Raw genomic sequence first — 54463 nt, forward strand, 5'->3', positions numbered from 1 at the left:
GAACGCCAACGCGGCGGCCGCGGACGCGATGCCCGGGAAGAAGTAGGCCCGGGTCTCCCGACCAAGGTCGGGCGGCAGCCCCCCGGGAGCGCCGGCTTCCGGGGGCTTTGCTCGTGCGGCCGGCGTCGCGGGGCGACCGGGCCGGGGCAGGACGATGGGCGCTGACGCGCACGGGAAAGCCCGCTAACCCTGCGGCCTCGGGTTGAGAGAGGTCGAGGGCATGCGGGTTTCGCGGCGTGAGTTTTCGTTGGGCGTGGCGGCGGCGGCGGCCGCGGGGCCGGCGGCGGCGCAGGGGGCGCAGGACGCGGCGCTGACGAAGCTGCTGGACGCCGACTACGAGGCGCTGCTGCAGATGGACCCCGACGCGCTGACGCGGCTGGGGCGGAAGGAACACTACGGCGAGCTGACCGACCGCAGCGACGCGGGCGTCGACGCGCGGCTCAAGCGGCGGCGCGCGAGCGTGGCGGCCATGAGGAAGGCGTTCGACCCGAAGGCGCTGGGCGAGGACGCGCGCACCTCGTTCGAGATGTGGGCGCTGGAGCTGGAGCGGGCCGAGCGGCAGCGGCGCTGGGCCGGCCACAGCTACGTCTTCGACCGCAACGGGGCGCACACCCGCCTGCCGAACTTCCTGATCAACTTCCACCGGGTGACCGAGGTCTCCGACATGGACGCCTACGTGGCGCGGCTGGCGGCGGCGGGGCCGGCGCTGGACGAGCAGATCGGCCGGGCGCAGCGGGCGGCGGCGGCGGGCGTGCGGATGCCGCGGTTCAGCTACGACCAGTCGCTGGAGGAGGTGCGCCGGATCACGACCGGGGCGCCGTTCACGGGCGGGCCGGACAGCGCCCTCTTCGCCGACGCCAAGGGCAAGATCGGGGCGCTGAGGGCGCGGGGGAAGATCGACGACGCCAAGGCCGCCGCCTACGAAAAGGCCGTCGTGGGCGCGATGACCGAACGGGTGAAGCCGGCCTACGACCGGCTGGCGGCCTGGCTGGCGGCGGACCGGGACAGGACCTCGCCGGAGCCCAGGGGCGCGGGCGCGCTGCCGGACGGGGCGGCCTATTACGACGCCATGCTGGCGGACCAGACGACCACGGCCATGACCGCCGACGAGATCCACAAGCTGGGGCTCTCCGAGGTGAAGCGCCTCCGGGCCGAGATGGAGGCGCTGAAGGGCAGGATCGGGTTCGCAGGCTCTCTGGGCGAGTTCTTCGCCTACATGCGGACCGAGCCCAGGTTCTACCTGCCGGCCACGGACGCGGGCCGGGCGGAGTACCTGCGGCTGGCGCAGGGCTATCTGGACGGGATGAAGGCGAAGCTGCCGGAGGTGTTCCCGCGGCTGCCGAGGGCGGCGCTGGCAGCGCGGCGCGTGGAGGCCTTCCGCGAGGAGCCGGGCGGGGCGGCGCACTATTCGTCGGGCGCGCCCGACGGCTCGCGGCCAGGGGTCTTCTACGTCCACCTCGCCGACATGACGGCGACGCCGACGTTCGAGCTGGAGGGCACCGCCTATCACGAGGGCTGGCCCGGGCACCACATGCAGATCTCGCTGGCGCAGGAGATGAGGGGGGCCCAGGAGATGAAGGGCCTGCCGGTGTTCCGCACCCAGGCGGGGTACGGGGCCTATGTCGAGGGCTGGGGGCTCTATTCCGAGCTGCTGGCCAAGGAGATGGGCTTCTACCAGGACCCCTACTCCGACTTCGGCCGGCTGGGGCGCGAGATCTGGCGCGGCATCCGCCTGGTGGTCGACACCGGCATCCACGCCAAGGGGTGGAGCGAGGCGCAGGCGCTGGACTACTACACTTCGAACTCGCCGCAGCCGGCGGCCAAGATCCGCTCGGAGATCCGCCGCTACTTCACCACGCCGGGGCAGGCGACGAGCTACAAGGTGGGCATGGTGCGCATCCTGGCGCTGCGGGCGCGGGCGAAGGCGGCGCTGGGGCCGAGGTTCGACATCAAGGGGTTCCACGAGGCGGTGCTGGGCGCGGGCTCGCTGCCGCTGTCGGTGCTGGACGCGCGGGTGGAGCGGTGGATGAAGCGGGCGTAGAGATCGCCTCCTCTCCCCCGAGCGCGGAGCGCGAAGAGAGGGAGAGGCAGGGAGAGGGCGGCGCCGATCGTCGGGCCGCGCCGTGCGGTGCAGCGAGGACCTGCGGCGCGAGTCGCTTCACCGCATCGCTCGCGCGCAAGCGCCGCGCCGCCCTCTCCCTGCCCTCTCCCTCTCCGTTCCGCTGCGCTGCACGGGGGGAGAGGAGACGGTGACGCCGCCGTCATTTTTGCTATCCAAACGGTGTTCGAGGCGCTTCAATGTCGCGTCTACGACGGAGGATGGACCATGGCGGCCGACGGCAACCTGATGAGCCTGAAGGATGCGCGGGACGAGGCGTACGCCCTGCCGATCGAGAAGCTGAATCCGGCCCAGCCGGAGCTCTTCCAGGCCGACGCCATGTGGCCGATCTTCGAGCGCCTGCGCGCCGAGGACCCCGTCCACTACTGCGAGGAGCACGAGTTCGGGCCGTACTGGTCGATCACCAAGTACAACGACATCATGGCCATCGACACCGACCATGGCCGCTTCTCGTCCGACTTCATGAAGGGCGGGATCACCATCGCCGGCGGGCAGGCGAACATGGACCCGCTGCCGATGTTCATCGCCATGGATCCGCCGAAGCACGACATCCAGCGCAAGGCGGTGAGCCCCGCCGTGGCGCCCCCGGCCCTGGCCGCCATGGCCCCGCAGATCCGCGAGCGCGCGGGCGCGATCCTGGACGGCCTGCCCATCGGCGAGGAGTTCGACTGGGTCGACCTGGTCTCGAAGGAGCTGACGGCGATGACGCTGGCGACGCTGTTCGACGCGCCGCAGGAGGACCGCCGCAAGATCACCTACTGGTCCGACGTGGTGACGGCGGCGCCGATGCCCGGCGGCATCGTGGAGTCGATCGAGCAGAAGATGGGGATCTTCAGCGAGTACCACGCCTACTTCACGGGCCTGTGGAACCAGAAGGTCAACGCCCCGCCGGCCGGCGACCTGATCTCGATGCTGGCGCACCACCCGGCGACCCGGGACATGGAGCCGCGCGAGTATTTCGGCAACGTGGTGCTGCTGACCGTCGGCGGCAACGACACGACGCGGAACACGATCTCGGGCTCGATCCTGGCGCTGAACCGCAACCCGGACCAGTACCGGAAGCTGCGCGAGAACCCCGACCTGATCCCCTCGATGGTGTCGGAGACCATCCGCTGGCAGACGCCGCTGGCCCACATGCGCCGCACCGCGACCGAGGACGTCGCGTTCCAGGGCAAGACCATCAAGGCCGGCGACAAGGTCGTCATGTGGTACGTCTCGGGCAACCGCGACGAGACGGTGATCGAGAACCCGAACGCCTACATCATCGACCGCGAACGGCCGCGGCAGCACATCTCGTTCGGCTTCGGCATCCACCGCTGCGTGGGCAACCGCCTGGCCGAGTTGCAGCTCACCATCATCTGGGAGGAGATCCTGAAGCGCTTCCCCGAGGTGCGGCTGGTGGCCGAGCCGAAGCGCGTCTACTCGACCTTCGTGAAGGGCTACGAGACGATGCCGGTGGTGATCCCGAAGCGGAACTAGGGCGAAGCGAACACCCCCTCTCCCGCTCATCCCCGCATGCGCGGGGATGAGCGGTGTCGGGGAGGCGTCGGGCGGGCCCCGGCGCGCCGCGCGGGCCGGCCGCCAGAGCCGGGCCAGGAGAGGGCGGTTTTCCTTCCCGTTGCTCACCCTCGGAGACGCGCGGCCTGTTTTGACTCCCGTTCTTGTATGGCGTACAAACAAGGGATGGCGAACGTGCAGGCCCTTGCAGCCCATCTGCCGTCCGAACCGCGCGCGGTGCGCGAGCCCGGCAGGCGGATGCGCTCGCGCCTGCTGGACGCCGCGGTCGAGCTGTTCAAGGCCAGGGGGCTGTCGGGCGTGGCGGTGGCCGAGATCGCCGCGGCGGCCGGCGCCTATCCCAGCCAGGTGACCTACTACTTCCGCACCAAGGAGGCGCTGTTCGTCGAGGCCGCGTGCCGCGAGGTGCTGTACGTCGCCCGGCAGGCCGAAGAGGCCGCCGCCTCCGCCGCCAGCGGCCCGGACTACAACCGCCGCCTCGTGGAGACCGTGATCGGCTCGCCGGGCCTCGCGCTCTTCGTCGAGGCGCTGTCGCTGACGCGGCGCCGGCAGGACCTCAGCCCGCTCATCGAGCGCACCTTCGAGCGGCTGCACGCCGAGGGCGACCGCGCCTATGCCGACACCCGCGCGCGCCGCGGCTGGCCGCAGGCCGAGGACGCCGCCACGGTCGCGCGGCGCTTCTGGACCCTGGCGCTGGGCGTCGCGCTGCGCGAAGGCGCCACCGAAGCCTCCGTCGCCGAGGCGGTCGAGGAGATGACCGCCCTCATCCGCCACGATCCCCGCCGACACGCCCCCACCGCCGGAGACCGCTGATGGCCGCCGCCGCCCGCGTCGCCCCCAAGGACCACTTCAGCCCGGCCGAGTGGGCGCCGCTCTCGCGCAAGTCGTCGTGGAAGGGCCTGGCGCTGATGGCCCACGCCTGGGCGGTGATCTTCGCCGCGGCCGCCATGGCGATGGCGTGGCCGATCACCATCCCGCTGGCCGTCATGATCATCGGCGCCCGCCAGCTCGGCCTCGCCATCCTGATGCACGACGCCGCCCACGGCGCGCTGCACCCGAACCTCAAGGTCAACGACTGGGCCGGCGAGACCCTGACGCCCGGCGGCCTCGTCCAGTACCGCAACTACCACCTGGGCCACCACAAGTTCGCCCAGCAGGCCGAGGACCCGGACCTGGGCCTCTCGGCGCCCTTCCCGATCACCCGCGTCAGCCTGCGCCGCAAGATCGTCCGCGACCTCACCGGGCAGACCCACTTCAAGCAGCGCTGGGCGCCGCTCATCCGGCGCATCCGCGAACGCAAGCCGGGCGAGAGCGCCGTCGCGATCCTGCGGCGGTTCGTCAAGTCGCGGCCGAAGTTCTTCCTGGGCGCGGCGGTCACGATCGCGGTGACGGCGCCCTTCGGCTACGGGTGGGCGTGGTTCGTGCTGTGGTGGCTGCCGTCGGCGACGTGGCTGCCGATGATCACCCGCCTGCGCAACATCGCCGAGCACGCCTGCGTGGCCAAGGACGAGCCCGACCCACTGCGCCACGCGCGCACGACGCACGCCAATATCCTGGAGCGGATGTTCCTCGCGCCCTACTACGTGAACTACCACTGCGAGCATCACATGTTCATGCATGTGCCCTGCTACAACCTGCCCCGCACGCACCGGCTGCTGAAGGCGAAGGGCGTGCTGCCCGGCATGCTGACCGCGCCCAGCTACCTCGACGTGCTGCGGCTGGCGTCCTCGAAGCCCGCCAGCCAGGACCGGGGCGGCGACGCCACGCCCGAGGAACGCGGCGTGCGGCAGGTGGCGATCCAGTAGCCGCTTCCCTCCCTTGATGGGTAGGGCATATGGATTCGGGCGGCCGAAAGGCCGTCAGTCAAACCGCAGAGATCGCGGAGATACGCAGAGGATTCCCGGTGGATCCACGACCCTCTCTGCGTGTCTCTGCGGTTCAAGAATCGGGCGGACGAGCCGCCCACAAACCATATGCGATCGCCCTGCCTTTATGGGGAGGGAAAGGCGCCGCGGGCGCCAGGGTGAGGGAGTCGGGATCAGGCGCCGGCGCCGGGTGATCGGCTCATCCCTGGACTCAGAGCTCCGGACCACACGCCCTCACCCTGGCCGCTGACGCGGCCTGTCCCTCCCCATCAAGGGAGGGAAAGGCGCTTCGGGGCCGCGAGTTTCCAGCTCGACCGCAGGCGCGCCTCGACCAGGGGCCAGTCGGCCGGCGCGAGGCTCACCGCCACCCAGCCGCCCGGCCACAGGTAGGCCGGCCTGGAGTAGGTGTCGGGATCGGCCTCCCAGAGCATCTCCTGCTCGTCGCGGCCGGACGTCTTCACGCAGACCACGGTCATGCCGTCGCCGTGATGGTCGTGCCGGAAGTAGGCGAACATCTTGCCCGCCACGTCGAAGGCCGGGATCCCGTGGCTGATCCGCTCCCCCGTCCCGGGCAGGGCGAGGCACAGCGCGCGGATGCGGTCCTCGGCGGCTTTGGGGTCGGCGGCCAGCATGGCCGGAGCCTACCGCGTCGGCTACAGACCCGCCAATGATCGCAGACCGCCGCCAGTTCATCCTCGACAACACCCGGCCGCAGCGGCCGCCGCATACGCCCGAGCTCACGCTCCGCCTCGCCGACGAGATCACCCCGATCTGGAAGATGACCGAGGAGGCGCTGTCCGAAATCGGCCTGCCGCCGCCCTTCTGGGCCTTCGCCTGGGCCGGCGGCCAGGCGCTGGCCCGCTACGTCCTCGACAACCCGGCCGTCGTCGCCGGCAAGGGCGTGGTCGACTTCGCCTCGGGCTCGGGCATCGTCGCCATCGCCGCGGCGAAGGCGGGCGCCGCACGGGTCCTCGCCGCCGACATCGACCCCTTCTGCGGCGCGGCCCTGGCCGTGAACGCCGCGGCCAACGGCGTCGCCTGCGGCTTCACCGACGCCGACCTGCTGGACGCGCCGCCGCCCGCCTGGGCCGAGGTCATCCTGGCCGGCGACATCTGCTACGAGAAGCCGCTCGCCGCGCGCGTCATGGCCTGGCTGGGCGCCGCGCGGGCGGCGGGCGCCGCGGTGCTGATCGGCGACCCGGGCCGCAGCTACTTCCCCCGCGAGGGCCTCGTGAAGCTGGCGCAGTACGAGGTGCCCACCACCCGCGAACTGGAGGACATGGAGATCAAGAAGACGGCGGTCTGGACTCTGCCGTGAGCCGCGCCTAGTTTGGAACAAACATAGAACTCGGAGGTTCCCATGCGCGAAGACGGCAAGGTCGACTATGTCGAACTCCCCGGCGGCCAACTCCCCGACACCAAGCGCTTCTACGCCGCCGCCTTCGGCTGGACGTTCATCGACTACGGCCCCGACTACGCGGCGTTCGACGAGGGCCTCGACGGCGGCTTCCAGGCGATCAGCCGCGACGAGGGCGCCGTCGACAAGCCCCTCGTCATCCTCTACGCCCACGACCTCGAAGCCATGGAGGCCAAGGTGACCGCCGCCGGCGGCGCCATCACCCGCCCCATCTTCGCCTTCCCGGGCGGCCGCCGCTTCCACTTCGCCGACCCCGCCGGCAACGAACTGGCGGTGTGGAGCGAGGGATAGGCGCCGCACGGGCTTTGCAGACGTAGACCGCGCAGCCCTCCCAGCAGGCGCGATCCATCTGCTAAAGCTGGCGGGCCACAGTCCGGAGTCCCCATGCGCCGCCGCACGTTCCTCGCCGCCCTCCCTGCCGCAGGGGCCGCCGCGGCGGCCGCCACGCCCGCCCTCGCCACCTCGCGCGCCGAGAACCCCAACCGCGACCGGCCCGACGTCCGCATCGGCGACCGCGTGGACGGCGCCACCTTCGCCGGCCGCTCCGCCGTCTGGGGCGTCCACGGGGCCGCGGCCACCGCGCATCCGCTGGCCACCCTTGCGGCCATCGAGATCCTGAAGGCCGGCGGCTCGGCGGTGGACGCCGCCATCGCGGCCAACGCCATCCTGGGCTTCGGCGAGCCCATCGCCTGCGGCATCGGCGGCGACTGCTTCGTCATGCTGTGGGACCCGAAGCAGAAGAAGGTCGTGGGCCTGAACGGCTCGGGCCGCAGCCCGAAGGGGCTCAGCCTCGAGACCGTCCGCAAGCGCGCCAAGCCGAACGGAACGCTGCCGTCCTACGGCGCGATCACCGTCAGCGTGCCCGGCGCCGTCGACGCCTGGTGGGCGCTGCACCAGCGCTACGGCAAGCTGCCCTGGAAGGCGCTGTTCGAGCCGGCCATCCGCCACGCCACCGAAGGCGCGCCGGTGATCCAGAACACCGCCTTCTACGTGGAGGCCTCGAACCGCAACTTCACCAAGCCCGACGCCGGCATCGAGGAGGTCGACAACTTCAGGAAGCTCTGGGCGCCCGACGGCAGGACGCCCCGCGAGGGCGAGATCTTCAGGAACCCCGACCTCGCCAACACCTACCGCCTGATCGCCGAGGGCGGCGGCCGCGCCTTCTACGAGGGCGAGATCGCCGAGCGCATCGAGCGCTATTTCAAGCGCATCGGCGGCTGGATGACCCGCGAGGACCTGGCCGCCCATCACAGCGAATGGGTCGAGCCGCGCTCGATCGACTACCGCGGGACGGACGTCTGGGCGCTGCCGCCCAACAGCCAGGGCCTGGTCACGCTGCAGATGCTGCATATCCTGGCCCAGTTCGACGTCGGGGGCATGGGCTTCCAGTCGGCCGCCGCCATCCACCACGGGGTGGAGGCCAAGCGGCTGGCGTTCGAGGACCGCGCGCGCTTCTACGCCGACCCGGCCTTCTACGAGCAGCCGGTCGACTGGCTGCTGTCGAAGGACTACGCCCGGGAGCGGGCGAAGCTGATCCGGCCGAACCGCATCGCGCCGATGGTCTATCCGGGCAAGGCGCCCAGCCACGGCGACACCACCTACTTCACCACCGCCGACGCCGACGGGATGATGGTCTCGATCATCCAGTCCAACTACCGCGGCATGGGCTCGGGCCTGATCCCCGACGGCCTGGGCTTCATGTTCCAGGATCGCGGCGAACTCTTCGCCCTGACCGACGGCCACCCCAACATCTACGCGCCGGGCAAGCGGCCCTTCCAGACCATCATCCCCGGCTTCGCGACCCGGGACGGCCAGCCGCTGCTGAGCTTCGGCGTCATGGGCGGCGACATGCAGCCCCAGGGCCAGAGCCAGGTCGTCATGAACCTCGTGGACTTCGGCCTGGGCCTGCAGGAGGCCGGCGACTCGCCCCGGTGGCACCACGACGGCGGCATGGAGCCCACCGGCCAGGACCTGGGCCAGCCCGGCGTGCTCAACCTGGAAAGCGGCGTGCCGGAGAAGACCAAGGCCGGGCTCGCGAAGATCGGCTGGACCTTCAAGCCCGCCCCCGGCGGCTACGGCGGCTACCAGGCCATCCAGCGCTGGCCCGGCCGCTACGCCGCCGCCACCGAAATGCGCAAGGACGGGGTGGCGCTGGCGTACTGAATGGCGGCTCAGGCGTCACGCTTCGCCAAACGGATCAAGTCGCGGGCCGCCGACCAGGCGTCCTGACCTGTGCGCAACCCTGGAATGGAGCCATGAGCGACAAGACGAACTTCAACCGGATTGTTGAGGGCCTGGCCGAGGTCGAAGCGATCGTCGGCGGGCGGGCCGAGCCGGCGCGCGTGTTTCCGCCGGCGGACGTGGACGTGAAGGCGATCCGCGTGCGGACCGGTCTCAGCCAGAGCGCCTTCGCCGCGCGTTTCGGCTTCACCGTCTCGGCAGTGCGGGACTGGGAGCAGCGTCGGCGCAGGCCCGAAGCCGCGGCGCGCGTGCTGCTCAAGGTGATCGACTACGACCACGAAACCGTCGAGCGCGCGCTGGCCGTGGCCTGAATTCGGACGCCGCGCGCGAGACGTGCGTCGCACCATGCGTTCTTATATGATCTTTATACTTGCCCATGGCTAAGCCAAGCGGCGTTCTCCGCTCATGATCACCCTCCGACATCTGCTCCTCGCCGCCGCGGCCCTCTCGGTCACCGCCTGCGCCACCAAAACCAAGACGCCTCCGGGCTCGTCGCTGGCCGAAGCGCCCGCGGCCGGCGGCCTCGAAACGCCCACGCCGCCCAGCGGCGGCCTGGACTCCGGTCCGCTGGCCGCCTCCGGCCAGGCCGCGTTCGCCGCCGAGGCGGGCGACCGCGTCTTCTTCGCCTTCGACAGCTACGGCCTCGAAGGCGCGGCGCGCGACACGCTGCAGCGGCAGGCCGCCTGGCTGGCCCGCTATGACGGCCCCGTGCTGGTCGCCGGCTCGACCGACGAACGCGGCACGCGCGAGTACAACCTCGCCCTCGGCGCCCGCCGCGCCGCCGCCGCCCGCGACTACCTCGCCGCCCAGGGCGTCCCGGCCAGCCGCATCGAAACCGTCTCCTACGGCAAGGAACAGCCGCTGGACCCGGCCTCGAACGAGGAAGCCTGGGCGCAGAACCGCAACGCCCACACGATCCTGAAGGGCCGCTGAGGCCCGCTTCACGCGGCGTGCGGCCGGCGCCATGCTGGCCGCATGACCCGTGACGAGATGCGCGAGATCGCGCTCAGCTTCCCCGGCGCCGAGGAGGGCGTGAGCTACGGCCGCCCCGCCTTCAAGGTGAACGGCAAGTTCTTCACGCGCCTGCGCGCCGAGGACGACAGCGTCGTCCTGGTCGACGTGCCCTTCGACGAGCGCGAGATGCTGATGGAGGCGGAACCGCAGACGTTCCACTTCACCGCCCACTACAAGGACTATCCCAGCGTGCTCGCCCGCCTCGAGCCCCTGCACGCCGGCTCGTTCCGCGCGTTCCTGGAACGCCGCTTCCGCAGAATCGCGAAGAAGAGCGTCGTGAAGGCCTGGGAGGCCACCCAACCCACGTCATCCCCCGGCTCGTCCGGGGGACCCATTGGGCTGTGAGGCCGAGAGCGACACGCAGCGTCGACGCCGCCGATCATTCCCGACTCACAGCCCAGTGGGTGGCCCGGACAAGCCGGGCCATGACGTTCAGGGTTTCGGCCACGCCCCCGGGAGCTTCGCGGCCAGCCAGCGGGCAAGGCGGGCGTTGACCTCGCGCGGTTTCTCGTGGCGCGCGGTCCGGGCGGCGCCTTCGGTGACGGGCTGGCTCAGAATTCGTCCTCGATGGCGGCGCGGAAGTTCTCGAACACCTCGCGCATCTTCTGGTCGGGTTCGATGTCGGGCTCGGTCTCCTCGGGCTCGGGGGGCGCGTTCGCCGTGAGCCGGCCCACCACCGCCCCGTGCCGCACCAGCAGGATCTCCTCGCCGGCCGGGAGGTCGGTGAGCAGCGCCGCGATGCGCGGCGGCAGGTCGTCGAGGTCGAGGCGGGCCATCCAAGCTCCTTGGGCGCTATCCTAGACCCGCTTCCACGGCGCGGGTAAACCGCGCGCATGGCTTACCGATCGCTGCGCGAGTTCCTCGGCAAACTGGAGGCGGCCGGCGAACTGGTCCGCGTGACCGAGCCGGTCTCGTCCGTGCTGGAGATGACCGAGATCCAGCGCCGGCTGCTTAGCGTCGGCGGCCCCGCCGTGCTGTTCGAGAACGTCATCCGCGCCGACGGCGAGCGCGCCCCGATGCCGTGCCTCGTGAACCTGTTCGGCACGGTGAAGCGCGTGGCCATGGGCGTGACGCTGGAAGGCAAGGCACGCACCACCGCGGGCGAGTTGCGCGAGGTGGGCGAACTGCTGGCGTTCCTGCGCCAGCCCGAGCCGCCGCGCGGCCTCAAGGACGCCATGGACATGCTGCCGCTGGCCCGCACCGTCATGGGCATGCGGCCCAACGTGCGCAAGACCGCGCCGGTGCAGGAGGTGGTCTGGACGGGCGACCGGATCGACCTCGCCAAGCTGCCGATCCAGACCTGCTGGCCGGGCGAGCCCGCGCCGCTGATCACCTGGCCGCTGGTGGTGACCAAGGGGCCGTCCGACGCCCGGGAGGACGACTACAACCTCGGCATCTACCGCATGCAGGTGATCGGGAAGGACCGCACCATCATGCGCTGGCTGGCCCACCGCGGCGGCGCCCAGCACCACCGGCGCTGGAAGGCCGAAGGCAAGCGCGAGCCCCTGCCCGCCTGCGCCGTCATCGGCGCCGATCCCGGCACGATCCTGGCCGCCGTGACGCCCGTGCCCGACACGCTGTCGGAATACCAGTTCGCGGGCCTGCTGCGCGGCGCCAAGCTGGACCTCGTGCCGGCCAAGACCGTGCCGCTGCTGGTCCCGGCCCACGCCGAGATCGTGCTGGAGGGCCTGGTCCACCTCGACGAGTACGCCGACGAGGGCCCCTACGGCGACCACACCGGCTACTACAATTCCGTCGAGCGCTTCCCGGTGTTCGAGGTGACCGCGGTCACGATGCGCAAGGACCCGATCTACCTCACCACCTTCACCGGCCGCCCGCCGGACGAGCCCAGCGTGCTGGGCGAGGCGCTGAACGAGGTCTTCATCCCGCTCCTGCAGCAGCAGTTCCCCGAGATCGTCGACTTCTGGCTGCCGCCCGAGGGCTGCAGCTACCGCATCGCCGTGGTGTCGATGAAGAAGGCCTACGCCGGCCACGCCAAGCGCGTGATGATGGGCGTCTGGAGCTACCTTCGCCAGTTCATGTACACCAAGTGGGTGATCGTCGTGGACGACGACATCGACGCCCGCGACTGGAAGGACGTCATGTGGGCCATCTCCACCCGCATGGACCCCGCCCGCGACATCACCCTCGTCGAGAACACCCCCATCGACTACCTCGACTTCGCCTCGCCCGAGAGCGGCCTGGGCTCGAAGATCGGCCTCGACGCCACCGACAAGTGGCCGCCCGAGACCCACCGCGCGTGGGGCGAGAAGCTGGGCATGGACGCCGGCACCGTGGAGCGGGTCACGCAGATGTGGGCGAAGCTGGGCCTGCCGGGGGACGGCCGGCCCGTGGACTGAGGTTCCGGGGCCTGAGATAAGGTCGGCCGATGGACCCCCTGGCCTCCGCCCACGCCGCCGCCCTCTGGGTCGGTCTCCATCTCATCCTCCTGCTGGTGCTCTCGGTGCTGGTGACGCGCCAGCGGCGCAGGCACCGCGTCGAGATCGGCGACGGCGGCGTCCCCGCGCTGAACCAGGCCATCCGCGCCTTCGGCAACGCCACCGAGTACGTCCCCGCGGCCCTGGTCGGCTTCGGCGTCCTGGCGCTGGTGGCCGCCCCGCCGCTGCTGATCCACCCGATCGGGCTGGTGCTGTTCGCGGGCCGGGTGCTGCACGCCATCGGCCTCACGCGCTCCACCGCCGCCACCTGGCCCCGCGCCGCCGGCGTGCTCGCCACCTGGGTCAGCTACGTCGCCATCGCCGCGGCCCTGATCTTCTACGCGATCCCGTAGGATCTCCTCTCCCCCCGCGAAGCGGAGAGGGAGAGGGCGGCGCCGGCGTGGAAAGCGGCAGGCCGGCGCCTCGACCGACAACGCCCGCGAGCGCCTTCCCGCTGAAGCGCCCAGCGCGCTTAGAGGCCGAGCCGCCCTCTCCCTGCCCTCTCCCTCTCCGCTGCGCGGGGGGAGAGGAGACGACTCCTTCCCACACTCGTCATCCCCCGGGCTTGTCCGGGCCATGACGTTCGAAGAGGGTGCTGGGGGTTGTTACCTCCCCAGGTTCCGGCCATATCCCCGCGATGGACGAGACCCTGCTGAACGACGTCGTGGCCGCGGCCCTCAGGGCCGGCGCCGACGCCGCCGAAGCCGTGGGCGCCGAGCGCCGCAGCCTGTCGATCACCGTGCGCCAGGGCGACCTGGAAGAGGTCGAGCGCGAGGAATCGCGCGACCTGGGCCTGCGCGTCTTCGTCGGCCAGCGCCAGGCCACGGTCTCCGGCTCCGACATCTCCGCCGAGGCCCGCGCCAGGCTTGTCGAACGCGCCGTCGCCATGGCGAGGCTCGCGCCCGAGGATCCCTACGCCGGCCTCGCCGACCCCGAGCGCCTCGCCCGCGGCCCGCGGCCCGACCTCGACCTCTGCGACCCCGCCGAGCCCTCGGCCGAGGCGCTGGAGGACCGCGCCCGCATCGCCGAGGCCGCCGCCCGCGCCGTGCCCAAGGTCACCAACTCCGACGGCGCCTCGGGCTCGTGGTCGTCGTCGCGCTGGACCATGGTGACCAGCGCGGGCTTCACCGGCGTCCACCGCGCCACCGGCTTCTCGATCGGCGCCTCGGCCATCGCGGGCGACGACGACGGCATGGAGACCGACTACGACGGCCGCTCGGCCCGCTGGCAGGCCGACCTGCCGACGCCGGAAAGCCTGGGCGCGTCGGCCGGCGAACGCGCCGCCCGGCGGCTGGGCGCGCGCAAGATCGCCTCGACCACCGCCCCGGTGATCTTCGACAACCGCCTCTCCGGCTCGTTGATGAGCCCGCTGATCGGCGCCATCTCCGGCCCCGCCATCGCCCGCGGCTCCTCGTTCCTGAAGGACAAGCTCCACCAGCAGATCTTCGCCAGGGGCGTCGTCATCCGCGACGACCCGCACCGCATCCGCGGCCTGGGCTCCTCGCCCTTCGACGACGAGGGCGTCGCCAACGAAGCCCGCAACCTGATCGACGACGGCGTGCTCAGCACCTGGCTGCTGAACTCCTCGTCGGCCCGCCAGCTCGGCCTCGCCACCACCGGCCACGCCTCGCGCGGGCTCGCCGGCCCGCCCGGCGTCTCGACCTCCAATCTCACCTTCCAGCCGGGCGCGAAGACCCGCGCCGAGCTGATGAAGGACGCCGGCGCAGGCCTCGTCATCACCTCGATGTTCGGCCCCTCGCTCAACGCCAACACCGGCGACTGGTCGGTGGGCTGCGCGGGCTACTGGTTCGAGGGCGGCGAGCTCGCCTATCCGGTCAGCGAGATCACGGTGGCGGGCAACCTGCTGGAGATCTTCGGCCGCGTCGTGCCGGGGTCCGACCTGGAGATCCGCGGCGCCGCGAACGCCCCGTCGCTGCTGGTCGACGCCCTCGCTATCGCGGGCCGATGAGCGACGACCTCGCGCTGATCCTCGACGCGGCCCGCGAGGCCGGCGAGCTGGCGCGGCGGGTCCGCCGCGCGGGCCTGGAGGTCGAGTACAAGGCCGACGACAACAGCCCGGTCACCAACGCCGACCTCGCCGCCGACAGGCTGCTGACGGAGCGCCTGCGCACCGCGCGCCCCGACTACGGCTGGCTCTCCGAGGAGACCGCCGACGACCTCGGGCGGCTGGAGCGCAAGCGGATCTTCGTGGTCGACCCCATCGACGGCACCCGCGCCTTCCTGAAGGGGAAGCCGTGGTGGTCGGTGGCCATCGCCGTCGTCGAGGACGAGCAGCCGGTCGCCGCCGTGGTGTTCGCGCCGGCGCTCGACGAGACCTACGCCGCCGCGGCCGGCGCCGGCGCCACCTGCAACGGCGCGCCCATCGCGCCCAGCGCCGCCGCGGCCGTGGACGACTGCCGCATGGCCGGCGATCCGGTCGTCTTCGCCCACTGGTCCTGGCCCACGGCGTGGCCCGCGACCATGCAGGTCGAGCAGCGCAGCTCCACCGCCTACCGCATGTGCGCCGTGGCCGCCGGCGAGTTCGACGCCGCGGTCGCGCCGGTGCGGAAATCCGACTGGGACGTGGCCGCCGGGGACCTGATCGCCCGTGAGGCCGGTTGCTTCGTCGGCGACCACACCGGGGCGGCCTTCCGCTTCAACCGGGCGCGGCCGTCACAGGCGAGCCTGATCTGCTGCACCAAGGCGCTCGCCCCATTGATCCTGGCGCGCGTCGGGCATATTGGCGCGCGCAACTGATTTCATCTGAAACGAACCGCACCCCTCATGTCCGACAAACAGCTCCTCCACCTCGTCATCGGCGGCGAACTGAAGTCCCTCGACGGCCCGCCCGAGTTCAGCGACCTCGCCAAGGTCGACCTGGTCGGCGCCTACCCGACCTACCAGGAGGCCGCGAAGGCCTGGCGCGCCAAGGCCCAGCAGACGGTCGACAACGCGCTGATGCGCTACTTCATCATCCACGCCCACAAGCTGCTCGACCCCGACAGCGACGACGACCACGAGCACTAGGCGTGCGGAGCGCCCGGCCTGGCTGAGCACGCCGGGAGGGCCGGTGGGCAGGGCGATCGCATGGGGATGTGGGGGGCCCGTCCGCCCGATCCATGAACCGCAGGGATCGCGGAGATGCGCAGAGAGCTCGCGGGTTCGACTACCGCTCATCCCGGCATTCGCCGGGATGAGCGGAAATATTGAGTTCCCTCAGAGGGAATTGAGACGCCCGCGTCAGGTCGGCCACGTCTCGGGACTCATCGCCAGAACCTCGCCGGCGAAGTGGAGGCCGCCGCAGATCAGGACGTGCGGCGCGGGGCCGTCCATCTCCAGGGCCCGCGCCACGCCGTCCGACACGTTCGACGACGTCTCGGGGCTTAGGCCCGCCTTCACCGCCGCCTCCAGCAGTTCGTCCGTGCTCGCCGCGATGGGCGAGTCGAAGGTGGTGACGATCAGGCGCGGGCGCATCTCGGCGAAGGGGCGGAAGAAGCCCTCGGCGTCCTTGCGCGCGAACATCCCCGTCACCAGCACCAGAGGCCGGGGGTCGCGGTCGGTGATGCGGCTGGCCGCCTCGGCCAGCGCCTGGCCGGCGTGCGGATTGTGGCCGCCGTCGAGCCAGAGGTCGGCGCCGCGCGCCTTCGCGAGCTCCGCCAGCGGCCCCGCCGTCAGCCGCTGCATCCGCGCCGGCCACACGGCGCCGGCGACGCCCTGGCCCACCGCCTCGTCCGGCAGGTCGCGCATGACGGTCAGCGCGGCGGCCACGGCGAGCCCCGCATTGTCGAACTGGTAGCCGCCGAACAGGCTGGGCGCGGGCAGGTCCAGCAGCCGCTCGGGCATCTGCACCAGGAGCCGCCCGCGCTCCTCCCAGGCGTCGAAGTCGCGGCCCATGAGCAGCATCGGCGCCATGTGCGCGTCGGCCTCGCGCTCGATCATCTCCAGCGCCTCGTCCGGCTGGCGGGCCACCACCACTGGGCGCCCGTGCTTGACGATCCCGGCCTTCTCCCACGCGATCTTCGGCAGGCCGGGGCCCAGCATCTCCAGGTGGTCGTAGTCGACGGGCGTGATCACGCTGACCGCCGGGGCGTCGAAGACGTTGGTGGCGTCGAACCGGCCGCCCAGCCCCACCTCGACGATGCAGAGGTCGGCCGGGGTCTCGGCGAAGGCCAGGAAGGCCAGCACCGTGGTGATCTCGAAGAAGCTGATCGGCTCGCCCGCGTTGGCGGCCTCGACGCGGTCGGTCAGCGCCGTGAGCTGCGCGTCGGTGATCAGTTCGCCCGCCAGCCGGATCCGCTCGGCGAACCGCACCAGGTGCGGCGAGGTCAGCACGTGTACGCGCAGGCCCGCGGCTTCGGCGATGGCGCGCAGGAAGGCCGTGGTCGAGCCCTTGCCGTTGGTGCCCGCCACGTGGATCACCGGCGGCAGCCTGCGGTGCGGGTCGCCCAGCGCCGCCAGCAGCCGCTCCACGCGCCCGGTCGTCAGGTCGATCAGCGTCGGATGGTTGGCGCGCAGCCGCTGGATCACCGCGTCCGAGGCGCGGATCGGATCGTGGCCGGGGTCGGGCGGAAGGGTCACGCGAACACCTCCTAGCCCCCCGGCGAAGCCGGAGAGGGAGAGGGTCGGGAGAGGGCGGCGCCGGGCTCTCCGCACGCGCGACGTTGGATCAAGGCCCCGCGGCGGATGCTCGGCCTCAGGCTGAAGTCGCCCAGCCGCCCTCTCCCGGCCCTCTCCCTCTCGCTTCGCGGGGGAGAGGAGGTGCGGGGGCGGCCGCCCGGGATCGACTCAAGCTGCGGGGGGAAGGCGCTCACGCCCCATCATAAGCGTCTTCAGGATCGAGCTCAGCTTTTCCGGCAGGTCCTTGCGCTCGACCACCTGGTCGACCATGCCGCGCTCGACCAGGAATTCCGACTTCTGGAAGGTCGGCGGCAGGGTCTCGCGGATGGTCTGCTCGATCACGCGCCGGCCCGAGAAGCCGATGGTGGCGTTCGGTTCGGCCAGATGGACGTCGCCCAGCATGGCGTAGGAGGCGCTGACGCCGCCAGTCGTCGGATCGGTCAGCACCACGACGTAGGGCAGGCCCGCGGCCTTCACCTCGTTGAGCGCGAGCGTGGTCCGCGCCATCTGCATCAGGCTGAGCGTGCCTTCCTGCATCCGCGCCCCGCCCGAGGCGGTGAAGATCACGAACGGGCAGCCGCGCTTCACGGCCTCCTGCGCCGCCTTCACGAAGGTCTCGCCCGCGGCCACGCCCAGCGACCCGCCCATGAAGGTGAAGTCCTGCACGACGACGATGGCCGGCTGGCCCAGGATCTCGCCGTAGCCGATGGCCATCGAATCCTGCTCGCCGGTCGCCTTGCGCGCCGAGGCGAGCCGGTCGGGATAGGGGATCGTGTCGGGGAACTTCAGCGGATCGTCCACGACCACCGGCGTCGCGATCCGCTCGTACCGGCCGTCGTCGAAGGTGTAGTCGAGGCGCAGCTTCGTCCCGATCCGCATGTGGTTTCCCGAGGGCGTGACCCACAGCGCCGCCTCGAGGTCGGGGCGGTACAGCATCTCGCCGCTGTCCGGATCCTTGACCCAGAGGTTCTCGGGCGTGTCCTTCTTCGTCAGCCCCCGCACGCCGGGCGCGATGCGGGAGAGCCAGCCGCGGCGGCGCTCGGTGTTGGGCGCACGCCCGGGCTTGTCGTTTCGCTGTTCAGCCATCGCCATGGGTTCAGATCGGCGCCTGCCGCGCGAGGCGCACAGCCTTAGCAAGCGCCTCCACTTTGGAAAGAACCCGGCCGGTCACGTCTTCGTTCAGATCCACCGCTTCCGCCACCTCGTCGACGAGCGCGGAGCCGACGACGACCGCGTCGGCGACCCTGGCGATGGCGGAGGCCCGTTCCGGCGTCCTGATCCCGAAGCCGACGGCGACGGGCAGGCCGCTGGCCCTGCGCACCCGCTCGACGTGGGGGGCGACGGCCGCGGCGTCGGCCTCCTTCACGCCCGTCACGCCCGCCACCGACACATAGTAGACGAACCCCGAGGTGCGCCGCACGACCACCGGCAGGCGCCGGTCGTCCGTGGTCGGAGTCGCCAGCCGGATCAAGGCGACGTCGCTGGCGTCCAGGGCGTCGGCCAGCGGCTCGGCCTCCTCGGGCGGCAGGTCGACGATGATCATCCCGTCGACGCCCGCGGCCGCGGCGTCGCGCGCGAAGGCCTCGACGCCCCAGGTGACCAGCGGGTTGGTGTAGCCCATCAGGACGATCGGCGTGTCCTGGTCGGCGGCGCGGAAGGCCGCGATGGCTTCCAGCGTGGCCTTCAGCGTCATGCCCCCCTTCAGCGCCCGCTGCGCGGCGCGCTGGATCGGCGGCCCCTCGGCCATCGGGTCCGAGAACGGGAAGCCCACCTCGATCAGATCGGCGCCCGCCGCGGGCAGGGCCTTCAGGATCGCGAGCGCCGTGGCCTGGTCGGGGTCTCCGGCCATCACATACGGCACGAACGCCGCGCGACCCTCGCCTTTCAGCTTGGCGAAGCGCTGCTCGATACGCGCTCTCATCCTACCTCCCCCGCGAAGCGGCGGGAGGGGGACCGCACGCCGAGCGCAGCGAAGAGCGGGCGGTGGAGGGGGCAAGCCCCGAGCACTGCGCTAGCAACAGCCGGACAGGGACCGCCGCGCTTGCGGCTCTCCCCCTCCACCATTCGCTCTTCGGCGAATGGTCCCCCTCCCGCCGCTTCGCGGGGGAGGTAAGCGCGCCCAGCTATCATATCGTCCGCCCCAGGTGCGCGGCCACGGTGGCGACGTCCTTGTCGCCGCGGCCGGACAGGTTCAGCACCACGATCCCGTCCTGGCCGACGTCGCGCGCGATGTCGCCGATCCGGGCGATGGCGTGGGCGCTCTCGATGGCCGGCAGGATGCCCTCCAGCTTCGAGAGCAGCATGTAGGCGTCCAGCGATTCCGCATCCGTCGCCGTCAGGTAGGTCGCGCGGCCCACGTCGTGCAGCCAGGCGTGCTCGGGGCCGATGCCGGGATAGTCGAGGCCGGCCGAGATCGAGTGCGCCTCCTCGATCTGCCCGTCCCGGTCCTGCAGCAGGTAGGTCATGTTCCCGTGCAGCACGCCCGGGCGGCCGCCGTTGATCGCCGCGGCGTGGCGGCCGCTCTCCATGCCCGACCCCGCCGCCTCGACGCCGATCAGCTTCACGCCCTCGTCGTTCAGGAACGGGTGGAAGAGGCCGATGGCGTTCGAACCGCCGCCCACGCAGGCCACCACGGCGTCGGGAAGCCGGCCCTCGGCCGCCACGATCTGCTCGCGCACCTCGCGCCCGATCACCGACTGGAAGTCGCGCACCATCTCCGGGTAGGGATGCATGCCCGCCGCGGTGCCGATCAGGTAGTAGGTGTCGTGGACGTTGGTGACCCAGTCGCGCAGGGCCTCGTTCATGGCGTCCTTCAGCGTCGCCGACCCGCTCGTCACCGGCCGCACCTCGGCGCCCAGCAGGTTCATGCGGAACACGTTGGGCTTCTGCCGCTCGACGTCGACGGCGCCCATGTAGACCACGCAGGGCAGGCCGAAGCGGGCGCAGACCGTGGCCGTCGCCACGCCGTGCTGGCCGGCGCCGGTCTCGGCGATGATGCGGGTCTTGCCCATCCGCATGGCCAGCAGGATCTGGCCCATGCAGTTGTTGATCTTGTGCGAGCCGGTGTGGTTCAGCTCCTCGCGCTTCAGGTAGATCCTCGCGCCGCCGAAATGCTCGGTCAGGCGGCTCGCGAAATAGAGCGGCGAGGGCCGGCCCACATAGTGGGTCATGTAGCCCGAAAGCTCGCCCAGGAACGCCGGGTCGACCTTGGCCGCGCCCCAGGCCGCCGTCAGGTCGTGGACCAGCGGCATCAGGGTCTCGGGCACGTACTGGCCGCCGAATTCGCCGAAGCGCCCGTGCGCGTCGGGATAGGCGGTGTAGTCGTTCGGGCGGCCCCTGTCGGGCGAAGTTGGCGCGTTCATGGTCGGAGGCGGTCGATCTCAGGCGCGGCGGACAGCGTCGAGAAACGCCGTGATCAAGGCGGGGTCCTTTAGTCCGGGACCGCGCTCCACGCCAGAGGAAACGTCCACGATGGGCGCGCCCGAGGCGGCCACGGCCTCGCCGACGTTCCAGGGGTTCAGCCCGCCCGCCAGCAGCCACGGCCGCGCGAACCGGCGTCCGGCGAGCAGCGTCCAGTCGAACGCCACGCCCAGCCCGCCCGGCCGCTCGGCGTCCTTCGGCGGCCTGGTCTCGAACATCAGGTGGTCGACGAGGCCCTCGTAGGCGCCGGCGGCGGCGACGTCCGCCGCCTCGCCCACCGGGACGACCTTGATCAGCCCGCGCCCGCTGCGCCGGCCGATCTCGCGCACCCGCGCCGGACTCTCCTTGCCGTGCAACTGGATCAGGTCGGGCGCGAGGCCGCCCACGATGGCGTCCAGCTCGGCGTCCGAAGGGTCGACCGCCACGGCCACCACCTTGACGCCCCGCGCGCGGATCGGCGGCGCCAGCCGCGCGGCCGCGTCCGGCGCGATGTTGCGCGGGCTCCTGGGGAAGAACATGAAGCCCACGAACGCCGCGCCGCCGTCCAGCGCGGCGCTCACCGCCTCGGGCGTCGAAACCCCGCAGATCTTGGCTTGGACGCCCATGGGCGCGGATTAGGGCGCGAACCCCGCCGCGCGCAAGGGACGATCCGCTACGCCTTGGCCTTCATCAGGTCGCGGATCTCCATCAGCAGCGCTTCCTGGGGCGGCGGCGGGGCCGGGGCGGCGTCGGCGGACGCCGGTTCGCGGCGCATGGCGTTCACGGCCTTCACGAGCAGGAACACGACCCAGGCCACGATCAGGAACTTGATGCCGGCGTTGATCAGGGCGCCGTACTGGATCGCCACCGCTTCGTTGACCGCGGTGGCCGGGTCGTCCGGCTTCAGCACCCATTCCATCTTCGAGAAGTCGACGCCCGAGGTGAGAAGGCCGACCGGAGGCATCACCACCTTGTCGACCAGCACCGTGACGATGTCGTTGAACGCCGCGCCGACGATCACGCCGACGGCGAGGTCCACCACATTGCCGCGCGCGATGAATTCGCGGAACTCCGAGAACATGCCCATGAAGCGCTCCCTCCCTGCTACAGGCCGGGCGCCCTGCGCCCGGCGTCGCCAGAGGCGAGCAGGAAGCCGCGTCGTGGGCGCCGTCAAGCACCGCCTCTCCCTCTCTTCGCGCTACGCGCTCGGGGGAGAGGCGGTGCGTTCGCTCTTCAGCAGGTCGCGGATTTCGGTGAGGAGGCGCTCCTGCGGCGGCGGCGCCGGCGGCGTCTCGGGCCGGCCGGTCTGCTCGGCTTCCCAGCGGCGCACGGCGTTCACCCCCTTCACCAGCCAGAACACCACCCAGGCCACGATCAGGAACTTCAGCGAGATGTTGATGAAGTGGCCGTACTTGATGGCCACCAGCTCGTCGGCCTTGGTCAGCGGATTGTCGGGCTTCAGCACCAGTTGCAGGTTCTGGAAATCGAGGCCCGACAGCAGCATCCCGATCGGAGGCATGACGATGTCGTCGACCAGGCTCTTCACGATGTCGTTGAACGCCGCGCCGACGATCACGCCGACCGCCAGGTCGACCACGTTGCCGCGCGCGATGAACTCGCGGAATTCCGTGAACACGCTCATGGGACAACCTCCTGCAATCGCATCCCGATAGACGTCATCCCCCGGCTTGTCCGGGGGACCCATTGGGCTGTGAGCGTCGGGATAGGCACAGCGTCGACGCCGTGCGGAGCATCGTCAACTCACAGCCCGATGGGTGGCCCGGACAAGCCGGGCCATGACGGAATTGGTTGAGGTCGGAGCTAGCGCTCGTCCTCGACGTTGAGCCGCTCGCGCAGCTCCTTGCCGCTCTTGAAGAACGGGACGTGCTTGGCCTGGACGTCCACCGGCTCGCCGGTGCGCGGATTGCGGCCGGCGCGGGCGTCGCGGGAGCGCACCGAAAGCGCGCCGAAGCCGCGCAACTCGACACGGCCGCCGTCTTCCAGGGCCTGGATCATCCGCTCGAGGATCACGCCGACCACGCGCTCGATGTCGCGCTGCGTCAGGTGCGGATTCTCCTCCGCGAGTTTCGCGATGAGCTCGGACTTGATCATTATCCCCTCGAACCGCGCGCGACCCTGCCCGACCCGACAACCGGGATCAAGGCGCAAAACGGCTTTGCGCGGCTCTACGGCGAAGCTTGCCGGCCGCGAGGCTGCTCAACCTTCGCGCGAGAGGCGAAAAACGCAAACGGCGGGCCGGTTTCCCGGCCCGCCGCACGTAACGCCGTTCTAGAAGTCGTTCTATTCCTTGGAGGCCTTCTCGCGGAGCGCGGCGCCCAGGATGTCGCCCAGCGAGGCGCCCGAGTCGGACGACCCGAACTGCTCGATGGCTTCCTTCTCCTCCGCCATCTCCAGCGACTTGATGCTGAGCGAGATGCGGCGGGCGGCCTTGTCCACGTTGGTGACCTGGGCGTCCACGCGGTCGCCGACGGCGAAGCGTTCCGGGCGCTGGTCGGCGCGGTCGCGGGAGAGGTCCGACTTGCGGATGAAGGCCGTCATCGGGGCTTCCTCGTCGCCGAACTTCACCTCGATGCCGCCCGAGGTGACCTCGGTGACGGTGGTGGTGACGGTCTGGCCCTTGCGGAAGGTGTCGCCTTGCAGCGGGTCGCCCGACAGTTGCTTGATGCCGAGCGAGATGCGCTCCTTGTCGACGTCGACGTCCAGGACGCGCGCCTTGACGGTCTCGCCCTTCTGGTACTTCGCGATGGCTTCCTCGCCCGGCGTCGCCCAGTCGAGGTCGCTGAGATGCACCATGCCGTCGATGTCGTTGTCGAGGCCGATGAACAGGCCGAACTCGGTGGCGTTCTTGACCTCGCCCTCGACGACCGTGCCGATCGGATGCTCGGCGACGAACTTCTCCCACGGGTTCTGCAGGGCCTGCTTGAGGCCCAGCGACACGCGGCGCTTGGACGGATCGACGTCGAGGACGACGACGTCCACTTCCTGCGAGGTGGAGACGATCTTGCCGGGGTGGACGTTCTTCTTGGTCCACGACATCTCCGACACGTGAACCAGGCCCTCCACGCCGGGCTCCAGCTCCACGAAGGCGCCGTAGTCGGTGATGTTGGTGATGCGGCCGGTGAACTTCGCGCCCACCGGGTACTTGGCTTCCACGCCGTCCCACGGGTCGGACTGGAGCTGCTTCATGCCGAGCGAGATGCGCTGGGTGTCGGGGTTGATCTTGACGATCTGCACCTTGACGGTGTCGCCCACGGCCAGGACCTGGCTCGGGTGGTTGACGCGCTTCCAGCTCATGTCGGTGACGTGCAGCAGGCCGTCGATGCCGCCCAGGTCCACGAACGCGCCGTAGTCGGTGATGTTCTTGACCACGCCTTCGCGGACTTCGCCCTCCTGGAGCTGCGACACCAGCTCGGTGCGCTGCTCGGCGCGGGCCTCTTCGAGGATGGCGCGGCGGGAGACCACGATGTTGCCGCGGGGCCGGTCCATCTTGAGGATGGCGAAGGGCTGCTCGCGGCCCATCAGCGGGCCGACGTCGCGCACCGGGCGGATGTCCACCTGGCTGCCGGGCAGGAACGCCGAGGCGCCGCCCAGGTCGACGGTGAAGCCGCCCTTCACGCGGCCGACGATGACGCCCATCACCGGCTCGTTCTTGGCGTAGACCTCTTCCAGGCGCGTCCAGGCTTCCTCGCGGCGGGCCTTCTCGCGGCTGATCACCGCCTCGCCCATCGCGTTCTCGACGCGCTCCAGGAACACCTCGACGGTGTCGCCCACCTTCAGCGGGGGCTTGTCCTCGCCCGGCTGGGTGAATTCCTTCAGCAGCACGCGGCCTTCGGTCTTCAGGCCGACGTCCACGATGGCGAAGTCCTTCTCGATGGCCACGACCTTGCCGTGGACCACCTGGCCTTCCATGAAATCGCGCCCGCCGAGGGATTCGTCGAGCAGCGCGGCGAAGTCGTCGCGCGAGGGGTTGAGGCTCAGATCGTCAGCCATGTGTTCTTTCGTTCGAAATGGCCCGCGGGCCCGCATTCCCGGATAGGAATCGGACGGAATCCCGACGGCCGGGTTAGGGGTTGAACCGAAGACGCGGGAAGCACCCCGCGCGGGTGAAGTGTGCCCGCAGAGACCGAGGGAAAGGCGCGGTTGGATTTGTCCGCTAGTCCGCCGCCTTCGCAGCTTCCCAGCGCACGCGCGCCGCCTCGACGATACGGCGGGCCGCATCGGCGGCCGCTTCTATAGTCAAATCGGTCGTGTCGAGCAACTGCGCGTCCGGCGCCCGGGTCATGGGCGCGGCGTCGCGGCCGCCGTCGCGGGCGTCGCGCCGGCGGATATCCTCCAGCACGTCCCCGTAGGCCACGGTCTCGCCCTGGCCCTGAAGCTGCTTCCAGCGCCGCTCGGCGCGGACCTGCGGCGTCGCGGTCACATAGAGCTTCGCCGGCGCGTCCGGGCAGATCACCGTGCCGATGTCGCGCCCGTCCAGCACCGCGCCGCCGTCCTGCCGCGCGAAGGTGTGCTGGAACTCCAGCAGCGCGTCGCGCACCCGCCGATGCACCGCCACCCGGCTCGCCAGCTCCCCCGCCGCGCGCGTGCGCAGCGCCGGATCGTCCAGTTGGTCGGCGGTCAGGATCGCCGCCGCCGCGGCCGCCGCGCCCTCGTCGTCCAGGCTGTCGCCCGCCCGCTGCGTCAGCACCCCCACCGCCCGGTAGAGCAGCCCCGTATCCAGCACCGGCAGGCCGAACATCGCCCCCAGCCGCGTCGCGATCGTCCCCTTCCCCGACGCCGCCGGCCCATCCACCGCGATCACGAAGCTCACCGCCTCGCCCCCCGTGGAGCGAAGCGTAGCGGAGAGGGAGAGGGCCGGGAGAGGGCGGTTCCGAGGTTTGCCGCGGCAGGACGGTCACCCGACGAGGCGCCGCATCGCCGCCCGCGTTCACTCGAGGCGCCACCCAGCCGACCCGGGCGCCGAGCCGCCCTCTCCCGGCCCTCTCCCTCTCCGCTGCGCGGGGGGAGAGGAATGGCTTGCATTGATGTTCCGCAAATGTTCACGTCTTCGCCATGCGCAAGATCCGCATCATCGAGCACGGCCCCCGCATCCGGCGCGCCCGCGAACTCCGCCGCGGCGACACCGACGCCGAAGCCAGGCTCTGGAACGCCCTGCGCGCGCGCCGCCTCGGCGGGTGGCGATGGAAGCGCCAGGTTCCCTGGGGCCCGTTCTTCCTGGACTTCCTCTGCGTCGAGGCGGGGCTCGTCGTGGAGCTCGACGGCGGACATCATTCCGAGCAGGCCGGATACGATGCTCGCCGCACGGCCTACATCGAACGCTCCGGCCTGCGCGTCATCCGCTTCTGGAATCATCAGGTTCTGGAAGGCCGCAGCGACGTCTGTGACGCCATCCTCCACGCCTGCGGCGGCGAAGCCCCACCTCCTCTCCCCCCGTGGAGCGCAGCGTAACGGAGAGGGAGAGGGCAGGGAGAGGGCGGCGCCGAGGTTTGCTGCGGCAGGACGGTCGCCCGACGAGGCCCGGCGGCGCCGCCCGCACTCCTTCGAGGCGCCGCCCAGCCACCCGACACGCCGAGCCGCCCTCTCCCGGCCCTCTCCCTCTCCGCTGCGCGGGGGGAGAGGAGGTGTGGTTGCAACGCCGCGCACTAGGCTTCCACCGCCTCGCCGATGTCCGCGCCCAGGCCGCGCATCAGGTCCACGAAGCCCGGGAAGCTGGTGGCGATCATGCCGGGCTCGTCGACGCGCACCGGCGCCTCGGCCGCCAGGCCCAGCACCAGGTGGCTCATGGCGATGCGGTGGTCGCCGTGCGTCACCACGCCCGCGCCGCCGGCGACCAGGTGGTTGCCCCGCTTGGCGCCGATCACCGTCATCGCCTCGGGCTCCTCCTCGACGCCGATGCCGCAGGCCGCGAGCCCCGCCGCCATCAGGGCGATGCGGTCGCTCTCCTTCACCCGCATCTCGCCGATGCCGCGCATGGTGGTCTTGCCGCTGGCGAAGGCCGCCGCCACGGCCAGGATCGGATACTCGTCGATCATCGAGGGCGCCCGCTCGGGGGGCGTCTCGACGCCCTCCAGCTCGGAATGCCGCGCGGTGACGTCGGCCACCGTCTCGCCGCCCTCGTCGCGCACGTTGGTCACCGAGAGGTCGGCCCCCATCTCGCCCAGGGTGTCGAGCAGCCCGATGCGCGAGGGGTTCAGCAGCATCCCCTGCACCGTCACCTCGGAGCCGGGCGTGATCAGCGCCGCCACCAGCGGGAAGGCCGCCGACGACGGGTCGCCCGGCACATGGATCTTCGTCCCCCGCAGCGTCTGTCCGCCCGGCAGCACGATGTGGCGCCCCGCGCCCAGCTCAAGCACCTCGACCTCGGCGCCGAAGCCGCGCAGCATCCGCTCGGTGTGGTCGCGCGTCGCCTCGGGCTCGATCACCTCGGCCCCGCCGTCCGCATGCAGCCCCGCCAGCAGGACGGCCGACTTCACCTGCGCCGAAGGCTCGGGCAGCGTGTAGGCGATATGCTTCAGCCCGCCGCCCTTCAGGGTCAGCGGCAGCCGGCCGCCCTCGCGGCAGATCCAGGTCGCGCCCATCCGGCCCAGCGGCTTCAGCACCCGGTTCATCGGCCGCCCGCGCAGCGAGGCGTCGCCCGTGAACGTCGCCGACATCGCAAAGCCGGCCGCCGCCCCCATGATCAGCCGCACGCCGGTGCCCGCGTTGCCGCAGTCGACCACGTCGGCCGGCTCGGCGAACCCGCCGCGGCCCTCGACGCGCCACCTTCCCTCGCCCAGGCGCTCCACCCCGGCGCCGAACGCGGCCATCGCCGCGGCGGTCCGGCGCACGTCCTCGCCTTCGAGCAGCCCCTCGATCTCGGTCACGCCGGTGGCGAGCGCGCCCAGGATGAGCGCGCGGTGGCTGATGGACTTGTCTCCCGGCGCACGCACCACGCCCCGTAGGGGGCCGGCTCGCCGGGCGGTCAGTTGGGCCGCCGACATATCTCGAAAACGCGCCTCTCGCTCAGGGTCCGTTTGGGGGGCCAAACTCGTGCGGGCGATTGCTTTGACAGGCGCTCCCCCGCGTGGCAAGGGACGCCGCTTTCCGCGAAATTCCTAATTCAGAGGGTCGCCGCCTTTGGCAAATCCCGAGCTGGGCACCAAGCAAATCTGCCCGAACTGTCAGGCCAAGTTCTACGATCTGAACAAGCGCCCCGCGCACTGCCCGAAGTGCGCGACCGAGTTCGATCCCGACGAAGCCGTCCGCAACCGTCGCGTCCGCGCCCGCACCGTCGTGCCCGAGGACGACCAGGTCGAAGATCAGGTCGCCGGCAAGGAACCCGACGACGAGGAGGAAGAGGAAGAGGCGGCGACGCCCGAACTCGACGAGGTCGCCGACGAGCCGCCGCTGTCGGGCGACGACGACGAAGACGAGACCGAACCGGCCGCCGCCGGCGTGGGCGAAGACCTGGGCGAGTTCAGCGACGACGAGGACGTCGAGGACGAAGCCGACGACGTGCCGTTCCTCGAGGACGAGGACGAGGACGAGTTCGACGAATCCGAGATCGAGGGCCTTCCCGGCGAAGGGGACGAAGACCGATAGTCACGAGAGGGCGGCCCCTGGGCCGCCCTTTTCCGTTCAGGCCGCGTCGCGGCGCGTTCCGCGGCTCCGGGATGACGAAGCCTCCGCCCGCGCGGAGGCGCGAAGGAAGGGCGTGGCGCCTGCGTCAAAAAAAGCCTCAGAAACCGGCTTGATCGCGGGAACCGGTTTGAATAGGTTCCGCGCCTTCCCGGGGCCCAGGCCTCCGGAAGACCCAGGACCTGGGGCTATAGCTCAGTTGGTAGAGCGCTTGAATGGCATTCAAGAGGTCAGGAGTTCGACTCTCCTTAGCTCCACCATGAGGCCCTCACCGCAGACGCGGTGGGGGCCTCATCATTTTCGGGAAGCGCCGCGGCGGCGCCCGGAAGGAAGCGGCCGCGTGGATCAGAAATCGACGGCGAGCGACGTGCTCACGACCCGTCCCGGCGTGAGGTCGTAGGCGCCGCTGCCGCTGGCGCCCAGGATCGAAGATCCCGTCTGCGCTGGCGTGGGCGCGGCCGTCGCCGTCACGCCCGGCGCGGACGATGCGAGCCACGACAGCAGCCGTGCGCGGCGGCCCATCATCGGCGCTCTCCCCGGCCCTCCGACCCACAAGCCCGGCGCGGCAGGTCCAGCGGCGACCGGCGACTGGGGACCGGCCCCCGCAACGGCGGTTTGTTGAAATCGGATCGTTGACAATGTGCTGTTTATGATCGAATTCAACATCAACGGCCATATTTTTACAGAGTCGGATTCATAGAGGGGAATCTACGATGATGCTGGCGAACGGCGTTGAATCAGCCCTGTTCCAGGTCACCCGCTCGCGGCGGGCCCTGCTGCTGGCGGCCGCAGGCGCCGCGCTCGTCGCCACCCCGGCCGCGGCCCAGGCGGACGGCGACAACGTCATCGCCGAGGTCACGATCACGGCGCAGAAGCGGGCCGAGAACGTGCAGGACGTGCCGCTGTCGGTGGCCGTGGTGCAGGGCGAGGCGCTGGAAGCGCTCAAGCTCAACGAAGCGACCGACATCGCGAAGGTCGCGCCCAGCGTCACCTTCATCAACTCGGCTGGCCCGCGGAACTTCGGCTTCTTCGTGCGCGGCATCGGCACCTCGACCTTCGCCGCCGAGACCATCGAAGGCTCCACCGGCTACGTGCTGGACGGCGTGGTGCTGGGCCAGGCCGGCTCGGCCCTGGCCGACCTGCCCGACATCGAGCGGCTGGAAGTGCTGCGCGGACCCCAGGGCACCCTGTTCGGCAAGAACGCCTCGGCCGGCGTCATCAACATCGTCACGAGGCGCCCGTCCAAGGAGCTGGACATCCGCCTCAGCGGCAGTTGGGCCTGGCCGGACGACGAGCGGAAGATCAGCGGCTACGTCTCGGGCCCGATCACCGACACCCTGCGCTTCTCGCTGTCGGGCCGCCGCAACAAGCGTGACGGCATCATCGACAACGTCTTCGACGGCCGCAAATTCAACGACCGCAACGACGGCGGCGTGCGCGGCAAGCTGGAGTGGGAGCCGAGCGACGATCTGACGGCCACCTTCACGGCCGACTACTACAGGCGCGAGGCCGACTGCTGCCTGTGGACCTTCGCCCAGATCGGCGGAGCGCCCTCGGCGCAGGAAGCCCTGGCCGCGGCGGCCGGCATCGTCGCCGGGACCGGCAACTTCAAGCAGAACATCAACGGCGACGTCTTCGCCAACGGCAAGAACTACGGCGCGTCCCTGCAGGTCGACTACGAGCTGGGCGGCGGCTTCACCCTGACCTCGATCAGCGCCTACCGCCGCTGGTTCACCAAGGACGGCCTCGACTCGGACTCCTCGCCGCTCGACAACCTGGACGTCAACTTCGCCTTCCTGAAGCAGAGCCAGGTCAGCCAGGAGCTGCGGGTCGCCTCGCCCACGGGCGGCTTCGTCGACTACGTGGCGGGCCTCTACTACTTCGAGACCGACGTGCATTCGGCCTCGACGCAACTCTTCGCCACCGTGCCGCTGCCGTTCTTCAGCCGCCTGGCGGTGATCGACGCCCAGACCCGCAACATCGCCGCCTTCGGCCAGGCCAACATCAACGTCTCGGACTCGTTCCGCCTGATCGCCGGCGCCCGGGTGCTGAACGAGAAGGTCGAGGCCGACAAGAACCGCCTGGACGTCCGCTTCGGCGGCCGTGACAGCGCCACGGCCTCCAAGAGCGACGACGCCGTCGTCTGGCGCCTGGGCGCCCAGTACGACGTCACCGACGACGTCATGGCCTTCGCCACCGTCACCCGCGGCTACAAGGGCGGCGGCTACGACACCAACATCGGCGTCGGCACCCTGCGCGACGTGCGGCCCGAGAAGCCCACCAGCTACGAGTTCGGCGTCCGCAGCCGGTGGCCCGACCTGCGGCTGGTGGCCAACGCCACGGTCTTCTTCGGCAAGGTGAAGGACTACCAGTCGGCCGGCCGCGACCCGGTCACCGCGACCTACCCGATCGCCAACGGCGAGGCGAAGACGCGCGGCGTCGAGTTCGAGGTCATCGCCCGGCCGTTCGACGACATCGACTTCACCCTGCGGGCCGGCGGCGCCTACGTCGACGCCGAGTGGGGCGACTTCCCCAACGCCCCGTGCTTCGGCGGCCAAACGCTGGCCGAGGGCTGCATCGGCGGCGTCCAGCAGGACCTGACCGGCGCGCGCCTCCCGTTCTCGCCCATGTGGCAGGGCAACATCGCGGGCCACTACGAGACCCCGGTGGCCAACGACTGGCGCCTCACCGTGGACGCCAACCTCAGCTTCCGCTCCGACGCCCTGATCGCGTTCCCGAACAATCCGCGCACCGAGCAGGACGGCTACTCGATCTTCGACATGGCCGTCGGCGTCGGCCCGCAGGACGGGCGCTGGAAGGCCTCGGTCTTCGCCAAGAACCTGTTCGACCAGGACTACCGCGCGGCGATGTTCTCCACGCCGTTCGGCAACGCGCGCAGCCTCAGCCAATTCCAGGTCTACGAGAGCCAGCGCGTGGTGGGCGTCGCCCTGGACCTCGACTTCTGACGTGACATCGGTTCCTCCCCGAACTGGCGCGGGCGCCTCGGCCCCGCGCCGATCTTCTTCCGGGGACAAGGACAGGCCGGCCGACCGCATCGTCTCGGTCAGCCGGTTTGCCGATCCGCTGGTCCAGCCGCCCGTGGACCCCGCGCGCCACCCCAGCCAGGCGACCGCCTACTGGCTCTGGCGCGACATCATCCGCGGCGTCTTCCAGCCCAACGAACGGCTGAAGGTCGAGCACCTGTCGCAGTTCTACGACGTGGGCCAGAGCCCCGTCCGCGAGGCGATCCTCACGCTCTCGACCAGCGGCCTGCTGACCCACGAGCACTTGAAGGGCTACCGCGTCGCCGGCGTCTCGCTGGCCGACTACCGCGACCTGCTCGACATCTACCAGCGGGTCTACCGCCTCGCGCTGGACATGGCCTTCGAGCGCGGCGACGCGGCCTGGGAGGAGCGCGTGATCATCCAGTTCCACCGCTCCCTGCGGGTGCAGAAGGTGCTGCCCGACGGCGACCCCGAGCGTCGCGAGATGTGGCAGATCGCCTACATCAACCTGCACCGGTCCCTGCTGGCCGGCTGCCGCTCGCCGATCCTGGAGGCGCAGTTCGCTGACCTGGGCGGCCGGCTGGAGCGATACGTGAACCTCTACGCCGACCTCGAGAGCGACCGCCTGCGCGACCACCACGCCGAACACCGCGCGATCGTCGACGCCCTGATGGACCGCGACGTCAAACGCCTGACCGGGCTCGTCGACACCTTCTTCGAGACGACCCAGCCGGTGCATAACTCGATCAAGGCCGCGCTGCGCAAACTGGAGGGGCCATGAGCTTCCTGTTCACGGCCCCGGCGGGCCACCGGCTGTCGCCGGCCCGGAAGGCCGCGTTCACGGTCGGCGACTACGCCTGCAACCTCTATTGGCAGAGCGTCTCGATCTACCTGCTGTTCTTCTACACCGACGTGGTGGGGCTCTCGGCCGCCACGGCCGGGCTGATCTACATGATCGCCTCGATCTTCGACGGCGCGATCGATCCGCTGATGGGGGCCGTGGCCGACAAGACGCGCACGAAGCACGGCCGCTACCGGCCCTACCTGATCTGGGGCGCCGCGCCCCTCGGCTTCGCCTTCGTGCTGCTCTACTTCAAGCCGCCGCTGGAGGGCATGGCGCTGGTCACCTGGATCCTGGTGGCGCACCTGATCTTCCGCGTGGCCTACACGGCGCTCTCGATCCCCTACACCTCGCTGAACGCGCGCATCACCGACAGCTCGGCCGAGCGGTCGACCCTGGCCGGCTTCCGCATGATCTTCGCCACGCTGGCGGGCCTCACGATCGCGGCCACGACCCAGCCCCTGGCCGCGGCGCTGGGCGGGGCGGACACCGCCTGGGGCTACACCCTGGCCGCCGCCGTCTACGCCGTGATCGCCACGGCGATCTTCCCGTTCGTCTACCTGACCACCCGGGAGCCGGTCGACGAGCCGGGCGAAAAGGCCCCGCCGATCCGCATGGCGCAGTACTGGGCCGCGGTGCGCGGCAACCGCGCCTTCTGGGCGGTGATGGCGGCCATCTGCACGGCGGTGATCTGCTCCACCGCGCTGGGCAAGTCGGTGCTCTACTACTTCAAATACTACCTGAACGACGAAGCCTCGGGCCGCATCGCCCTGTCGCTCACCGCCGCCTCGGGCCTGGTGATCATCCCGGGATGGATCTTCGCCTCGAAGCTGCTGGGCAAGCGCACCGTCTGGTTCGTCAGCGTCTTCTGGGGCCTGGCGTGCCTCACCGGCTTCGCGCTCAACGACATCCGCGACGCCGGCCTGATGATCGCCTTCCTGCTGCTGACGCACATCAGCTCGCTGGGCGCGGCCATGACCTTCTGGTCGATGCTGCCCGACACCGTCGAGTACGGCGAATGGCGGACGGGGCTGCGGGCCGAGTCCTTCATCTTCGGCCTGGGCCAGTTCTTCCTGAAGGTCGCCCTGGGCCTGGGCGCCGGCATCTTCGGCTGGAGCCTGGATTTCGTGGGCTTCCACCCGAACGTCGCCCAGACGCCCGGGACGCTGGCGGGCCTGAAGACCATCATGGTCGTCCTGCCCATGAGCGGCCTGGCCCTGGGCGGCCTCGCGATGCTGATCTACCCGCTGAGGAAGGGCGTCCACGAGGACATCGTCGAACAGCTCGCCGCCCGCAGACGCGTCCCGCCCGAAGGCGTGGCGGAGACGCAGTAGCCAGCGCGGCCTCCACCCACCTCTTCTCGAACGTCATGGCCGGCCTTGTGCCGGCCACCCATAAACGCAGGCCTCGGTAGGCTTGCAGCGGCGTCCACCGCGGGTCTTCTACGGGCGATGGCGCGTATGGGTGGCCGGGACAAGCCCGGCCATGACGTTCAGGATTTGGCTTCGCCCACCTCGGCCCAGAGCTCCCGCGCCATGTCCTTCAGCATCAGCGCCTCCTCCCAGCGGTCGGAGAACTCCTGCCCATCCGGGCCGGTCAGCGCGTAGTGGGGCGGCCCCAGTTCGGGCATGAACGTCAGCTCGGCGTCGGGGCCGGACCGCCCGATCCAGCTCTCGAAGCCCTCGCGCCACCAGGCCCGCATCTGCCCGACCCAGCCCTGGTGCTGCGGCGCCTTGATCGACACCTGGATCTGGTGCGAGCCGGGCACCCGGCCGTGAAAGGCCCAGGCATGGCGCATCACCTTGGTCATCCGCGCCGCATCGGCCTCGGGGACCGGCAGGGGCATCTCGTGCGTCAGCGGATAGTGCGACAGGTCGGCGGTCAGCTTCAGGCCCGGCATCGCGTCCAGGATGCGGCAGGTGAAGAGGGCGTCGTTGGTCAGCCGCCCCCGGTGCGTTTCGTAGAAGACGGGGATCGTGGCCTTCGCCGCCTCGGCCTCGAACGTCTCCAGGAGCCCGACCGCCTCCGACACCCGGTCGGGCCGCGTCATGATCTGCAGGTTGAGATGATGCGCGCCCAGCGCCTGCGCCCGGTCGATCCAGCGGGCCACGTCGCCGGCGTCGCGCACGAAGCCCACCGCCTCGAAGCTCTTGCCGTGCTCATGCACGCCCTTCGACACCGCCTCGGCGCGGTCGGCGCGCATCAGGCTCACGCCCACCCCGTCGAAGCCGGCGTCGAAGATGCGGGCCAGCACGCCCGGCATGTCGGCCTCCATGTCGAAGGCGGGCAGGGCCTCCATGCCCCAGATGGCCTGGTAGACGAGCAGACGACGCATCACGGAACTCCGCGCTTGGCGCCGCGCCCGGCGGGTTCGGCCACGATCTCCTCGTGGACGCCGTTGCGCAGCGGATGGAACAGCATCGCGATGGCCGGACGGCCCAACATGGACTTCCCGCGCGCCGGGATCCGGCGTCCGGCCGGAGCCGACTATGGCGGCGGGTCGTCGTATCTTCAATCGGAAAAGAGTGGTTTTGGCAAAAACGATATAATTCGATCTAATTCAGCGCAATTTTGATCGAACTCGACGATTTGGGTTCTATAATGCCGGCCGTGAAGGGAGTGCAGCCATGATCACAGACGCCGAGCGCGCCGCATGGGACCGGGACGGGTACTTCTTCCTGCGGGGGGGGGTCGATCCCGAGCTGGCCGCCGCGGTCGAAGCCGAGGTCGTGGACAGGATCCGCGCCGACCCGCCGGAGCGGCACCCGGGCGAGGCGACCTACCTTTCGGGCGAGAACTACCTGATCTACCCCGAGACCGAGCCGTCGCCGGGGGCGAAGAACCCCGAGGACCTGATCTCGAAGGTGTTCAACTGCCACGCCGAAGGCCTGTCGCGCGAGCTGGCCGGCCTGCCCCAGATCTCCCGGCGCGTCGCGGGCCTGCTGGGGCCGGACATCGACTGCTTCCAGAGCCAGTTCATCTTCAAGAACCCCGGCGTCATCGGCCAGCCGTGGCACCAGGACAGCTACTACTTCAAGTTCGACAAGCAGCCGCAGGTGGGCGTCTGGGTGGCGCTGTCGAGGGCGACGCTGGAGAACGGCTGCCTCTGGGTGGTGCCCGGCACGCACGGCCCCGAGAGGATCTTCGAGCACATCCCCGACCGCCGGCCGGCCGCGAACCGCGGCTACCTGGAGATCGTCTCGGAGGACACGAGGGCAAAGACGTCGGCGCTGATGGAGCCGGGCGACGTGCTCTTCTTCCACAGCTACCTGATGCACATGTCGACCGACAACGTGGCCGACTACCGCCGCTCGGCGATGGTCTACCACTACGGCCGCGCCGGCACCCGGGCGCTGACCCCGGAAGGCGCCGCCGTCCTCGCCCGCGTGAACCGCTGGATCCCGATCCTCCGCGCCGCATGACGCGTCCGGATCCGATCGAATGACAGAAATTTATCTAATTTAGATTGACTGCATATTTTCGATGGAATTATGGTCCCTCCAGGATCGACGCACAGGTAAGCCATGGCCGCGCAAGTTTCTGCCGAACCCCGCCTTCACCCCCTGAACAAGGACTTCGTCTGGCAGGACGCGCCGCGCACCGGCCTGCGCACGCTCAGCGCCGGGCAGGTGGACCAGTTCAACGAGGACGGCTTCTTCGTGTACCGCGGCGCCTTCACGCCCGATGAGATCGCCGCCGTCACCGCGGCGATCGATCCGCTGGAGAAGGCCCACGAGGACTTCGTGCGCGAGGAGCAGGGCGGCCGCTTCCGCCTGACGGACTCGGGCACCATCACCTTCACGGCCCACATCGTCGGCAAGTCGCCGGTGCTGCAGGACTTCGCCCGCCACCCGGTCATCAAGGGCATCTGCCACGACCTGATCGGCGACGACGTGCGGCTCTACTGGGACCAGTCGGTCTACAAGAAGACCGAGAAGGTCCAGGAATTCCCCTGGCACCAGGACAACGGCTACACCTTCATCGAGCCCCAGCAGTACCTCACGCTGTGGATCCCGCTGGTGGACGTGGACGAGGAGAACGGCTGCGCCTGGATCGCGCCCAAGCTCCACAAGCTGGGCACGCTGGACCACTGGCTGAGCGACATCGGCAAGGTGTGCCTGACCGACGTGGAGGACGCTGTGGCCGCGCCGGCCAGGGCGGGCGACATCGTGGTGTTCTCGTCGCTGGCCCCGCACCGCACCGGGCCGAACCTGAAGCGCGACACCGTCCGCAAGGCCTACATCCTGCAGTACGCATCCGACGGCTCGCGGACCACGCTGCCCGACGGCCAGGTGATCCCGCAGACGGATCCGGTCAGGCAGTTCAAGATCCTCGAGGGCGGCCGCTAACAGGGAGATCCCGCCATGACGCCGCAGCAGTTGCAGGACCTGGCCGAAGCGTATCGCCGCGACGGCTTCGTCCACGCCAAGGGCCTGATCCCCGCCGGGGAGATCGCGGCCCTGACCCCCGCGGTCGACGAGGCGGTCGCCACGCGCAAGGGCCGCGACACCCGCGCGCTCAGCGAGAAGACCCCCTACGAGCAGTCGTTCATCCAGTGCCAGTACATCTGGGAGGACTTCCCGGGCGTGCGCGGCCTCACCTTCCACCAGAATCTGGGCGAGGCCCTGGGCGCGCTGCTGGGCGCCGGGAAGGTGCGGCTGTGGCACGACCAGGCGCTCTACAAGGAGGCCGGCGGCCGCGAGACCGAGGCCCACCAGGACCACGCCTACTGGCCGATCGCCGAGGCCGACACCATCACCGCCTGGATCCCGCTGACGCCGGTGGACGAGGTGACGGGTTGCATGGGCTACGTCCCCGGCTCGCACCAGGCCGACCTCGAGTTCGTCGACATCTTCCGCGCCCAGGGGCAGGGCGAGGCGCTGGTGGCCCGCCAGGCGGCCGATCCGGTGTTCTGCCCGGCCGAGCCCGGCGACGTGCTGTTCCACTCGGGCCGCACGGTCCACATGGCCAGGCCCAACCGCTCGGACCGCATGCGCCGCGCCTACACGGCCATCTACTTCAAGGACGGCTGCACCCGCGGCGGCGACCGCCCGCACCCGTCGGTCGACCGGGATCGCATCCCGCAAGGCGGCAGGATCGCCGGCGGCGCGACACCGGTCGCCTGGCCCCTCGCCGACGGCCGCTTCCCCGAGCCCCAGCCCTGGCCCGAGAGCCAGGACGAGCGGTTCCTGCGCAGCCGCGCCATGGGCACGATCCCCGGTCGGTGAGGGCCGGGCGCCAGCCGCCGCGCCCGATCCTCCGGCGCGCCACATGGATCGCGCACCCCGCAGCGGGCGGCGACGTCCCCGCCGGCGTGCGCTACTAACCCCATCAGGACCGGCCGCCCGGCGGCCGTCGGCGCTCACGACGGATTGCGTATGACCGAGACCTACCTGGACCCCGCAGCATCGCTGGACGACCGCGTCGCCGACCTCCTCGGCCGCATGACGCTGGAGGAGAAGGTCACGCTGCTGGCCGGGGCCAGCTCGTTCAACCTCCACCCCATAGAGCGCCTGGGCGTGCCGTCGCTGCAGATGACCGACGGGCCCACGGGCGTGCGCTCGATCAAGGGCGTCGCCGCCACCGTCTTCCCCGTGGGCGTCGCCGTCGCGGCCACCTGGAACCCCGACGCCGCCCACGCGGTCGCCGCCGCCATCGCCCGCGAGGCCCACGCGCTCGGCGACCACGTCGTGCTGGCGCCCACCATCAACATGATGCGCATCCCCACCTGGGGCCGGAACTTCGAGACCTATTCGGAAGACCCCTATCTCGCCGGCGTCATGGGCGTAGCCTATGTGAAGGGCCTGCAGGGCGAGGGCGTCGGCGCGTCGCTCAAGCACTACGCCGCCAACAACCAGGAACTCGCCCGCTTCGTCGTGGACGCCCGCGTCGACGAACGCACCCTGCGCGAACTCTACCTCGCCGCCTTCGAACGCGTGGTGGCCGAGGCCGATCCGTGGACGGTCATGGCCTCGTACAACAAGCTGAACGGGACCTACGCCTCCGAGCACCGCGGCCTGCTCACCGACATCCTGAAGGACGAGTGGGGCTACACCGGCATGGTCGTCTCGGACTGGGCCGCCACCCACTCCACCGCCCCGGCCGCCAACGCGGGGCTCGACCTGGAGATGCCCGGCCCGCCGCGCTGGTTCGGCGACAGGCTCCTGGCCGCCGTGCGGGCCGGCGAGGTGTCGCAGGCCCAGATCGACGACAACGCCGGCCGCGTCGTGCGCCTGATCATCCGCTGCGGCCTGATGGACCGCGCCGAGCGGCCCAGGGGCGAGCTCAGGACCGCCCGCCACCAGGCCATCGCCTTCGACGCCGCCTGCGAGGCGATGACCCTGCTGAAGAACGACGGCGGCCTCCTGCCCCTGCCGAAGACCCTGAAGTCGGTGGCCCTGATCGGCCCCAACGCCGCCCGCTGCCTGCTGCAGGGCGGAGGCAGCTCGCGCGTGGTGACCGACCGGGTGAAGACGCCGGTCGAGGGGCTCAAGGACTTCCTGGGCCAGGGCGTCGCGGTGCTGGAGGCGCGCGGCGTCGACAACGATCCCTATCCGGTCACGCCCGACCCCTGGGCCTTCAGCCCCACCGAGGCGCGCGACGCGGAGGGCCTGCTGGGCGAGTACTTCGAATCCGCCGACCTCGGCGGCCAGCCGTTCCGCACCGCCGCCGAGCGCGCCTTCGTCCGGTGGACCGCCCCCCAGATGGCCGCCGCCACCCGCATCACCGCGGGCTCGTTCCGCTGGAGCGGCTGGTTCTGGCCCGACGAGACCGGGCTGCACGAATTCGGCCTGCGCTGCACGGGCGAGGCCGTGCTCACCGTCGACGGCGTCGCGCTGGTCACGCCCGACACCGAGGCCCGGCCCGACCACATCGACGTCATCGGCCAGATGGTCCCGCGACGCCTGGCCGGCATCGAGCTCACCGCCGGCCGCGGCTATCGCGTGCAGATCGACTACACGCCGAAACCCAGGGGCTACGAGTACCTGGGCCTCGGCATCCGCCCGCCGGTCGAGCCCATGGCGCGCGCCATCGAGGCCGCCCGCGAGGCCGACGCGGTGGTCCTGGTCCTGGGCTCGGGCGTCGTCACCGAAGCCGAGGGCTACGATCGCCTCGACATGGCCCTGCCCGGCGGCCAGAACGAACTGGCCCGCCAGGTGCTGGCCGCCAATCCGAACACCGTCGTCGTCATGAACGGCGGCTCGCCCTTCGAACTGCCCTGGATCGACGACGCCCGCGCCGTGATGCAGATGTGGCTGCCGGGCGAGACCGGCCCCGACGCCCTGGCCGCCGTCATCTTCGGCGACCGCGATCCCGGCGGCCGCCTGCCGCTGACCTATCCCGTGGCGTTCGGCGACCATCCGGCCCATGCCGTCGGCCCTGACCCGGCCGTCTGCGACTACGCCGAGGGGCTGGCGATGGGCTACCGCGGCTTCGACCAGTCGGGCGTGCGGCCGCTGTTCCCGTTCGGCCACGGCCTCGCCTACACCACCTTCGACATCCGCGACCTGGACCTGCCCGCGTCGGCAGGGGCCGGCGCGCCCGTCGCCCTCGCCGTCACCGTGGAGAACACCGGCGATCGCGCGGGCTGGGAGGTGGTGCAGGCCTATGTCGGCCAGCTCGACCCGCGCCTTCCGCGCCCGCCCAAGGAACTGAAGGCCTTCGCCAAGATCCGGCTGGAACCGGGCGAAACCCGTCGCGTGACGCTCACCCTGGAGCCTCGCGCCTTCGCCCCCTACGACCCGGCGACGAAGTCCTGGCCCATCGACCCCGGCGACTACGACATCCTGGTCGGCCGCTCCGCCGGCGACATCCGGGTCAAGGGAACGGTGCGCCTGGCCTGACCCTCGGATCGGATGAATTCGCGGGCGCCGGCCCGTTTTCGGACGAAACGCGTTGCAGGGGCGTCGGCCCGCCGCCTTTCAAGCGGAGCCGATAGACTTTAGGATTCCGGGGAACGGATCTGAGAATCGACGCTCCCGGGAATCGCATGCCGACCTCGCTGCCCTCCGTGGCCACCTTCTCCGGCCCCGAACTCGACGCGCTCAGCCCGGACCTCGCCGGGCCCACCGAGCAGGCGGCGTTCTGGCTGGAGCGCGACATCGTCCGGGGCGTCTTCCAGCCCGACGAGCGGCTGAAGGTCGAGCAGCTCACAAAGTTCTACGGGCTGGGCCACAGCCCGATCCGCGAGGCGATCCTGCTGCTCTCGTCCACCGGACTCGTCGTCCACGAGCACCAGAAGGGCTACCGCGTCGCCCCCGTCTCGGTGGCCGACTACATGGACGTCCTCGACGCCTACCAGGCCATCTACCGCATGGTGCTGGCCAAGAGCGTCGAGCGGGGCGACCAGGCCTGGGAGGAGCGCGTCGTGGTCGTCCTCCACCGGACCATGAAGGTGCGCAAGGTGCTGCCCGACGGCGATCCCGTGGCGCGCGAGCTGTGGCAGCGGGCCTACAAGGCCCTGCACCGCGAGCTGCTGTCCGGCTCGGGCTCGCCGGTGCTGCAGCAGATCTACGCCAACCTGGGCGACCGGGCCGAGCGGTACCTCAACCTCTACGCCGACTTCGAGACCGACCGCGAACGCGACCACCACGCCGAGCACCGCGGGATCGTCGACGCCCTGATCGCCCGCGACGGCGAGCGGCTGCACGGCCTCATCAGCCACTTCTTCGCCGGCGCCCAGCCCATGCGTGACGTGGTGATCCAGCGCCTGGAGGAGCTCGAGAGCCAGGGCGGCGGCGGCCGCCGCCGCCGCGCCGCCGCGCCCCCGCGCACGGCCGCTGTCCGGCCTGCGAAGCCCAAGGCCGCCCGCGGACGCCCCCGCAAGCGCGCCTAGGGTCCGCCCTCGATACCGCTCATCCCGGCGAATGCCGGGACCCAGACGGACTGGCGCAAGAGGAGGGTTCCAGGGTCTCCGAGGTCCTCCAATCACACTCCGCGCGCGTGGATCTGGGTCCCGGCATTCGCCGGGATGAGCGGAAATCATTGGATTCCCTCAGAGAGAGTTGGGTGCGGACCCTAGGCCGCCGCCCGCAGGGTGCGGCTCACCGTCTCGATCCGCGCGCCGGCGGCCAGCAGCAGGTCGAGTTCGCGCGCCAGCGTGTCGGCGCGCACCGGGCCCCAGCCCTCGCCGTCCAGCCCGTGGAGGACGAGGACCAGCCAGCCGTCCTCGTCCTCGAGGAAGTCGTCCAGCCGCGCCTTCAGCCGTTCGTCGGCGGGATCGCCGAAGGTGATGCAGTCGACCCGGGGCCGCACCGCCGCGTTCAGCCCCGCGCCGCCCAGCGCCTGGCGCACGCCCAGCACCTGCGGAGCCAGCCCGGCGACGAGGCCCGGCGGGGCCGTCAGGTAGGCGAGGTGGCAGGCGTGGGCGGCAGGGTCGAACCCCGGCAACTCGCGGCGGAAGACGTCGAACGTGCGCGCGAAACCGGCCAGGGCGGCCTCCGGCGCCAGGTCGGCCAGCCGCTCGTGCGCCCAGCCGTGCGGCTCCACCTCGTGTCCCGCCGCGACGGCTTCGCGCCAGAAGCCCCAGTCCGCGACCGGCGCGGCGCGGATGAACGGATCGGCCGTCTCGCCCGGCGCCGCCAGCACGCAGAAGGTGGCGGCCAGGCCTCGCGCCTCGAACAGCGCCCGCACCTTGCCCGCCGTCGCGGCGAACCCGTCGTCGAAGCAGAAGCTGACGGTCCGGCTCACAGCAGCTTCTCGTAGAAATTCCGCGACCAGACATGCTCGCGGCGGATGGCGGCGACGGTGTCGGCAGGCAGGGGGCCCCTGGCCAGCGCGGCGACGGCCTCGTCCACGAACCGCGTCTCGGAAAGGCCCAGCGCCAGCGTCGAAACCCCCGGCAACGACGCCGTGAACCGCAGCGCCAGCTCGGTGAGGCTGCCCGCCACGTCCGGGACGAAGGCGTCGCCCAGCGCCCGCAGCCGCGCGGCGTACTCGGCCGGCGGCGCGTGCTTCAGGAACGTCCGCGCCGCGAAGTCCGCCTCGCCCAGCGCGCCCGTCAGCCCGCCGGAGTCCAGCACGCATCGGGCGATCACGCCCAGCCCGCGCGCTTCGCACAACGGCAGCAGCGCGTTGGCCGGCCGGCTCTCGAACAGGTGGGCGATCACCTGCACGCCGTCCACCAGCCCGCGGCTCACCAGCTCCAGCGCCGCATCATGCTCGTGGTCCTGCACGCTGACCGCGATGAACCGCAGCTTCCCCTCGCCGCGCAGCGCCTGCAGCGTCTCCAGCCAGGAGAGGTCGTGCGTCCAGGCGTAGTGCCACTGGTGCAGGTGGACGATGTCCAGCGTGTCCCGGCCCAGCGCCTTCAGGCTGGCCTCCACCGACTCCCGGACGCCCTCCGGCGGATAGGCCTCGGCCACCGGGCAGGCGAAGCGGTAGGCGTCCCGCGCCCGCGACCGCACCTTGGTCGACACCAGCGGCGCCGGTCCGCGCCAGGCCTTGAGCGTGGCGGCGACGATCTCCTCCGAGCCCGGATAGACCCGCGCCGTGTCGACCAGGTTCACGCCGGCCTCCAGCGCCGCCAGCAGCGAGGGCGCGACGCCGTCCCGGAGTCCCGGGTCGGCGGCGATCGTCATGGCCCCGTAGGTCAGCACGCCGACGTCGGGGCCGGTCCTGCAATAGGCGCGTCGCTCCATGCGACCTGTCTAGGGTTTCGATTGAAAACCGTCCATCACGTAATATTCGATGGATAATCGCATTCCAGGAAAATCCGCCCCGCCGAGGCCGGTGACCCCGGTGTCCCGGACGGTGTAGTCTTCGGCCTCGGCGGCGAGCGATTCGATCGCCCTTTCGGTCAGCCTGGGCACGGATCGGAGACCTTCCACAGGTTTCGCCGCGCGCTGGACTGCCGCTCGAACAGGAACGGCCCGAGACCGAATGAGACAAGGTGAGACAGGGCTTCCGGGGCGCCTGGCGTTCAGGAGGACAGGCGTTCGCCCCTCCGTCAGCTCCGTCCCGGGGGCCACTTCCGCAGGGGTGCGGCCTTCGCCGTTCCAGGGACGCGGAAGGGCGAAGGCGTGACCGGCCGCATCGTCCTCACCAGCGACCACACCGCCATCGCGCTCCGGCAGGCGATCGCCGCCCATGCCGCGGCGCAGGGCTGGGAGGTGGTCGACATCGGCCCCACCACGCCGGAGAGCACGCCCTATCCCGAGCACGGCGCGGCGGCGGCGCGGAGGGTGGCCTCGGGCGACTGCCGGTTCGGCATCGTCCTGTGCGGCACCGGCCAGGGCATCATGATGGCGGCGAACAAGGTGAAGGGCGTCCGCTGCGGCGCCTGCTCCGACACCTTCTCCGCCCGCATGATCCGCCGGCACAACGACGCCAACATGCTGGCCCTGGGCGCGCGCGTCGTGGGCGAGGGCCTGGCGCTCGACATCGTCGACGCCTTCCTGGCCGCCCCGTTCGACGGCGGGCGCCACGCGCCGCGCGTCGAGATGATCAAGGCGCTGGAAGCCTAGCTAGCTGGGCTTGCGCAGCAGGACCGCGTCCTGGGTGTCGTTCAGGTCGTGCGCGCCCACGTGCAGCACCTCGAACAGGCGGCCCCACTCGCGCCGGACGTAGTCGTCGCCGTGGTAGGCCAGCCGGTAGAAGCCGGGCAGGCCGTCGGTGGCCGCCGCCTCGCCCCAGAACGCGAAGCCCGCCTCGGCGGCCTCGGCCTTCACCTGCGGCGGCAGGTCGTAGGCCGCGGCGTTGAGCTTGGTCGTCAGCAGCACGCAGCCGGGACGCAGCACCCGCTTCAGGTCGGCCAGCCAGGCGAACTGGAGGTCCTCCGGCAGGTGCGTGAACACCGAGATGGCGCAGATCAGGTCCATCGACGCGTCCGGGAAGGGCAGCGGCGGGCCCGGCGGGTTCACCCGGAAGTCCGCGACCCCGCCCAGCGACGCCTGCGCCCAGGCGATCGTCTCGGGGTCGATGTCGCTGCCGTGCAGCGCCGCGTCCGGCCGCCGCTCGTGCAGGATCGCGGTGAGCCGGCCGGGGCCGCAGCCGAAGTCCAGGATCGAGCCGAAGCGCGCGAGCGGGAGGCCGGCGCCGGCCAGCAGCGCCTCGATCTGGTCGGCCACCCGCACGCCCGAGGCGTGGAACTGGCCCGCCGCCGCCCCCGCCACGCGCACCTGCAGATGCGGCGGCGGCACGGGCCGCGCCCGCACGGGGCGGCCGAAGACGCGGGCGAGCCAGGCGTCGGTCACCGCGTATTCGAAGGTCCGCGCGCGTCCCTCGGTCGTGACCGTCGCCTCCAGCAGGAAGGGCTCGCGCACACGCTCCGCCGGGGCGGCGCGCAGCAGCGCCGGCAGGTCCGCGTCGGCGTGGAAGCGCAGCGCCTCGACGCCCGGGTGGAATTCCGCGAGCCTCGGCGGCCGGTGGGTGACCACGATCGGGGCCTCGACCCCGTTCACGTGCAGCCGGGTGTCCGGCGCGGCCGGATCGGTGACCTGCGCCCAGCCCCGGAAGTGGAACGGTGCGTCGTCGTCCTCCACCGCGAAGGGCGGATCCAGCGTGATCAGCATGCGAGACATGCCCCTCCACCAGCGGGGTCGGCCAGCATGGCGCTCGCCGCCGGGCGGGCGCAAGAGCCGTCGCGCAGGTTGCGCGAGCCGCAGGGCGCGGCGTAAATCCCGGGCATGAGGATCACCGTCCGCCTTGCCGCGCCCGCGCTCGTCGCCCTCCTGGCCCTCGCCGGCTGCGACCAGCCCAAGTTCCGGGACAAGGGCGCCGAGCCCGCCGCTGCCGCCGCCGTCGCCGACGCCGCCGAGCAGGCGCCCAAGGCCCGCGAGATCCCGACCAGGGCCGAGCCGGTCCCGGCCCCGCCCGAATGGGCCTCGGCCGTCATGGGCAAGACCCTGCGCGCGGTCTACCCGAAGACCGGCATCTGCAAGGGCAACACCGACATCGTGGACGCGAAGTTCACCGGCGACCCGCCGGGGACCCGGCTTCTCGGCTGGGGCTGGGACACGCCGAAGAAGGTCCGCGTGGCCAGGGTCGTCCTCGTCGACAGGACGATGAGCATCGTGGGCGCCGGCGCCGGGGGCGTGGAGCGCCTCGACGTGACGCAGGCCCTGCCCGAGGTCACCGACAAGATGAGCGGCTGGACCGCCGTGACCCGGCTCACCGCCGGTCCGCTCGACGCCTACGGGGTGGTCGGCGACGGCGACGCCATCTGCCCGCTGGGCCACATCGAGTTCTGACGCCGAGCCCCGGGCCGCATGTCCCGCAGTCCCTCCCCCGACGCGCTCGACAGGGCGCCGTGGCTGGCCGCAGCGGTCTTTTCCGCCGTGCTCGCCGTCGCCTTCGCCTGGCCGAGCTGGCCGGGCTACATGAGCTACGACAGCCTGTTCGCCTACGAGCAGGCCCTCTACGGCGTGGGCACCAGCCTCTGGCCGCCGCTGCACACCTACATGTTCGTCGCCAGCCGCGCGGTCGGGGCCGACACCTGGGGCGTCCTGCTCGCCCAGACCTTCGCGCTGCTGTTCGGCGCGGCGCTGGTGCTGCACAGCCTGGTCGCGCGCCGCGCCCTGGCCTGGACGCTGTGGGCGCTGTTCGTGGGCGGCCTCGCCTTCTTCCCGACCCTGCTGGGCTCGATGATGGCCCACTGGCGCGACGTGCCGACCGGCAGCTTCGCGGTGCTGGGCTTCGGGCTGTGGCTGCAGGCGGCGCGGCTGCGGTCCTGGCCGCTGCTGATCCTGGCCGTCGTGTCGTTCGGCGTCTCGGTCGGCCTGCGCTACAACGCCTTCGTGCTCGCCGCGCCCGCGCTCCTGCTGATGGTCTGGCGGCCGTTCCTCGGCGCGGCCGCGCCGATCGCCGCCCGCGCCGCGACCCTGGCGCTGGTCGTCGCCAGCCTCGGCCTCGCCTGGGCCTCGACCCAGTGGCGCCTGCCCGACCTCGCGCGCCTGCCCGACGCGAAGAACATCGCCGGCACCCAGCTCTTCGACGTCATCGGCATCTCGGCCTGCTCGGGCGTGAACTACCTGCCGAAGGGGGTCACCGGCGGCCGGCCGATCACCGTCGCCCAGATCCGCCGCGCCTACGATCCGCGCCACCTGCTCTCGACCCTCGCGCCCCACCCGGGCCAGCCGAAGCTGCTGGAGACCGACGCGGGCGGGCAGGTCGGCGAGGCCTGGGCGCGCCTGCTCACCGCCGAGCCCGGCTGCTACCTCGCCCACCGCTCGGCCGTGTTCGTCGAGCAGATGGGGATGCTGAAGGAGGGGGTCTTCTATCCCGTCCACGGCGGCATCGACGCCAACGCCTTCGGCCTCGCGCTCTCCCACCCCGGCCTCGCGGACAAGGTCGGCGGCTACGTCCGCGACACCGCGCCGGAGTTCCCGCGCCGCCCGTTCTGGCTCTACGTCGGGGCGGTCGTGCTGGGCCTCGCCGCGGCGGCGCGAGCCCGTCAGCACGCGGTCCTCCTGCTCGCGATCCTGGCCGGGATCCTGGCCTACCCGGCGCTGCTCTTCATCGCCGGCCCGGCGGCCGACGCGCGCTACATCTTCCCGTCCAGCGCCATGGCCCTCCTGCTCTGCGTGCTGAGCCTCGGCCTGCTGGCCGGCCGCGGGAGCCGCCGATGAGAGCCCGCGGACAGGCCGTCGCCGCCCATCCGCTGCGCCGCCACGACGACCGGCCGGCGCCGGCCCTGTCGGTCGTGGCGCCCTGCTACAACGAGCAGGAGGGCCTGGCCGCCTTCGTCGAGCGGATGACCGCCGCCTGCGCCGCCGTGGCCGGCGACGACTACGAGCTGCTGCTGGTCAACGACGGCTCGCGCGACGCCACCTGGAGCGTGATCCAGGCGATGGCGGCCGGCCATCCGGGCGTCGTGGGCGTCAACCTCTCGCGCAACTACGGCCACCAGCTCGCGGTCACCGCCGGGCTGGCGCTCGCCCGCGGCGGCCGCGTCCTGATCATCGACGCCGACCTGCAGGACCCGCCCGAGCTGCTGGGCGAGCTCTCGGCCCGCATGGACGAGGGTTACGACGTCGTCTACGCGCGCCGCCGCACCCGCGCCGCCGAGAGCCGCTTCAAGCTGGCCACCGCCGACCTCTTCTACCGCCTCCTGGGCCGCCTCTCCGACGTGCGCATCCCGCGCGACGTGGGCGACTTCCGCCTGGTCTCGCGCAAGGTGGTCGACCGCCTGAACGCCATGCCCGAGCAGGACCGCTTCATCCGCGGCATGGTCGCCTGGCTGGGCGGCCGCCAGACCGAGGTGCTGTACGACCGCGACGCCCGCTTCGCCGGCGAGACGCACTACACGTTCGGCAAGATGCTGAAGCTGGCCGTGGCGGGCCTGACCGGCTTCTCCACCGTGCCGCTGCGCCTCGCCATCGTCTTCGCGGCCATGGGCATGTTCATCGCCCTCGGCGTGCTGGGCTACGTGCTCTGGGGCTTCATGACCGGCAACGTGGCGCGCGGCTGGACCTCGCTGGCGCTGATCGTCGTCTTCTTCGGCATCGGCCAGTTCGCCTGCCTCGCGGTGCTGGGCAGCTACATCGGCCGCATCTTCATCGAGGTGAAGGACCGGCCCCTCTACTTCGTCGACGAGATCGTCTCGGGCCGGAAGGGCGGCGCGCCGTGAAGGCTTCCGAGTTCGACAAGTTCGCCGAGGAGTACCTCGCGACCCACAAGGGCAACATCGCCATCACCGGCGAGGACCCCGAGTACTTCGCCCGCTACAAGATCGAGACCGTCGCCGCGCGGCTGAAGGCGCTGGGCCTGCCCGCCCCGAAGCGCGTCCTCGACTTCGGCTGCGGCATCGGCAATTCCGCGCCGCACCTGCGCGCCGCCTTCCCCGACGCCGGGATCGTGGGCCTCGACGTCTCCGAGAAGAGCCTCGCGGTGGCCCGCCAGCGCTTCCCGGGCGTCGCCGACTTCCGCCGCTACGAGGGCGGCGCCGACATGCCGCTGGAGCCCGGCTTCGACCTCGCCTTCTCGGCCTGCGTCTTCCACCACATCGAGGCGGCCGAACACGTGGCCCTGTTCGCCGCCCTGAAGGCCCAGCTCGCGCCCGGCGGCGTGCTCGCGGTCTTCGAGCACAACCCCCTGAACCCGGTCAGCCGCTACATCGTGGCCACCTGCCCGTTCGACGAGGACGCGGTCCTGATCCGCGCCGGCGAGTTCGCGCGCCGCCAGCGCCGCGCCGGGTTCGGCCGTGTCGACGTCGCCTACACCGGCTTCTTCCCCGGCCCGCTGAAGGCCCTGCGCCCGCTGGAGCGCGCCATGACCTGGCTGCCGCTCGGCGCCCAGTACTACACCCTTGCCCGCGCCTGATCTGAAGCGCGAAGCCGGCACGGTCGCCCGCTTCGGCCTGGCCGGCCTCGCCAACACCGGCTTCGGCCTGGCGGTCATCCTGGGGCTCGAGCTGGGCCTGGGCGTCGAGCGCCACCTCGCCAACGCCGCGGGCTATGCGGCCGGCGCCCTCCTGGGCTTCGTCCTCAACCGCCGCTTCGTCTTCACCGGGCCTGCGTCGGAACGCGGGCTGAAGACCCGCTATCTCCTGACCCTCGCCGTCGCCTTCGCGGTGAACCAGGGCGTGCTCACCGCCGGCGCCGCGATCCTGCCTGCCGGCGACCTCGGCCGCACCGTCGCCCAGCTCTGCGCGCTCGGCAGCTACACCGTCACCCAGTTCCTGCTGATGCGCCTGTGGGTGTTCCGGGCGCGTTCCTGAGCGCGTGTTGCGCCGCAGCGCGGCAATCCCCACATACGGACGGTCCGGTCGGGGCGTGCCTCTCGGGGGCGCACCGGCCGGGGAGTCGCTTCTTCGAGGACTCTCTGGAATGAACCGTAGCCTGATCTTCGACAGCCCGTTCCTGCTGGGCTTCGAGCACACCCGAAGCCTGATCGAGCGGGCGGCCAAGGCGGCCGCCGAGAGCTATCCCCCCTACAATGTGGAGGACCGCGGCGACGGCGCCCTGCGCATCACCCTGGCGGTGGCCGGCTTCTCGCCCGACCAGCTCGGCGTGACGATCGAGGATCGGCAGCTCGTCATCGCCGGCAAGCGCGATGCGGGCGGAACGGCCAGGTCCGAAGACGCCTTCCTTCATCGCGGCATCGCCGCGCGGGGCTTCGTCCGGAGCTTCGTCCTGGCGGACGGGATGGTGGTCGAGGCCGCCACTCTGGAGCACGGCCTGCTCCACATCGACCTGGCCCGGCCCGAACCGGAGAAACGGGTTCAATCGATCCCGATCCGGACCGTTGGCTGAGGTTCATCGAAGTCTTGCTACAACGGACGCCGGAATTCCCCGGGTCCGACCAAAAGAAGGGCGTGCTGAACCCGCCGCCCTTCGGAGCGTTGAGTTTCACGGAGGTGGTCATGATGACGCCTGTTCTTACGACTGAAGCCTTTGCCGCGCTGGGCGCGCCCAATCTCGTCTACGTGCGGCCGATCAAGGCCGCAGAGATCATCGCGTCCACGCCCGCGGCCCAGATCCAGAGCTTCGAGCTGGATCCCGAGCAGACCCTCTACGCGGTCCACCGCGCCGACGGCGAACGCCTCGCCGTCCTCACGGACAAGGACGCCGCCATGGCCGCCGCCCTCGCCCACGAGTTGGCCCCCGTCTCGGTCCACTAGGCGAGCGGCGTCAGCTCCGTACGGAGACGCCGGCCGCAAGGCCGGCGTTTTCGTCTGCGGCCCCTCCCATCCACTCTCGCACTCTCGTTTGTCATCCCGGTTTTGGCGCAGCCAAAGACCGGGACCCAACCATCCGGCGCTCTGAACTTGCCAGCATGGCCCTGACCGCCCGAGCCGCCTCCCACCATCGACACACCCGACGGTTGGGTCCCGGTCTTGGGCTGCGCCCAAACCGGGATGACAAAGGGGATGGGTGTTTGCGGCTTTACGCCGCCGGCCGGTGGGCGTCCTGCACCAGGAGCGCATGCACGGCATCCGCCGTCCGCGCCTTGCGCAGTTGCTCGCGCAGGTCGCCCTGGCGCAGCAGGCGCGAGACGCGGGCGAGCGCGCGGAGGTGATCGGCGCCGGCGTCCTTCGGAGCGAACAGCGCGAACAGCAGGTCGACCGGCTGGTCGTCCACCGCCTCGAACTCGACCGGAGCCTCCAGGCGCACGAACACGCCGCGCATCCGCTCCAGGCCCTCCAGCCGCGCATGCGGCACCGCCACGCCGTGGCCCACGCCGGTGGAGCCGGCGGCCTCGCGCTCGGCCAGCGCGTCCAGCACGCCGCCGGCGTCGAGCCCGAAGTTGCGGGCCGCGATCTCGGCGATCACCGCCAGCGCCTTCTTCTTGTTGCCCGCGCTCACGCGCGTCGAGATCGCGGTGCGATCCAGCAGATCACCGATGTTCATGGTCTTGAAGAACTAACCCCAATCCGCAGGCGCGGCCGCGCCGTTGGCCTGATTGCACCTAGTGCGCCGGTCCCTCGCCGGAACCGTTGGCGCCCGCCTTCGTCCGCTCCGGATCGATCCAGCCGATGTTCCCGTCGGGCCGGCGATATACCACCGAAAGGCCGCCGTGCGCGGCGTTCCGGAACACGATTGTTTGAGCCTCGGTCAGGTCCAGTTCGAGGACCGCCATGGAAACGGTCATCTCCCGCACCGGCTTCTCGGTCTCGGCGATGATCATCGGCTCGGGGAAGGCCTGGCCGTCCGCGCCGTCGTCGAGGTCCGGGTCGTCGTCCTCGCTCGCGGCGATGATGAAGTAGGCGGCGCTCTCGGCCTGTTTGGCGCTGGCCGCCAGCGAATGGTCCTTCAGCCGGTTCTTGTAGCGGCGGATGCGCTTGGACATCTTCTCCAGCGCCGCGTCGAACGCCAGGTGCGCGTCACCGCCCACGCCGTGGGTGGTGAGCTGCTGGCCGGACGCCAGCGTGACCGCGCAGTCCACCTTGAAGGCGGTCCCTTCGCGGCTCACGACCACGTCGGCGCCGCCGCCGTCGCGATCGAAATATTTCAGGATCGAGGTGGAGAGTTCGTCCGAGACCCGCGTCCGCAGGGCCTCGCCGACATCGACATGTTTGCCGGTGACCTGGACTTGCATGCCGATGACAACGCGCCGGGCCGCGGAAGGTGTCAAGCCGGCGAGATCACGGCCCAGAAATGCACGAACATCCTGACGATAATGTGAGCGGCGGCCACCAGGATCGAGGCGCTGACGACGGCGATCAGATAGCCCAGGAGCGCGATCAGCCCGTCCCGCTGGATGAGCGCGAACGACAGCGCCGAGACCGCCAGCGCCGGCAGCATGTTGCCTCCCGGGATCGGCAGGATCAGCACCAGCGCCAGCACCAGCACCACGACCCCGATCAGCCGCTCGCCCACCGGCCCGAACATGAACGCGAGCCTCGGCTTCGACACCGCCTCGACCTTGCGCAGCGCGCCCACCAGCCGGGGCAGGCCCTTCTTCAGGTCGGAGGTGGAGATCGTGCGATGCCGGATCCCGTCCGGCAGCCAGGGCGCCGCCGCCCCGATGATGAGCTGCGGCGCCAGCAGCACCAGCGGGAAGCCGAAGATCGTCGTGGCGCCCGGCGGCAGCGGCAGCAGGCAGGCCAGGCCGAAGACGAACAGCAGCGCCCCGATCGCCCGGCCGCCGAAGAGCTGCGTCAGCTCCGCCACCGAAATGCGCTCGCCCTCGTGATAGGCGACGTCCGCCAGGACGGCGGACAGGGGGCGCTGAATCTCGGGTGACTCGGGCATCGGCGTTCCATCTGGCGCGTCTGCGAAGCCGAGCCAAGTGGCGGAACGCGTTTTATGACCGCGCAGGTTCCCCGAGCCGACGGCGGGGCTTCCCCTCCCTAGGGGCAGGTTCGCTACGCCTCGGCCCATGAACGCCCCCGGCCCGACCCTGGAGCTCCTCCGCGTCACGAACGGCGACGTCGAGATCGCCGCCGACGTGGCCGGCCCCGCCGACGGCGCGCCGGTGATCCTGCTGCACGGCGGCGGCCAGACCCGCGGCGCCTGGGGCGGGGCGCTGGCCGAGGGCGCCCGGCGCGGGTTCCGGATGGTCAGCGCCGACCTGCGCGGCCACGGCGAGAGCGGCTGGTCGCCCGCCGCCGACTACGGCATGGCCGCCCACGCCTCCGACATCCGCGCCCTCGCCGATGCGCTGCCGGCGCCGCCGTTCCTGGTGGGCGCCTCGCTGGGCGGCATGGCCAGCCTCAGCTACGCCGCGCTCGGCCACCCGCTGGCGGGCCTCGTCATGGTGGACATCGCCCCGACCGTGAACACGGCCGGGACCGACAAGATCCTGGCCTTCATGCACAGCGCCCCCGAGGGCTTCGCCAGCGTCGACGAGGCCGCCGACGCGGTCGCCGCCTACCTGCCGCACCGCAAGCGCCCGAAGGACACCTCGGGCCTGCTGCGCAACCTGCGCCTGAAGGGCGGCCGCTACCACTGGCACTGGGACCCGCGGATGTTCGGCGAGGGCCGCCGGCCGCGCGACACCGACGGCCTGCGCGACGCCGCCCGCGGCCTCGCCGTGCCGACCCTGCTGGTCCGCGGCCGCCTCTCCGACGTGCTCAGCCAGGAAGGCGTGGACGACTTCCTCGGGCTCGCGCCGCACGCCGAGTTCGCCGACATCGCCGGGGCCGACCACATGGTCGCCGGCGACCGCAACGACGCCTTCAACGACGCCGTCTTCGCCTTCCTGCAACGCCACGCCGGCCGCTAGCCGCAGCGCGGGCCGCCAATCGAGGACAAGCCTAGAGCATCGTGCCGAAAAGTGACGGCCGGTTTTCGGCGAAAACGATGCGAAATCCAAAATCTAGAGCCCGGTGCGTGATTCCCGAATCACGCACCCCGCTCTAGCGCAGGCCGGCGCAGAAGGCGGGGGCGTCGGCGGCCTGGCAGAAATCGGGCCGCGTGCCCGAGGTCCTCCAGTAGGCCACCAGCCCCTTGCGTTCGAGCAGCGGAAGGTAGCCCGGGTCATGCCGCAGGCCGGCGACCAGGGGGTTGAACAGCAGTTGGCCGCCGTCGGGGCCATAGCGGTCCATCAGCCGCGAGACGGCGGCGAGCGCCTCGTCCGGACGGCCCATCAGGGCCAGCAGCAGCGCCGGCCGTTCCTCCAGCATCGGCGGGCGCGCCTTCCACCCGTCCAGCGACGGCGCGGCGGCCAGCCGTCGGATCGCGGGCAGAAGGGCGGCCATCCGCGCCCGGTCCCCGGCGGCCACCGCGTCGAACGCATCGGCCATCGTGCGCTCGGTGTCCGTCTCGGCGTCCTCCCGGATCAGCCGCGCGGCGCCGGCCCAGTCGCGGCGCGAGATCGCGGCGTCCAGGCGCGCGAACGCGATCCACGACTTGTCGCCCCAGGCGGCCTCCACCGTGCGCAGCACCTCCTGCGCCCGCGCCGGCTGGCCGTCGAAGAACCAGGCGTGGGCCAGCGAAAGCTGTTCGCTGCCGCCCGCCTCGATGTCGATGGACCGCTGGTACTCGCCCAGCGCCTCGTCGACGCGGCCCACGTCCATCAGGAAGTCGCCGTAGTCGCGGTGCTCGCAACTGCAGTCGGTGTTCGGCGTCGAGATCGCCTTCTTCAGCAGGGCCTCGACCTCGGCGTAGGGCGTCCCCGGCGGTTGCAGCCACGACATCACGCGATAGGCGGAGCTGGATCCGGGGTTCAGCGCCAGCGCGCGTTTCGCCGCCTCCAGCCCCTGCCGGCGCAGGGCCGGCGCGTCCTGCGGCGCCGCCCCGAACGCGGCGCTGCCGTAGGCGTAGGCCATCTGCGACCAGCCGGCCGCGAACCGCGGCTCCTCGCGCACCAGGTTCGCGGCGATGTCGATTCGGCGGCGCGCCGTGCCGCCGCCGCAGAGTTCGAAGTGCATGCTGCGGGCATGCCGCCCGATCCGCCGCCCGTGCTCGGCCAGGGGCACGAGGCCGCAACGCAGGAAGCCCGAGACGCCCACCGCCACCTGGGTGGCGCTGCGCAGGCTGTCCTGTGCGGTATCCTGCGACCAGGACCGCAGCCGCTGGCCCGACCGGTCCTCCAGCCACATCGCGTAGTGCAGCCGGTCGCCGGCCCGCGACACCGCGCCGTTCAGGGTGAAGTCGGCCCGGCCGCCGTCGACGATGTCGATGATCTTGTCGCTGTCGAACGCCGCCTCGATCTGGTGCTGCAGCACCGTGGGCAGGTCCTTCGGCGCCGCCCCGTCCAGCGCGCGGAACGCGCCGATCGCCAGGGTGTAGCTCCGCGGCTCGGCCGGCCGCAACGCCATCCAGGCGACCGCCACCGCCACGACGACGAGGCCGGCCCCGATGGCCAGGGCCGCCCAGCGGCGGCGGCGCGCCGGGTCCGGCTCGGGCCCCGCGATGGGCTTCGGCTCCGGGGCGCCTGCCGGTTCGCGGGCCGGCGCCGTGGCCGCGCCGGTCTCGTCCAGCCGGTAGCCGACGCGGCTGATGGTGGTGATCTCGAAGCCGCCGCGGGC

General features: G+C 71.2%; 57 protein-coding genes and 1 tRNA gene (1 of these 58 cut by a window edge). 35 read left to right on the top strand and 23 right to left on the bottom strand.

Translation table 11 applies throughout. The features are described 5' to 3' along the window. Positions 1–253 precede the first annotated feature (253 nt). The 4 genes from KF737_RS12330 (at position 254) to KF737_RS12345 (ending at position 5439) form a co-directional block, all read left to right on the top strand. Positions 254–2041, top strand: coding sequence for a DUF885 family protein (locus KF737_RS12330; protein ID WP_296454872.1), 1788 nt, complete (start codon positions 254–256; stop codon positions 2039–2041). 285 nt (positions 2042–2326) lie between these two features. Further along, positions 2327–3598 carry a cytochrome P450 gene (locus KF737_RS12335; protein ID WP_296454874.1) on the top strand — a complete coding sequence of 424 codons (1272 nt, stop codon included), beginning with the start codon at positions 2327–2329 and terminating at the stop codon, positions 3596–3598. 204 nt (positions 3599–3802) lie between these two features. Next, positions 3803–4447: a TetR/AcrR family transcriptional regulator C-terminal domain-containing protein gene (locus tag KF737_RS12340; RefSeq protein ID WP_296454876.1), complete on the top strand. Its 645-nt coding sequence runs from the start codon at positions 3803–3805 to the stop codon at positions 4445–4447. After that, positions 4447–5439, top strand: a complete 993-nt coding sequence (locus tag KF737_RS12345) for a fatty acid desaturase family protein (RefSeq protein ID WP_296454878.1) — start codon at positions 4447–4449, stop codon at positions 5437–5439. The genes KF737_RS12340 and KF737_RS12345 overlap by 1 nt, the downstream gene beginning before the upstream one ends. Before the next feature lie 329 nt (positions 5440–5768). Here KF737_RS12345 and KF737_RS12350 read toward each other — a convergent pair whose 3' ends face one another. Further along, positions 5769–6131: an MmcQ/YjbR family DNA-binding protein gene (locus KF737_RS12350; protein WP_296454880.1), complete on the bottom strand. Its 363-nt coding sequence runs from the start codon at positions 6129–6131 to the stop codon at positions 5769–5771. A 35-nt stretch (positions 6132–6166) separates the two neighbouring features. Here KF737_RS12350 and KF737_RS12355 point away from each other — a divergent pair, with 35 nt between their 5' ends. From KF737_RS12355 to KF737_RS12380, 6 genes are all read left to right on the top strand, one after another. Beyond that, on the top strand, positions 6167–6817 hold the full coding sequence (locus KF737_RS12355) for a methyltransferase (RefSeq protein WP_296454882.1): 651 nt from the start codon (positions 6167–6169) through the stop codon (positions 6815–6817). Between the two features lie 42 nt (positions 6818–6859). After that, positions 6860–7207 carry a VOC family protein gene (locus KF737_RS12360; protein WP_296454884.1) on the top strand — a complete coding sequence of 116 codons (348 nt, stop codon included), beginning with the start codon at positions 6860–6862 and terminating at the stop codon, positions 7205–7207. Between the two features lie 93 nt (positions 7208–7300). Next, a complete protein-coding gene (locus KF737_RS12365; protein ID WP_296454886.1) occupies positions 7301–9079 on the top strand; it encodes a gamma-glutamyltransferase family protein in 1779 nt (592 codons plus the stop codon). A gap of 92 nt (positions 9080–9171) precedes the next feature. Continuing rightward, positions 9172–9468: a helix-turn-helix domain-containing protein gene (locus KF737_RS12370; protein ID WP_296454888.1), complete on the top strand. Its 297-nt coding sequence runs from the start codon at positions 9172–9174 to the stop codon at positions 9466–9468. A gap of 94 nt (positions 9469–9562) precedes the next feature. Then, a complete protein-coding gene (locus tag KF737_RS12375; RefSeq protein WP_296454889.1) occupies positions 9563–10090 on the top strand; it encodes an OmpA family protein in 528 nt (175 codons plus the stop codon). Between the two features lie 42 nt (positions 10091–10132). Continuing rightward, positions 10133–10516, top strand: a complete 384-nt coding sequence (locus KF737_RS12380) for an MmcQ/YjbR family DNA-binding protein (RefSeq protein ID WP_296454891.1) — start codon at positions 10133–10135, stop codon at positions 10514–10516. Positions 10517–10722: 206 nt separating this feature from the next. Here KF737_RS12380 and KF737_RS12385 read toward each other — a convergent pair whose 3' ends face one another. Further along, positions 10723–10947: a hypothetical protein gene (locus KF737_RS12385; RefSeq protein WP_296454893.1), complete on the bottom strand. Its 225-nt coding sequence runs from the start codon at positions 10945–10947 to the stop codon at positions 10723–10725. 57 nt (positions 10948–11004) lie between these two features. Here KF737_RS12385 and KF737_RS12390 point away from each other — a divergent pair, with 57 nt between their 5' ends. From KF737_RS12390 to KF737_RS12410, 5 genes are all read left to right on the top strand, one after another. Beyond that, the gene (locus tag KF737_RS12390; RefSeq protein WP_296454895.1) at positions 11005–12531 is read left to right on the top strand and encodes a UbiD family decarboxylase; all 1527 of its coding nucleotides are present in this window, start codon (positions 11005–11007) and stop codon (positions 12529–12531) included. Between the two features lie 29 nt (positions 12532–12560). Further along, the gene (locus KF737_RS12395; protein ID WP_296454897.1) at positions 12561–12962 is read left to right on the top strand and encodes an MAPEG family protein; all 402 of its coding nucleotides are present in this window, start codon (positions 12561–12563) and stop codon (positions 12960–12962) included. 284 nt (positions 12963–13246) lie between these two features. Continuing rightward, a complete protein-coding gene (locus KF737_RS12400) occupies positions 13247–14578 on the top strand; it encodes a TldD/PmbA family protein (RefSeq protein WP_296454899.1) in 1332 nt (443 codons plus the stop codon). Further along, entirely contained in the window at positions 14575–15366 is a 792-nt protein-coding gene (locus tag KF737_RS12405; RefSeq protein WP_296454901.1) for a 3'(2'),5'-bisphosphate nucleotidase CysQ, read from the top strand. Before KF737_RS12400 ends, KF737_RS12405 begins: the two co-directional genes overlap by 4 nt. A 27-nt stretch (positions 15367–15393) precedes the next feature. Continuing rightward, positions 15394–15636, top strand: a complete 243-nt coding sequence (locus tag KF737_RS12410; protein WP_296454903.1) for a DUF4170 domain-containing protein — start codon at positions 15394–15396, stop codon at positions 15634–15636. Positions 15637–15849: 213 nt separating this feature from the next. Here KF737_RS12410 and KF737_RS12415 read toward each other — a convergent pair whose 3' ends face one another. The 10 genes from KF737_RS12415 to cmk form a co-directional block, all read right to left on the bottom strand. Next, a complete protein-coding gene (locus tag KF737_RS12415) occupies positions 15850–17187 on the bottom strand; it encodes a folylpolyglutamate synthase/dihydrofolate synthase family protein (protein WP_296454905.1) in 1338 nt (445 codons plus the stop codon). A 207-nt stretch (positions 17188–17394) separates the two neighbouring features. Further along, entirely contained in the window at positions 17395–18318 is a 924-nt protein-coding gene (locus KF737_RS12420; RefSeq protein ID WP_296454907.1) for an acetyl-CoA carboxylase carboxyltransferase subunit beta, read from the bottom strand. Between the two features lie 4 nt (positions 18319–18322). Beyond that, the gene (gene trpA / locus KF737_RS12425; RefSeq protein ID WP_296454909.1) at positions 18323–19147 is read right to left on the bottom strand and encodes a tryptophan synthase subunit alpha; all 825 of its coding nucleotides are present in this window, start codon (positions 19145–19147) and stop codon (positions 18323–18325) included. A 205-nt stretch (positions 19148–19352) separates the two neighbouring features. Next, positions 19353–20588 carry a tryptophan synthase subunit beta gene (gene trpB / locus KF737_RS12430; protein ID WP_296454911.1) on the bottom strand — a complete coding sequence of 412 codons (1236 nt, stop codon included), beginning with the start codon at positions 20586–20588 and terminating at the stop codon, positions 19353–19355. A gap of 18 nt (positions 20589–20606) precedes the next feature. After that, positions 20607–21251 (bottom strand): phosphoribosylanthranilate isomerase, encoded by a 645-nt coding sequence (locus KF737_RS12435; protein WP_296454914.1) that lies wholly within the window; start codon positions 21249–21251, stop codon positions 20607–20609. A 47-nt stretch (positions 21252–21298) separates the two neighbouring features. Next, on the bottom strand, positions 21299–21712 hold the full coding sequence (gene mscL, locus KF737_RS12440) for a large-conductance mechanosensitive channel protein MscL (RefSeq protein WP_296454917.1): 414 nt from the start codon (positions 21710–21712) through the stop codon (positions 21299–21301). 111 nt (positions 21713–21823) lie between these two features. Then, positions 21824–22267 (bottom strand): large-conductance mechanosensitive channel protein MscL, encoded by a 444-nt coding sequence (gene mscL / locus KF737_RS12445; RefSeq protein WP_296454920.1) that lies wholly within the window; start codon positions 22265–22267, stop codon positions 21824–21826. Between the two features lie 179 nt (positions 22268–22446). Continuing rightward, positions 22447–22737: an integration host factor subunit beta gene (locus tag KF737_RS12450; protein WP_296454923.1), complete on the bottom strand. Its 291-nt coding sequence runs from the start codon at positions 22735–22737 to the stop codon at positions 22447–22449. Between the two features lie 189 nt (positions 22738–22926). Then, entirely contained in the window at positions 22927–24636 is a 1710-nt protein-coding gene (rpsA, locus tag KF737_RS12455; protein ID WP_296454927.1) for a 30S ribosomal protein S1, read from the bottom strand. Between the two features lie 163 nt (positions 24637–24799). Further along, entirely contained in the window at positions 24800–25456 is a 657-nt protein-coding gene (gene cmk / locus KF737_RS12460; protein WP_296454930.1) for a (d)CMP kinase, read from the bottom strand. A gap of 242 nt (positions 25457–25698) precedes the next feature. Between cmk and KF737_RS12465 the strand changes: the two genes are divergently transcribed. Beyond that, the gene (locus KF737_RS12465) at positions 25699–26094 is read left to right on the top strand and encodes an endonuclease domain-containing protein (RefSeq protein WP_296454933.1); all 396 of its coding nucleotides are present in this window, start codon (positions 25699–25701) and stop codon (positions 26092–26094) included. A gap of 194 nt (positions 26095–26288) precedes the next feature. Here KF737_RS12465 and aroA read toward each other — a convergent pair whose 3' ends face one another. Beyond that, positions 26289–27626 carry a 3-phosphoshikimate 1-carboxyvinyltransferase gene (aroA, locus tag KF737_RS12470; protein WP_296454935.1) on the bottom strand — a complete coding sequence of 446 codons (1338 nt, stop codon included), beginning with the start codon at positions 27624–27626 and terminating at the stop codon, positions 26289–26291. A 136-nt stretch (positions 27627–27762) separates the two neighbouring features. On the opposite strand from aroA, the gene KF737_RS12475 reads away from it, so the two are divergent. Together KF737_RS12475 and KF737_RS12480 are read left to right on the top strand one after the other, a co-directional pair. Continuing rightward, complete coding sequence (locus KF737_RS12475) at positions 27763–28227, top strand: TIGR02300 family protein (protein WP_296454939.1); 465 nt, start codon at positions 27763–27765, stop codon at positions 28225–28227. A gap of 220 nt (positions 28228–28447) precedes the next feature. Continuing rightward, positions 28448–28523 (top strand) — tRNA-Ala (locus KF737_RS12480). Positions 28524–28608: 85 nt separating this feature from the next. Here the strand turns inward: KF737_RS12480 and KF737_RS12485 are convergent. After that, complete coding sequence (locus KF737_RS12485; RefSeq protein ID WP_296454942.1) at positions 28609–28788, bottom strand: hypothetical protein; 180 nt, start codon at positions 28786–28788, stop codon at positions 28609–28611. A gap of 188 nt (positions 28789–28976) precedes the next feature. Between KF737_RS12485 and KF737_RS12490 the strand changes: the two genes are divergently transcribed. Genes KF737_RS12490 through KF737_RS12500 form a run of 3 tightly spaced genes read left to right on the top strand, consistent with a single transcriptional unit; the run spans position 28977 to position 33443 of the window. Then, on the top strand, positions 28977–31229 hold the full coding sequence (locus KF737_RS12490) for a TonB-dependent receptor (RefSeq protein WP_296454946.1): 2253 nt from the start codon (positions 28977–28979) through the stop codon (positions 31227–31229). 1 nt (position 31230) lies between these two features. Beyond that, positions 31231–32049 carry a GntR family transcriptional regulator gene (locus KF737_RS12495; RefSeq protein ID WP_296454949.1) on the top strand — a complete coding sequence of 273 codons (819 nt, stop codon included), beginning with the start codon at positions 31231–31233 and terminating at the stop codon, positions 32047–32049. Continuing rightward, the gene (locus tag KF737_RS12500; protein ID WP_296454952.1) at positions 32046–33443 is read left to right on the top strand and encodes an MFS transporter; all 1398 of its coding nucleotides are present in this window, start codon (positions 32046–32048) and stop codon (positions 33441–33443) included. The genes KF737_RS12495 and KF737_RS12500 overlap by 4 nt, the downstream gene beginning before the upstream one ends. A gap of 158 nt (positions 33444–33601) precedes the next feature. On the opposite strand, the gene KF737_RS12505 is transcribed toward KF737_RS12500, so the two are convergent. Further along, complete coding sequence (locus KF737_RS12505; RefSeq protein ID WP_296454955.1) at positions 33602–34444, bottom strand: hypothetical protein; 843 nt, start codon at positions 34442–34444, stop codon at positions 33602–33604. A gap of 292 nt (positions 34445–34736) precedes the next feature. Here KF737_RS12505 and KF737_RS12510 point away from each other — a divergent pair, with 292 nt between their 5' ends. From KF737_RS12510 to KF737_RS12530, 5 genes are all read left to right on the top strand, one after another. Further along, positions 34737–35531 carry a phytanoyl-CoA dioxygenase family protein gene (locus tag KF737_RS12510; RefSeq protein WP_296454958.1) on the top strand — a complete coding sequence of 265 codons (795 nt, stop codon included), beginning with the start codon at positions 34737–34739 and terminating at the stop codon, positions 35529–35531. A 102-nt stretch (positions 35532–35633) separates the two neighbouring features. Continuing rightward, positions 35634–36458 (top strand): phytanoyl-CoA dioxygenase family protein, encoded by an 825-nt coding sequence (locus KF737_RS12515; RefSeq protein WP_296454962.1) that lies wholly within the window; start codon positions 35634–35636, stop codon positions 36456–36458. A 15-nt stretch (positions 36459–36473) separates the two neighbouring features. Continuing rightward, positions 36474–37337: a phytanoyl-CoA dioxygenase family protein gene (locus KF737_RS12520; protein WP_296454964.1), complete on the top strand. Its 864-nt coding sequence runs from the start codon at positions 36474–36476 to the stop codon at positions 37335–37337. Between the two features lie 150 nt (positions 37338–37487). Beyond that, positions 37488–39953, top strand: a complete 2466-nt coding sequence (locus tag KF737_RS12525; RefSeq protein WP_296454969.1) for a beta-glucosidase — start codon at positions 37488–37490, stop codon at positions 39951–39953. A 146-nt stretch (positions 39954–40099) separates the two neighbouring features. Beyond that, entirely contained in the window at positions 40100–40945 is an 846-nt protein-coding gene (locus KF737_RS12530) for an FCD domain-containing protein (RefSeq protein ID WP_296454974.1), read from the top strand. Positions 40946–41127: 182 nt separating this feature from the next. On the opposite strand, the gene KF737_RS12535 is transcribed toward KF737_RS12530, so the two are convergent. Genes KF737_RS12535 through KF737_RS12545 form a run of 3 tightly spaced genes read right to left on the bottom strand, consistent with a single transcriptional unit; the run spans position 41128 to position 42920 of the window. Continuing rightward, positions 41128–41799, bottom strand: a complete 672-nt coding sequence (locus tag KF737_RS12535; protein ID WP_296454977.1) for a polysaccharide deacetylase family protein — start codon at positions 41797–41799, stop codon at positions 41128–41130. After that, on the bottom strand, positions 41796–42749 hold the full coding sequence (locus tag KF737_RS12540; protein ID WP_296454979.1) for an aldo/keto reductase: 954 nt from the start codon (positions 42747–42749) through the stop codon (positions 41796–41798). The genes KF737_RS12535 and KF737_RS12540 overlap by 4 nt, the downstream gene beginning before the upstream one ends. A 9-nt stretch (positions 42750–42758) precedes the next feature. Further along, on the bottom strand, positions 42759–42920 hold the full coding sequence (locus KF737_RS12545) for a hypothetical protein (RefSeq protein WP_296454983.1): 162 nt from the start codon (positions 42918–42920) through the stop codon (positions 42759–42761). Between the two features lie 210 nt (positions 42921–43130). Between KF737_RS12545 and rpiB the strand changes: the two genes are divergently transcribed. After that, positions 43131–43574 carry a ribose 5-phosphate isomerase B gene (rpiB, locus tag KF737_RS12550; protein ID WP_296454987.1) on the top strand — a complete coding sequence of 148 codons (444 nt, stop codon included), beginning with the start codon at positions 43131–43133 and terminating at the stop codon, positions 43572–43574. On the opposite strand, the gene KF737_RS12555 is transcribed toward rpiB, so the two are convergent. Further along, on the bottom strand, positions 43575–44621 hold the full coding sequence (locus tag KF737_RS12555) for a trans-aconitate 2-methyltransferase (protein WP_296454990.1): 1047 nt from the start codon (positions 44619–44621) through the stop codon (positions 43575–43577). A gap of 114 nt (positions 44622–44735) precedes the next feature. Between KF737_RS12555 and KF737_RS12560 the strand changes: the two genes are divergently transcribed. The 7 genes from KF737_RS12560 to KF737_RS12590 all read left to right on the top strand — a co-directional run bounded on the left by KF737_RS12560 (position 44736) and on the right by KF737_RS12590 (position 49669). Continuing rightward, entirely contained in the window at positions 44736–45299 is a 564-nt protein-coding gene (locus KF737_RS12560) for a hypothetical protein (protein ID WP_296454993.1), read from the top strand. A gap of 18 nt (positions 45300–45317) precedes the next feature. After that, positions 45318–46676: a hypothetical protein gene (locus KF737_RS12565; RefSeq protein ID WP_296454996.1), complete on the top strand. Its 1359-nt coding sequence runs from the start codon at positions 45318–45320 to the stop codon at positions 46674–46676. Further along, the gene (locus KF737_RS12570; protein WP_296455001.1) at positions 46673–47677 is read left to right on the top strand and encodes a glycosyltransferase family 2 protein; all 1005 of its coding nucleotides are present in this window, start codon (positions 46673–46675) and stop codon (positions 47675–47677) included. The genes KF737_RS12565 and KF737_RS12570 overlap by 4 nt, the downstream gene beginning before the upstream one ends. Then, positions 47674–48369 carry a trans-aconitate 2-methyltransferase gene (locus KF737_RS12575; RefSeq protein ID WP_296455004.1) on the top strand — a complete coding sequence of 232 codons (696 nt, stop codon included), beginning with the start codon at positions 47674–47676 and terminating at the stop codon, positions 48367–48369. Before KF737_RS12570 ends, KF737_RS12575 begins: the two co-directional genes overlap by 4 nt. Then, positions 48356–48766, top strand: a complete 411-nt coding sequence (locus KF737_RS12580; RefSeq protein WP_296455008.1) for a GtrA family protein — start codon at positions 48356–48358, stop codon at positions 48764–48766. Before KF737_RS12575 ends, KF737_RS12580 begins: the two co-directional genes overlap by 14 nt. Positions 48767–48875: 109 nt before the next feature. Then, positions 48876–49301 carry an Hsp20 family protein gene (locus KF737_RS12585; protein ID WP_296455011.1) on the top strand — a complete coding sequence of 142 codons (426 nt, stop codon included), beginning with the start codon at positions 48876–48878 and terminating at the stop codon, positions 49299–49301. A gap of 110 nt (positions 49302–49411) precedes the next feature. After that, positions 49412–49669, top strand: a complete 258-nt coding sequence (locus KF737_RS12590) for a DUF1150 family protein (RefSeq protein WP_296455017.1) — start codon at positions 49412–49414, stop codon at positions 49667–49669. Between the two features lie 265 nt (positions 49670–49934). Here KF737_RS12590 and ptsN read toward each other — a convergent pair whose 3' ends face one another. The 3 genes from ptsN to KF737_RS12605 are packed head-to-tail and all read right to left on the bottom strand — an operon-like array spanning position 49935 to position 51743. Next, the gene (gene ptsN / locus KF737_RS12595) at positions 49935–50399 is read right to left on the bottom strand and encodes a PTS IIA-like nitrogen regulatory protein PtsN (protein ID WP_296455021.1); all 465 of its coding nucleotides are present in this window, start codon (positions 50397–50399) and stop codon (positions 49935–49937) included. 58 nt (positions 50400–50457) lie between these two features. Continuing rightward, positions 50458–51087: a ribosome-associated translation inhibitor RaiA gene (gene raiA / locus KF737_RS12600; RefSeq protein ID WP_296455022.1), complete on the bottom strand. Its 630-nt coding sequence runs from the start codon at positions 51085–51087 to the stop codon at positions 50458–50460. 32 nt (positions 51088–51119) lie between these two features. Further along, positions 51120–51743: an exopolysaccharide biosynthesis protein gene (locus KF737_RS12605; RefSeq protein ID WP_296455025.1), complete on the bottom strand. Its 624-nt coding sequence runs from the start codon at positions 51741–51743 to the stop codon at positions 51120–51122. 127 nt (positions 51744–51870) lie between these two features. Between KF737_RS12605 and KF737_RS12610 the strand changes: the two genes are divergently transcribed. Then, the gene (locus KF737_RS12610) at positions 51871–52716 is read left to right on the top strand and encodes an alpha/beta hydrolase (RefSeq protein WP_296455028.1); all 846 of its coding nucleotides are present in this window, start codon (positions 51871–51873) and stop codon (positions 52714–52716) included. Between the two features lie 133 nt (positions 52717–52849). On the opposite strand, the gene KF737_RS12615 is transcribed toward KF737_RS12610, so the two are convergent. Then, on the bottom strand, positions 52850–54463 hold the 3' portion of the coding sequence (locus tag KF737_RS12615; protein WP_296455031.1) for a winged helix-turn-helix domain-containing protein. It continues 267 nt past the right edge of the window; the window shows 1614 of its 1881 coding nt (coding positions 268–1881); the start codon falls outside the window, past its right edge — the gene reads right to left on this strand; its stop codon occupies positions 52850–52852.

Origin of the sequence: Phenylobacterium sp. (genome assembly GCF_019636135.1) — a bacterium.
Lineage (GTDB): Bacteria > Pseudomonadota > Alphaproteobacteria > Caulobacterales > Caulobacteraceae > Phenylobacterium.

Bases quoted from the DNA above. Each gene is read 5' to 3' on its own strand.
- KF737_RS12585 (WP_296455011.1), top strand. From the start codon at position 48,876: ATGAACCGTAGCCTGATCTTCGACAGCCCGTTCCTGCTGGGCTTCGAG.
- mscL (WP_296454917.1), bottom strand. From the start codon at position 21,712: ATGGGCATGTTCTCGGAGTTCCGCGAATTCATCGCGCGCGGCAATGTG.
- KF737_RS12410 (WP_296454903.1), top strand. From the start codon at position 15,394: ATGTCCGACAAACAGCTCCTCCACCTCGTCATCGGCGGCGAACTGAAG.
- KF737_RS12380 (WP_296454891.1), top strand. From the start codon at position 10,133: ATGACCCGTGACGAGATGCGCGAGATCGCGCTCAGCTTCCCCGGCGCC.
- KF737_RS12510 (WP_296454958.1), top strand. From the start codon at position 34,737: ATGATCACAGACGCCGAGCGCGCCGCATGGGACCGGGACGGGTACTTC.
- KF737_RS12505 (WP_296454955.1), bottom strand. From the start codon at position 34,444: ATGCGTCGTCTGCTCGTCTACCAGGCCATCTGGGGCATGGAGGCCCTG.
- KF737_RS12570 (WP_296455001.1), top strand. From the start codon at position 46,673: ATGAGAGCCCGCGGACAGGCCGTCGCCGCCCATCCGCTGCGCCGCCAC.
- KF737_RS12555 (WP_296454990.1), bottom strand. From the start codon at position 44,621: ATGCTGATCACGCTGGATCCGCCCTTCGCGGTGGAGGACGACGACGCA.
- KF737_RS12525 (WP_296454969.1), top strand. From the start codon at position 37,488: ATGACCGAGACCTACCTGGACCCCGCAGCATCGCTGGACGACCGCGTC.
- KF737_RS12355 (WP_296454882.1), top strand. From the start codon at position 6,167: ATGATCGCAGACCGCCGCCAGTTCATCCTCGACAACACCCGGCCGCAG.
- KF737_RS12560 (WP_296454993.1), top strand. From the start codon at position 44,736: ATGAGGATCACCGTCCGCCTTGCCGCGCCCGCGCTCGTCGCCCTCCTG.
- trpA (WP_296454909.1), bottom strand. From the start codon at position 19,147: ATGAGAGCGCGTATCGAGCAGCGCTTCGCCAAGCTGAAAGGCGAGGGT.
- ptsN (WP_296455021.1), bottom strand. From the start codon at position 50,399: ATGAACATCGGTGATCTGCTGGATCGCACCGCGATCTCGACGCGCGTG.
- KF737_RS12375 (WP_296454889.1), top strand. From the start codon at position 9,563: ATGATCACCCTCCGACATCTGCTCCTCGCCGCCGCGGCCCTCTCGGTC.
- KF737_RS12500 (WP_296454952.1), top strand. From the start codon at position 32,046: ATGAGCTTCCTGTTCACGGCCCCGGCGGGCCACCGGCTGTCGCCGGCC.
- trpB (WP_296454911.1), bottom strand. From the start codon at position 20,588: ATGAACGCGCCAACTTCGCCCGACAGGGGCCGCCCGAACGACTACACC.
- KF737_RS12490 (WP_296454946.1), top strand. From the start codon at position 28,977: ATGATGCTGGCGAACGGCGTTGAATCAGCCCTGTTCCAGGTCACCCGC.
- KF737_RS12360 (WP_296454884.1), top strand. From the start codon at position 6,860: ATGCGCGAAGACGGCAAGGTCGACTATGTCGAACTCCCCGGCGGCCAA.
- KF737_RS12605 (WP_296455025.1), bottom strand. From the start codon at position 51,743: ATGCCCGAGTCACCCGAGATTCAGCGCCCCCTGTCCGCCGTCCTGGCG.
- KF737_RS12365 (WP_296454886.1), top strand. From the start codon at position 7,301: ATGCGCCGCCGCACGTTCCTCGCCGCCCTCCCTGCCGCAGGGGCCGCC.
- KF737_RS12435 (WP_296454914.1), bottom strand. From the start codon at position 21,251: ATGGGCGTCCAAGCCAAGATCTGCGGGGTTTCGACGCCCGAGGCGGTG.
- KF737_RS12540 (WP_296454979.1), bottom strand. From the start codon at position 42,749: ATGGAGCGACGCGCCTATTGCAGGACCGGCCCCGACGTCGGCGTGCTG.
- rpsA (WP_296454927.1), bottom strand. From the start codon at position 24,636: ATGGCTGACGATCTGAGCCTCAACCCCTCGCGCGACGACTTCGCCGCG.
- KF737_RS12590 (WP_296455017.1), top strand. From the start codon at position 49,412: ATGATGACGCCTGTTCTTACGACTGAAGCCTTTGCCGCGCTGGGCGCG.
- KF737_RS12340 (WP_296454876.1), top strand. From the start codon at position 3,803: ATGGCGAACGTGCAGGCCCTTGCAGCCCATCTGCCGTCCGAACCGCGC.
- KF737_RS12400 (WP_296454899.1), top strand. From the start codon at position 13,247: ATGGACGAGACCCTGCTGAACGACGTCGTGGCCGCGGCCCTCAGGGCC.
- KF737_RS12565 (WP_296454996.1), top strand. From the start codon at position 45,318: ATGTCCCGCAGTCCCTCCCCCGACGCGCTCGACAGGGCGCCGTGGCTG.
- KF737_RS12390 (WP_296454895.1), top strand. From the start codon at position 11,005: ATGGCTTACCGATCGCTGCGCGAGTTCCTCGGCAAACTGGAGGCGGCC.
- raiA (WP_296455022.1), bottom strand. From the start codon at position 51,087: ATGCAAGTCCAGGTCACCGGCAAACATGTCGATGTCGGCGAGGCCCTG.
- KF737_RS12370 (WP_296454888.1), top strand. From the start codon at position 9,172: ATGAGCGACAAGACGAACTTCAACCGGATTGTTGAGGGCCTGGCCGAG.
- mscL (WP_296454920.1), bottom strand. From the start codon at position 22,267: ATGAGCGTGTTCACGGAATTCCGCGAGTTCATCGCGCGCGGCAACGTG.
- KF737_RS12345 (WP_296454878.1), top strand. From the start codon at position 4,447: ATGGCCGCCGCCGCCCGCGTCGCCCCCAAGGACCACTTCAGCCCGGCC.
- KF737_RS12465 (WP_296454933.1), top strand. From the start codon at position 25,699: ATGCGCAAGATCCGCATCATCGAGCACGGCCCCCGCATCCGGCGCGCC.
- KF737_RS12610 (WP_296455028.1), top strand. From the start codon at position 51,871: ATGAACGCCCCCGGCCCGACCCTGGAGCTCCTCCGCGTCACGAACGGC.
- KF737_RS12405 (WP_296454901.1), top strand. From the start codon at position 14,575: ATGAGCGACGACCTCGCGCTGATCCTCGACGCGGCCCGCGAGGCCGGC.
- KF737_RS12450 (WP_296454923.1), bottom strand. From the start codon at position 22,737: ATGATCAAGTCCGAGCTCATCGCGAAACTCGCGGAGGAGAATCCGCAC.
- KF737_RS12420 (WP_296454907.1), bottom strand. From the start codon at position 18,318: ATGGCGATGGCTGAACAGCGAAACGACAAGCCCGGGCGTGCGCCCAAC.
- KF737_RS12350 (WP_296454880.1), bottom strand. From the start codon at position 6,131: ATGCTGGCCGCCGACCCCAAAGCCGCCGAGGACCGCATCCGCGCGCTG.
- KF737_RS12485 (WP_296454942.1), bottom strand. From the start codon at position 28,788: ATGATGGGCCGCCGCGCACGGCTGCTGTCGTGGCTCGCATCGTCCGCG.
- aroA (WP_296454935.1), bottom strand. From the start codon at position 27,626: ATGTCGGCGGCCCAACTGACCGCCCGGCGAGCCGGCCCCCTACGGGGC.
- KF737_RS12335 (WP_296454874.1), top strand. From the start codon at position 2,327: ATGGCGGCCGACGGCAACCTGATGAGCCTGAAGGATGCGCGGGACGAG.
- KF737_RS12385 (WP_296454893.1), bottom strand. From the start codon at position 10,947: ATGGCCCGCCTCGACCTCGACGACCTGCCGCCGCGCATCGCGGCGCTG.
- KF737_RS12515 (WP_296454962.1), top strand. From the start codon at position 35,634: ATGGCCGCGCAAGTTTCTGCCGAACCCCGCCTTCACCCCCTGAACAAG.
- KF737_RS12395 (WP_296454897.1), top strand. From the start codon at position 12,561: ATGGACCCCCTGGCCTCCGCCCACGCCGCCGCCCTCTGGGTCGGTCTC.
- KF737_RS12530 (WP_296454974.1), top strand. From the start codon at position 40,100: ATGCCGACCTCGCTGCCCTCCGTGGCCACCTTCTCCGGCCCCGAACTC.
- KF737_RS12520 (WP_296454964.1), top strand. From the start codon at position 36,474: ATGACGCCGCAGCAGTTGCAGGACCTGGCCGAAGCGTATCGCCGCGAC.